The 54,896-nt window shown below is 68.3% G+C and carries 64 protein-coding genes (2 of these 64 running past the window's edge); 8 read left to right on the top strand and 56 right to left on the bottom strand.

Translation table 11 applies throughout. The features are described 5' to 3' along the window. A protein-coding gene (gene eccE / locus ACIA77_RS02415; protein WP_395883948.1) for a type VII secretion protein EccE crosses the window boundary here: on the top strand, positions 1–671 show its 3' portion. Its footprint begins 568 nt before the window's first position; only the last 671 of its 1,239 coding nucleotides appear in the window; its start codon lies off the left edge, out of view; its stop codon occupies positions 669–671. Continuing rightward, entirely contained in the window at positions 668–1,387 is a 720-nt protein-coding gene (locus tag ACIA77_RS02410) for a hypothetical protein (protein WP_204091685.1), read from the top strand. The genes eccE and ACIA77_RS02410 overlap by 4 nt, the downstream gene beginning before the upstream one ends. Before the next feature lie 49 nt (positions 1,388–1,436). On the opposite strand, the gene ACIA77_RS02405 is transcribed toward ACIA77_RS02410, so the two are convergent. The 39 genes from ACIA77_RS02405 to ACIA77_RS02215 all read right to left on the bottom strand — a co-directional run bounded on the left by ACIA77_RS02405 (position 1,437) and on the right by ACIA77_RS02215 (position 26,907). Further along, complete coding sequence (locus ACIA77_RS02405; RefSeq protein ID WP_395883947.1) at positions 1,437–2,060, bottom strand: class I SAM-dependent methyltransferase; 624 nt, start codon at positions 2,058–2,060, stop codon at positions 1,437–1,439. Positions 2,061–2,071: 11 nt separating this feature from the next. Beyond that, a complete protein-coding gene (truA, locus tag ACIA77_RS02400) occupies positions 2,072–2,908 on the bottom strand; it encodes a tRNA pseudouridine(38-40) synthase TruA (protein ID WP_395883945.1) in 837 nt (278 codons plus the stop codon). Between the two features lie 72 nt (positions 2,909–2,980). Next, the gene (gene rplQ / locus ACIA77_RS02395; RefSeq protein WP_395883944.1) at positions 2,981–3,550 is read right to left on the bottom strand and encodes a 50S ribosomal protein L17; all 570 of its coding nucleotides are present in this window, start codon (positions 3,548–3,550) and stop codon (positions 2,981–2,983) included. A gap of 43 nt (positions 3,551–3,593) precedes the next feature. Next, positions 3,594–4,667, bottom strand: coding sequence for a DNA-directed RNA polymerase subunit alpha (locus ACIA77_RS02390; protein ID WP_204091687.1), 1,074 nt, complete (start codon positions 4,665–4,667; stop codon positions 3,594–3,596). A gap of 103 nt (positions 4,668–4,770) precedes the next feature. Further along, positions 4,771–5,376 carry a 30S ribosomal protein S4 gene (gene rpsD, locus ACIA77_RS02385; protein ID WP_395883943.1) on the bottom strand — a complete coding sequence of 202 codons (606 nt, stop codon included), beginning with the start codon at positions 5,374–5,376 and terminating at the stop codon, positions 4,771–4,773. A 23-nt stretch (positions 5,377–5,399) separates the two neighbouring features. After that, on the bottom strand, positions 5,400–5,807 hold the full coding sequence (gene rpsK / locus ACIA77_RS02380) for a 30S ribosomal protein S11 (RefSeq protein ID WP_004558885.1): 408 nt from the start codon (positions 5,805–5,807) through the stop codon (positions 5,400–5,402). Between the two features lie 18 nt (positions 5,808–5,825). Beyond that, positions 5,826–6,011 carry a hypothetical protein gene (locus tag ACIA77_RS02375; RefSeq protein WP_395883942.1) on the bottom strand — a complete coding sequence of 62 codons (186 nt, stop codon included), beginning with the start codon at positions 6,009–6,011 and terminating at the stop codon, positions 5,826–5,828. Continuing rightward, positions 6,008–6,388: a 30S ribosomal protein S13 gene (gene rpsM, locus ACIA77_RS02370; RefSeq protein WP_204091690.1), complete on the bottom strand. Its 381-nt coding sequence runs from the start codon at positions 6,386–6,388 to the stop codon at positions 6,008–6,010. Before rpsM ends, ACIA77_RS02375 begins: the two co-directional genes overlap by 4 nt. A 195-nt stretch (positions 6,389–6,583) precedes the next feature. Then, positions 6,584–6,697, bottom strand: coding sequence for a 50S ribosomal protein L36 (gene rpmJ, locus ACIA77_RS02365; RefSeq protein ID WP_004558882.1), 114 nt, complete (start codon positions 6,695–6,697; stop codon positions 6,584–6,586). Positions 6,698–6,733: 36 nt separating this feature from the next. Beyond that, positions 6,734–6,955 carry a translation initiation factor IF-1 gene (infA, locus tag ACIA77_RS02360; RefSeq protein ID WP_004558881.1) on the bottom strand — a complete coding sequence of 74 codons (222 nt, stop codon included), beginning with the start codon at positions 6,953–6,955 and terminating at the stop codon, positions 6,734–6,736. A 305-nt stretch (positions 6,956–7,260) separates the two neighbouring features. After that, a complete protein-coding gene (gene map, locus ACIA77_RS02355; RefSeq protein ID WP_395883939.1) occupies positions 7,261–8,037 on the bottom strand; it encodes a type I methionyl aminopeptidase in 777 nt (258 codons plus the stop codon). 44 nt (positions 8,038–8,081) lie between these two features. Next, a complete protein-coding gene (locus ACIA77_RS02350; RefSeq protein ID WP_395883938.1) occupies positions 8,082–8,636 on the bottom strand; it encodes an adenylate kinase in 555 nt (184 codons plus the stop codon). Then, complete coding sequence (secY, locus tag ACIA77_RS02345; protein ID WP_395883937.1) at positions 8,633–9,940, bottom strand: preprotein translocase subunit SecY; 1,308 nt, start codon at positions 9,938–9,940, stop codon at positions 8,633–8,635. Before secY ends, ACIA77_RS02350 begins: the two co-directional genes overlap by 4 nt. A gap of 2,050 nt (positions 9,941–11,990) precedes the next feature. Beyond that, positions 11,991–12,437: a 50S ribosomal protein L15 gene (gene rplO / locus ACIA77_RS02340; protein WP_395883936.1), complete on the bottom strand. Its 447-nt coding sequence runs from the start codon at positions 12,435–12,437 to the stop codon at positions 11,991–11,993. After that, the gene (gene rpmD / locus ACIA77_RS02335; protein ID WP_004558875.1) at positions 12,434–12,619 is read right to left on the bottom strand and encodes a 50S ribosomal protein L30; all 186 of its coding nucleotides are present in this window, start codon (positions 12,617–12,619) and stop codon (positions 12,434–12,436) included. Before rpmD ends, rplO begins: the two co-directional genes overlap by 4 nt. A 1-nt stretch (position 12,620) precedes the next feature. Beyond that, complete coding sequence (gene rpsE, locus ACIA77_RS02330) at positions 12,621–13,265, bottom strand: 30S ribosomal protein S5 (RefSeq protein ID WP_204091695.1); 645 nt, start codon at positions 13,263–13,265, stop codon at positions 12,621–12,623. 31 nt (positions 13,266–13,296) lie between these two features. After that, a complete protein-coding gene (gene rplR / locus ACIA77_RS02325; protein WP_395883934.1) occupies positions 13,297–13,698 on the bottom strand; it encodes a 50S ribosomal protein L18 in 402 nt (133 codons plus the stop codon). Positions 13,699–13,700: 2 nt separating this feature from the next. After that, positions 13,701–14,240: a 50S ribosomal protein L6 gene (rplF, locus tag ACIA77_RS02320; RefSeq protein ID WP_395883932.1), complete on the bottom strand. Its 540-nt coding sequence runs from the start codon at positions 14,238–14,240 to the stop codon at positions 13,701–13,703. Positions 14,241–14,256: 16 nt separating this feature from the next. Next, on the bottom strand, positions 14,257–14,655 hold the full coding sequence (gene rpsH, locus ACIA77_RS02315; RefSeq protein ID WP_220246088.1) for a 30S ribosomal protein S8: 399 nt from the start codon (positions 14,653–14,655) through the stop codon (positions 14,257–14,259). A gap of 84 nt (positions 14,656–14,739) precedes the next feature. Next, positions 14,740–14,925 (bottom strand): type Z 30S ribosomal protein S14, encoded by a 186-nt coding sequence (locus tag ACIA77_RS02310; RefSeq protein ID WP_204091698.1) that lies wholly within the window; start codon positions 14,923–14,925, stop codon positions 14,740–14,742. Between the two features lie 4 nt (positions 14,926–14,929). Further along, a complete protein-coding gene (gene rplE, locus ACIA77_RS02305) occupies positions 14,930–15,493 on the bottom strand; it encodes a 50S ribosomal protein L5 (RefSeq protein WP_204091699.1) in 564 nt (187 codons plus the stop codon). Between the two features lies 1 nt (position 15,494). Then, positions 15,495–15,809 carry a 50S ribosomal protein L24 gene (rplX, locus tag ACIA77_RS02300; RefSeq protein ID WP_395883931.1) on the bottom strand — a complete coding sequence of 105 codons (315 nt, stop codon included), beginning with the start codon at positions 15,807–15,809 and terminating at the stop codon, positions 15,495–15,497. Next, positions 15,809–16,177: a 50S ribosomal protein L14 gene (gene rplN / locus ACIA77_RS02295; RefSeq protein ID WP_004558867.1), complete on the bottom strand. Its 369-nt coding sequence runs from the start codon at positions 16,175–16,177 to the stop codon at positions 15,809–15,811. The genes rplX and rplN overlap by 1 nt, the downstream gene beginning before the upstream one ends. 73 nt (positions 16,178–16,250) lie before the next feature. Then, on the bottom strand, positions 16,251–16,529 hold the full coding sequence (rpsQ, locus tag ACIA77_RS02290; RefSeq protein WP_204091701.1) for a 30S ribosomal protein S17: 279 nt from the start codon (positions 16,527–16,529) through the stop codon (positions 16,251–16,253). Further along, a complete protein-coding gene (gene rpmC / locus ACIA77_RS02285) occupies positions 16,526–16,771 on the bottom strand; it encodes a 50S ribosomal protein L29 (protein ID WP_204091702.1) in 246 nt (81 codons plus the stop codon). Before rpmC ends, rpsQ begins: the two co-directional genes overlap by 4 nt. Next, positions 16,771–17,190 carry a 50S ribosomal protein L16 gene (gene rplP / locus ACIA77_RS02280; protein ID WP_204091703.1) on the bottom strand — a complete coding sequence of 140 codons (420 nt, stop codon included), beginning with the start codon at positions 17,188–17,190 and terminating at the stop codon, positions 16,771–16,773. The genes rpmC and rplP overlap by 1 nt, the downstream gene beginning before the upstream one ends. A gap of 3 nt (positions 17,191–17,193) precedes the next feature. Beyond that, positions 17,194–18,048 (bottom strand): 30S ribosomal protein S3, encoded by an 855-nt coding sequence (gene rpsC / locus ACIA77_RS02275; protein ID WP_395883928.1) that lies wholly within the window; start codon positions 18,046–18,048, stop codon positions 17,194–17,196. Beyond that, positions 18,048–18,467: a 50S ribosomal protein L22 gene (rplV, locus tag ACIA77_RS02270; RefSeq protein ID WP_395883927.1), complete on the bottom strand. Its 420-nt coding sequence runs from the start codon at positions 18,465–18,467 to the stop codon at positions 18,048–18,050. The genes rpsC and rplV overlap by 1 nt, the downstream gene beginning before the upstream one ends. Positions 18,468–18,499: 32 nt before the next feature. After that, positions 18,500–18,781, bottom strand: coding sequence for a 30S ribosomal protein S19 (gene rpsS, locus ACIA77_RS02265; RefSeq protein ID WP_153035997.1), 282 nt, complete (start codon positions 18,779–18,781; stop codon positions 18,500–18,502). Between the two features lie 18 nt (positions 18,782–18,799). After that, a complete protein-coding gene (rplB, locus tag ACIA77_RS02260; RefSeq protein WP_395883926.1) occupies positions 18,800–19,633 on the bottom strand; it encodes a 50S ribosomal protein L2 in 834 nt (277 codons plus the stop codon). A 15-nt stretch (positions 19,634–19,648) separates the two neighbouring features. Then, a complete protein-coding gene (gene rplW, locus ACIA77_RS02255; protein ID WP_003102087.1) occupies positions 19,649–19,960 on the bottom strand; it encodes a 50S ribosomal protein L23 in 312 nt (103 codons plus the stop codon). Further along, positions 19,957–20,646, bottom strand: coding sequence for a 50S ribosomal protein L4 (gene rplD / locus ACIA77_RS02250; protein WP_395883925.1), 690 nt, complete (start codon positions 20,644–20,646; stop codon positions 19,957–19,959). Before rplD ends, rplW begins: the two co-directional genes overlap by 4 nt. Before the next feature lie 2 nt (positions 20,647–20,648). After that, positions 20,649–21,299, bottom strand: a complete 651-nt coding sequence (gene rplC / locus ACIA77_RS02245; RefSeq protein WP_395883924.1) for a 50S ribosomal protein L3 — start codon at positions 21,297–21,299, stop codon at positions 20,649–20,651. A 31-nt stretch (positions 21,300–21,330) separates the two neighbouring features. Then, positions 21,331–21,636, bottom strand: coding sequence for a 30S ribosomal protein S10 (gene rpsJ / locus ACIA77_RS02240; protein WP_003102098.1), 306 nt, complete (start codon positions 21,634–21,636; stop codon positions 21,331–21,333). 415 nt (positions 21,637–22,051) lie between these two features. Beyond that, positions 22,052–23,245, bottom strand: a complete 1,194-nt coding sequence (gene tuf, locus ACIA77_RS02235; protein ID WP_395883923.1) for an elongation factor Tu — start codon at positions 23,243–23,245, stop codon at positions 22,052–22,054. A gap of 126 nt (positions 23,246–23,371) precedes the next feature. Continuing rightward, entirely contained in the window at positions 23,372–25,471 is a 2,100-nt protein-coding gene (gene fusA / locus ACIA77_RS02230; protein WP_395883922.1) for an elongation factor G, read from the bottom strand. Between the two features lie 63 nt (positions 25,472–25,534). Next, the gene (gene rpsG, locus ACIA77_RS02225; RefSeq protein ID WP_007031033.1) at positions 25,535–26,005 is read right to left on the bottom strand and encodes a 30S ribosomal protein S7; all 471 of its coding nucleotides are present in this window, start codon (positions 26,003–26,005) and stop codon (positions 25,535–25,537) included. Continuing rightward, complete coding sequence (rpsL, locus tag ACIA77_RS02220; RefSeq protein WP_003102113.1) at positions 26,005–26,379, bottom strand: 30S ribosomal protein S12; 375 nt, start codon at positions 26,377–26,379, stop codon at positions 26,005–26,007. Before rpsL ends, rpsG begins: the two co-directional genes overlap by 1 nt. 369 nt (positions 26,380–26,748) lie before the next feature. After that, on the bottom strand, positions 26,749–26,907 hold the full coding sequence (locus tag ACIA77_RS02215) for a hypothetical protein (protein WP_395883921.1): 159 nt from the start codon (positions 26,905–26,907) through the stop codon (positions 26,749–26,751). A gap of 142 nt (positions 26,908–27,049) precedes the next feature. On the opposite strand from ACIA77_RS02215, the gene ACIA77_RS02210 reads away from it, so the two are divergent. From ACIA77_RS02210 to ACIA77_RS02190, 5 genes are all read left to right on the top strand, one after another. Continuing rightward, positions 27,050–27,535, top strand: coding sequence for a GNAT family N-acetyltransferase (locus ACIA77_RS02210; protein WP_395883919.1), 486 nt, complete (start codon positions 27,050–27,052; stop codon positions 27,533–27,535). A gap of 221 nt (positions 27,536–27,756) precedes the next feature. Further along, a complete protein-coding gene (locus ACIA77_RS02205) occupies positions 27,757–28,341 on the top strand; it encodes a YbaB/EbfC family nucleoid-associated protein (protein WP_395883918.1) in 585 nt (194 codons plus the stop codon). Beyond that, positions 28,341–28,664 (top strand): hypothetical protein, encoded by a 324-nt coding sequence (locus tag ACIA77_RS02200; protein WP_395883917.1) that lies wholly within the window; start codon positions 28,341–28,343, stop codon positions 28,662–28,664. Before ACIA77_RS02205 ends, ACIA77_RS02200 begins: the two co-directional genes overlap by 1 nt. Before the next feature lie 13 nt (positions 28,665–28,677). Next, positions 28,678–29,838 carry a hypothetical protein gene (locus ACIA77_RS02195; protein ID WP_395883916.1) on the top strand — a complete coding sequence of 387 codons (1,161 nt, stop codon included), beginning with the start codon at positions 28,678–28,680 and terminating at the stop codon, positions 29,836–29,838. 5 nt (positions 29,839–29,843) lie between these two features. Then, a complete protein-coding gene (locus tag ACIA77_RS02190) occupies positions 29,844–31,343 on the top strand; it encodes a hypothetical protein (protein ID WP_395883915.1) in 1,500 nt (499 codons plus the stop codon). A gap of 88 nt (positions 31,344–31,431) precedes the next feature. On the opposite strand, the gene ACIA77_RS02185 is transcribed toward ACIA77_RS02190, so the two are convergent. The 3 genes from ACIA77_RS02185 to ACIA77_RS02175 form a co-directional block, all read right to left on the bottom strand. Continuing rightward, complete coding sequence (locus tag ACIA77_RS02185) at positions 31,432–35,343, bottom strand: DNA-directed RNA polymerase subunit beta' (protein WP_395883914.1); 3,912 nt, start codon at positions 35,341–35,343, stop codon at positions 31,432–31,434. 155 nt (positions 35,344–35,498) lie between these two features. Further along, entirely contained in the window at positions 35,499–39,002 is a 3,504-nt protein-coding gene (locus ACIA77_RS02180) for a DNA-directed RNA polymerase subunit beta (protein WP_395883913.1), read from the bottom strand. Positions 39,003–39,841: 839 nt separating this feature from the next. Continuing rightward, on the bottom strand, positions 39,842–40,366 hold the full coding sequence (locus tag ACIA77_RS02175) for a hypothetical protein (protein WP_395883912.1): 525 nt from the start codon (positions 40,364–40,366) through the stop codon (positions 39,842–39,844). 737 nt (positions 40,367–41,103) lie between these two features. On the opposite strand from ACIA77_RS02175, the gene aroQ reads away from it, so the two are divergent. Then, a complete protein-coding gene (gene aroQ / locus ACIA77_RS02170; protein ID WP_395883911.1) occupies positions 41,104–41,610 on the top strand; it encodes a gamma subclass chorismate mutase AroQ in 507 nt (168 codons plus the stop codon). A 3-nt stretch (positions 41,611–41,613) separates the two neighbouring features. Here the strand turns inward: aroQ and ACIA77_RS02165 are convergent, their stop codons facing one another. From ACIA77_RS02165 to rplJ, 14 genes are all read right to left on the bottom strand, one after another. Beyond that, on the bottom strand, positions 41,614–42,684 hold the full coding sequence (locus ACIA77_RS02165) for a hypothetical protein (RefSeq protein ID WP_395883910.1): 1,071 nt from the start codon (positions 42,682–42,684) through the stop codon (positions 41,614–41,616). Between the two features lie 34 nt (positions 42,685–42,718). Then, the gene (locus tag ACIA77_RS02160) at positions 42,719–43,336 is read right to left on the bottom strand and encodes a hypothetical protein (protein ID WP_395883909.1); all 618 of its coding nucleotides are present in this window, start codon (positions 43,334–43,336) and stop codon (positions 42,719–42,721) included. Between the two features lie 52 nt (positions 43,337–43,388). After that, the gene (locus ACIA77_RS02155) at positions 43,389–44,654 is read right to left on the bottom strand and encodes an MlaD family protein (RefSeq protein WP_395883908.1); all 1,266 of its coding nucleotides are present in this window, start codon (positions 44,652–44,654) and stop codon (positions 43,389–43,391) included. Beyond that, entirely contained in the window at positions 44,654–45,868 is a 1,215-nt protein-coding gene (locus tag ACIA77_RS02150) for an MCE family protein (RefSeq protein ID WP_395883907.1), read from the bottom strand. The genes ACIA77_RS02155 and ACIA77_RS02150 overlap by 1 nt, the downstream gene beginning before the upstream one ends. A 4-nt stretch (positions 45,869–45,872) precedes the next feature. Further along, positions 45,873–47,051, bottom strand: coding sequence for an MCE family protein (locus ACIA77_RS02145; RefSeq protein WP_395883906.1), 1,179 nt, complete (start codon positions 47,049–47,051; stop codon positions 45,873–45,875). Continuing rightward, positions 47,048–48,034, bottom strand: coding sequence for an MCE family protein (locus ACIA77_RS02140; protein WP_395883905.1), 987 nt, complete (start codon positions 48,032–48,034; stop codon positions 47,048–47,050). Before ACIA77_RS02140 ends, ACIA77_RS02145 begins: the two co-directional genes overlap by 4 nt. Continuing rightward, positions 48,031–49,062, bottom strand: coding sequence for an MCE family protein (locus tag ACIA77_RS02135; RefSeq protein ID WP_395883903.1), 1,032 nt, complete (start codon positions 49,060–49,062; stop codon positions 48,031–48,033). Before ACIA77_RS02135 ends, ACIA77_RS02140 begins: the two co-directional genes overlap by 4 nt. Continuing rightward, positions 49,059–50,420, bottom strand: coding sequence for an MCE family protein (locus ACIA77_RS02130; protein WP_395883902.1), 1,362 nt, complete (start codon positions 50,418–50,420; stop codon positions 49,059–49,061). The genes ACIA77_RS02135 and ACIA77_RS02130 overlap by 4 nt, the downstream gene beginning before the upstream one ends. Then, positions 50,417–51,253 carry an ABC transporter permease gene (locus ACIA77_RS02125; protein WP_204091725.1) on the bottom strand — a complete coding sequence of 279 codons (837 nt, stop codon included), beginning with the start codon at positions 51,251–51,253 and terminating at the stop codon, positions 50,417–50,419. The genes ACIA77_RS02130 and ACIA77_RS02125 overlap by 4 nt, the downstream gene beginning before the upstream one ends. A gap of 1 nt (position 51,254) precedes the next feature. Continuing rightward, entirely contained in the window at positions 51,255–52,007 is a 753-nt protein-coding gene (locus ACIA77_RS02120) for an ABC transporter permease (protein WP_366575975.1), read from the bottom strand. 38 nt (positions 52,008–52,045) lie between these two features. Further along, the gene (locus ACIA77_RS02115) at positions 52,046–53,239 is read right to left on the bottom strand and encodes an ABC transporter ATP-binding protein (RefSeq protein ID WP_395883901.1); all 1,194 of its coding nucleotides are present in this window, start codon (positions 53,237–53,239) and stop codon (positions 52,046–52,048) included. Positions 53,240–53,569: 330 nt separating this feature from the next. Beyond that, positions 53,570–53,794 carry a hypothetical protein gene (locus tag ACIA77_RS02110; protein WP_395883900.1) on the bottom strand — a complete coding sequence of 75 codons (225 nt, stop codon included), beginning with the start codon at positions 53,792–53,794 and terminating at the stop codon, positions 53,570–53,572. 182 nt (positions 53,795–53,976) lie between these two features. Beyond that, positions 53,977–54,366, bottom strand: coding sequence for a 50S ribosomal protein L7/L12 (gene rplL, locus ACIA77_RS02105; protein ID WP_395883899.1), 390 nt, complete (start codon positions 54,364–54,366; stop codon positions 53,977–53,979). Positions 54,367–54,415: 49 nt separating this feature from the next. Continuing rightward, positions 54,416–54,896, bottom strand: the 3' portion of a protein-coding gene (gene rplJ / locus ACIA77_RS02100) for a 50S ribosomal protein L10 (RefSeq protein WP_395883898.1). It continues 74 nt past the right edge of the window; the window shows 481 of its 555 coding nt (coding positions 75–555); the start codon falls outside the window, past its right edge; the stop codon is at positions 54,416–54,418.

Genomic DNA, 54,896 nt, shown 5'->3' with positions numbered 1-54,896 from the left:
ACAGCTACCCCGGTTCCGCGGCGCTGCCCTCGGATTCGCCGGCGCTCAGCTCGTACATGGAGGTGCTCGGCCCGCTGCCCGCGGCCGCGCGCCGCACCACGTGGATCGCGGTCCGGCTCGACCCGCGGCGCTGCCCGGACGCGATCCGGGAACGCGGCGGCGGTGTCGTCGGTGCCCACCGCGCGCTGATCGGCGCGCTGTCGCGTGTGCGCAACGCGCTGGAGTCCAAAGGTGTGCCGACGCGGCCGCTCGACCCGGACGAGCTGCTGCGCGCCAGCATCTCCGCCGCGGAGCTCACGGCCGTCGCGGGTTCGTCGACGAAGGTGAATCTGCAGGAGAGCTGGACCGGCGTCACCGCGGCCGGCATCGGGCACTCCAGCTACGCGATCACCGGCTGGCCGAAGGGCAAGATCAGCGGCAGCCTCGAGGCGCTCACGAGCGTCCGCGCGCTGTCGGCGACGGTCGCCATGTCGATCTCGCCGGCGTCGGACGAGGGCCGCATCGGGCTGCGTGGCGTGGTGCGCGTGAGCGCCCGCAACCCGCGTGAGCTCGAAGCCGCCGATCAGCGGCTGAAGTCCGTTTCGGAACGGCTGGACGTCGACCTGACCCCGATGCGGGGCCTGCAGATCGCCGCCTTCGCCGCGACCCTGCCCATCGGAGGTACGGCATGAGCACCCGCCTGCGCGACGCCGGGCAGAACGCCGGCGTCGCCCCGGAGTTCACCGTCGACCCCGCGATGCTCGACGCGATCAGCCCGTCCGGCGACAGGGGCGGCATCGTCCTCGGCTCGGGCCTCAAGGGCGAACCGCTCACCATCTCGGCCCTGCGCTCCACGCCGACGCGCATCGTGCTCGTCGGCGGTCTGTACCTCGCCCGTCAGGTGGCGCTGCGCGCGATGGCCGTGGGCGCGTGGGTGGTCGTGGCCACCGGGCGCCCCGCGGCCTGGCAGGTGCTCTCCCAGTCCGCCGGGACTCGCGATGGACGCCCGTCGCCGCTGGTGCAGATCCGGCGCCTGTCGCCGGTCGAGCTGCCGCGCCCGTCGGAAGACGCCCCGCTGCTCGTGGTCACCGACGGCGGCCCGACGCCGCAGGACCTCTTCCCGCCGCGCTCGCCGTGGCAGACCACCGTGTACGTCCTGCCCTACCTGCACCCGCAGGCCGGCGCGACGGCCAACGCCGCGGACCTCGTGCTGATGCAGCGCCTGCCCGCGGGCCAGGCCGAGCTGGCGGCCCGCATCTGGCGCCTGCCGCCGCAGATGATGCGCCAGCTGACCACGCTGAAGGACGACCAGGTCGTGGCGCTGGGCCGCAACCTCTGGCGCCCCCTGCGCCTGGTCACGACGCAGAAGGAACAGCAGATCCTCGGCCCCGTCCGCCGGGGCGACTGAGGTTCTCGTTGGCGTGGAAGGCCTCTCCGGGCTCAGTCCGGGGAGGCCTTCACCGCGTTCGGCGGGCCAGCAGGTGGGCGTCGAGGAAACCGCGCTCCGACTCGGGGTCGTGGACGAGGCGGGCGAACGGGGCGAGCCCGGCCCCGGCGAGCAGCTCCACCGGCCAGCTGTAGGCGGGCGCCACCTTGTGATCGAAACGGATCGGCGCCGGCGCGTCGGTCGCGAAGAACGAGACCAGCGACAGACCGCCCGGGGCCAGGACGCGCGCCTGCTCGGCGAGCAGCGCCGGCAGTTCCTCCGGCGGCGTGTGGATCAGCGAGTAGTGGGCCAGGACGCCACCGAGCGCACCGTCCTCGAACGGCAAGGCCTCCATCCGCGCCTCGTCGAACCGCAGCGCCGGGAACGACAGCCGCGCGTGCTCGACCATGCCCGGGGAGAGGTCGAGACCGCGGACAGCCAGCCCCGCCTCGCCCAGAAAGGCCGTGATGTGCCCGGGCCCGCACCCGACGTCGGCCACTCGCGGGTTCCCCGTCGCACCGACCAGCTCGGCGAAAGTGCTCACCATGGTCCGCGTGAACGGCAGCTCCGCCAGCCGCGGGTCGGCGAACAGCGACGCGTACAGCTCGACGATCCCGTCGTAGGCCACCCTGGTTTCGTCCTGGTGCTCTGCCACGGACGGAGAACCTACCGGTCCGTGGGCGAGCGGACGTTGCGCGTCTGCTCGGCCCGGGCCGCCAGTTCCGCGTCCGGCGGGTAGTCCACGGCCGTCAGCGTGAGGCCGTGGGCCGGGGCGACGGCGCTGTCGCGCGTGCCGCTCGCGAGGACGTCGGCGGGCCACGAGCGGGCGCGGCGGCCGTCGCCGACGAGGAGGAGGACGCCGACCAAGCTGCGGACCATGGAGTGGCAGAAGGCGTCGGCGGTGACGCGGACTTCGAGCAGGTGCTCGTCGACGCGCGACCACTCCAGCTCCTGCAGCTCGCGGATCGTGGTGCCGCCCTCGCGCTGTTTGCAGTAGGCCGCGAAGTCCTGCAGGCCCAGCAAAGCGTGGGCGGCCTCGTTCATCGCGTCCGTCGACAGTGGCCGGCCCCAGGCGAGGGTGTCGTTGCGGCGCAAGGGATCCACGCCCCAGGGCGCGTCGGAGACCCGGTAGCGGTAGTGGCGCCGGATCGCCGAGAAGCGGGCGTCGAAGCCGGCCGGGGCGATGCGGGCGCCGAGGACGCGGACGTCGGCGGGCAGCAGCTTGTTCCAGCGGCCCGTCATGCGCGTGAGGTCCGGGATGCCGTGCTCGTCGACCGGCACGCGGCCGGGGGCGCCCGGCGCGAGCGGGACGACGTCGACGTGCACGACCTGACCGGTCGCGTGCACCCCGGCGTCCGTGCGGCCCGCGACGACCACGGACTTCGCGATCGACGCGCCCGGCGGCTGGCGCTGCAGGGCCTGCTCCAGCTCCGCCTGCACGGTGCGGCGGCCGGGCTGGCGCGCCCAGCCGGAGAAGTCGGTGCCGTCGTAGGAGACGTCCAAGCGCAGACGGACGAGCCCGCCCTCCCCGGGGGGAGTGGCGGGCTCGTCCGGTGTCGACTGTGCCGTCAGGACTCAGTCCTTCTTGGCGTCCGCGTCGTCGGCGGCAGCCTCGTCGGAAGCAGCTTCGTCCGAAGCGGCCTCCTCGGTGGCGGCCTCGGCGGTCTCCTCGGCCGGAGCCTCGGTGACGGCCTCTTCCGTGGTCTCCTCGACCACAGCAGCCTCGGCCGGCTTCTCGTCCTTGGCGAACTTCGTGCCGCGAGCCCGCTCGGCCTCCGACGTCACGGTCTGCTCCGCGACCAGTTCGATGACCGCCATGGCGGCGTTGTCGCCCTTGCGCGGCATCGTCTTGGTGATGCGGGTGTAACCGCCGGCCCGCTCCGCGAAGTGCGGGCCGATCTCGGCGAACAGCTTGTGCAGCACGTCCTTGTCACGGACGACCTTCTGCACCTGGCGGCGGTTGTGCAGGTCGCCCCGCTTCGCCTTGGTGATCAGCTTCTCGGCCAGCGGGCGCACCCGCCGGGCCTTCGCCTCGGTCGTCGTGATCTTGCCGTGCTCGAACAGCTGCGTGGCCAGGTTGGCCAGGATCAGCCGCTCGTGCGCGGACGACCCGCCGAGACGGGGTCCCTTCGTGGGGGTGGGCATCGGTTCTCCTCGTTCAGCTGCACAGCTTGTGGCCTACGCGGCCTTACAGCTGTTCCGTCTCTGCGTAGTCCTGGCCATCGTCGTGGCCGTCGTCCGAAATCCCGCCGCCGATGCCGGCGACACTCCCCGACCAGCCTTCACCGTCGTAGCTGGTCGCAGCCGCGGTCGGGTCGAACCCGGGCGGGCTGTCCTTGAGCGCCAGGCCGAGACCGACGAGCTTCATCTTGACCTCGTCGATCGACTTCGCACCGAAGTTGCGGATGTCGAGCAGGTCCGCCTCGCTGCGCGAGACGAGCTCGCCCACCGTGTGGATGCCCTCGCGCTTGAGGCAGTTGTACGACCGGACGGTGAGGTCCAGGTCCTCGATCGGCATCGCGTAGGCGGCGATGGTGTCCGCCTCCTGCGGCGACGGGCCGATCTCGATGCCCTCGGCGTCGACGTTCAGCTCGCGAGCGAGACCGAACAGCTCCACCAGCGTCTTGCCCGCCGACGCGACCGCGTCGCGCGGCGTGATCGACGGCTTGGTCTCGACGTCCAGGATCAGCTTGTCGAAGTCGGTCCGCTGCTCGACACGAGTGGCCTCGACCTTGTACGTCACCTTCAGCACGGGCGAGTAGATCGAGTCGACCGGGATCCGGCCGATCTCGGCACCCGCCTGCTTGTTCTGCAGCGCCGGGACGTAACCGCGGCCGCGCTCGACGACGAGCTCGATCTCGAGCTTGCCCTTGCCGTTCAGCGACGCGATGTGAAGGTCCGGGTTGTGCACGGTGACGCCGGCCGGGGGCACGATGTCGGCAGCCGTGACCTCACCGGGGCCCTGCTTGCGCAGGTACATGGTGACCGGCTCGTCCTCCTCCGAGGACACCACGAGCTCCTTGAGGTTCAGGATGATGTCGGTGACGTCTTCCTTCACCCCGGGAACGGTGGTGAACTCGTGCAGCACGCCGTCGATGCGGATGCTCGTCACGGCCGCGCCCGGGATGGACGACAGCAGCGTGCGCCGCAGCGAGTTGCCGAGCGTGTAGCCGAAGCCGGGCTCCAGCGGTTCGATGGTGAACCGGGAGCGGGTCTCGTTGACCGTCTCTTCGCCGAGAGCCGGCCGCTGGGAAATCAGCATTGTTCCTTGTTCCTTTCCAGACGACGCCCGCCATATGACGTCGAAGGGATGGCGCGGCGGCGGCGCACTCGGGGCGCCGCCGCCCGTAACCCACCGGGGTGGGTTACTTGGAGTAGAGCTCGACGATCAGCTGTTCCTGAACCGGAACGTCGATCTGCGCACGCTCCGGCAGCTGGTGGACCAGCACGCGGAGGTTCGACGAAACAACCTGCAGCCACGCCGGGATCGGGCGCTCGCCGAAGGCCTCCTTGGCCGCGACGAAGGGCAGCATGCCCAGCGACTTCGGCCGCACGTCGATGATGTCCCACTTGGACACCTGGAACGACGGGACGTTGACCTTCTCGCCGTTGACCAGGAAGTGGCCGTGGCTCACCAGCTGGCGCGCCTGGCGGCGCGTGCGGGCGATGCCGGCGCGGTAGATCACGTTGTCCAGCCGGGACTCGAGGATCTGCAGCAGGTTCTCACCGGTCTTGCCCGGACGCCGGACGGCTTCCTTGTAGTACCGGACGAACTGGCGCTCGAGGACGCCGTAGGTGTAGCGAGCCTTCTGCTTCTCCTGCGACTGCAGGAGGTACTCGGACTCCTTGATGCGCCCGCGGCCGTGCTGGCCCGGCGGGTAGGGGCGACGCTCGAAAGCCTGGTCGCCGCCGATGAGGTCAACCTTGAGGCGACGCGAAATACGCGTCGCGGGGCCGGTGTAACGAGCCATTTCTTCTTACTCCTCCCCGTTCCTCAGACCCGGCGCCGCTTGGGCGGGCGGCAGCCGTTGTGAGGCTGCGGGGTCACGTCCTGGATGGTGCCGACCTCGAGGCCGGCCGCCTGCAGCGAGCGGATCGCCGTCTCGCGGCCCGAACCCGGGCCCTTCACGAAGACGTCGACCTTCTTCATGCCGTGCTCGGCAGCCTTGCGGGCGGCGTTCTCGGCAGCCATCTGCGCGGCGAACGGGGTGGACTTGCGCGAGCCCTTGAAGCCCACGTGCCCACTCGACGCCCACGCGATCACGGCACCGGTCGGGTCCGTGATCGAGACGATGGTGTTGTTGAAGGTGCTCTTGATGTGCGCGTGACCGTGCGCAACGTTCTTCTTTTCCTTGCGGCGGACCTTCTTGGCCCCGGCCGCAGTACGAGACTTCGGTGGCATGTTCTGGGGGTTCTCCTGTTAGCGCGCGTTCTCTTGGTGAGCGGCAGCCGCTTCCTGCTGACCGCGACGGATGATCGACCCGGCGTCGGTGTACAGGTTCCGCAGCGCCATCGGGCGGGCGTAGAGCGCCTTGGGCGAGACACAAGCCGTACCGCGACGGTTCCCGCCGCCCATCTGCACGACCTTCTTGCCCTTGACGCTCACTTCTTGCCAGCCTTCTTCTTGCCGGCGACCGTCTTCTTCGGACCCTTGCGGGTGCGGGCGTTGGTCTTGGTCCGCTGACCGCGGACGGGCAGACCGCGACGCCAGCGCAGGCCCTGGTAGGTGCCGATCTCGATCTTGCGACGGATGTCGGCGTTCACCTCGCGACGCAGGTCACCCTCGACCTTGAAGTTCTCGTCGATGTAGTCACGAAGCTTGATGAGGTCCTCATCGCTGAGGTCCTTCACGCGGGTGTCCGCGTTGAGCTCGGCAGCAGCGATCATCTGCTTCGAGCGCGTACGGCCGATGCCGTAGATGTAGGTCAGCGCGATCTCCAACCGCTTCTCGCGGGGGAGGTCGACGCCAGCGAGTCGTGCCACTGGTGCTCCTTCTTCGTGTTCGTCTTCAGGTCTGCTCCCCGTCCGGTTCCGGAACCGACTCGCCTGTCGTGCCCGGGGCTTGCGCTCCGGGTGTCCCGGCCCCGGCCTGAAGTCCGGGGGTGTACCGGTCCGCTCACGCGGTCCGGCAGGTGCGGGGAGGGTGGGTAACCGTCAATCCGCTCTGCGGTGCGGTGCTCAGCCCTGGCGCTGCTTGTGGCGCAGGTTCTCGCAGATCACCATGATCCGGCCGTGGCGGCGGATCACCTTGCACTTGTCGCAGATCTTCTTGACGCTCGGCTGGACCTTCACGTCTCCTGCTTTCTGCTTCTTCTCAGCTCTACGTGATCACTTGTAGCGGTAGACGATGCGACCACGAGACAAGTCGTAGGGCGACAGCTCCACGACCACCCTGTCCTCGGGCAGGATGCGGATGTAGTGCTGCCGCATCTTGCCGCTGATGTGGGCAAGAACCTTGTGGCCGTTCTCCAACTCGACGCGGAACATCGCGTTGGGGAGCGGCTCGACCACGCGGCCTTCGACCTCGATGGCCCCGTCTTTCTTAGCCATGTCCTCCGCAATCCCTGAATGCACGCTCCATGCACACAGCGTGATCGGTTTGAGCTCGAGTCTTGCTGACTGGAGTGGTGCTCCGGCACACTCCACCCCGACTCCAAGTTCGTGACAGTTCACGAGCGCGCTGGAACCGGCGCGATGAGTACGCCGACTTGACAGTGTACGCAACTCGTGTCGCGACCCCCAAACGGGGGGTAACTGTGCTACAAGCCGGCGGCGAGGGCGCCTGGCTACCAGTATGCCTGAAAACGGCTGGACCTGCGAGAATCGCCTGGTCAGGTGAACTTTTGTGCCCGGAGTCAGTCCAGCTCGGGCGCGGTGAGCACCCACGGACCGTCATCGGTGATGGCGACCGTGTGCTCCCAGTGCGAGGCCCGCGAGCCGTCCGCCGTGACGACGGTCCAGCCGTCCTCGAGCTCCACGGTCTCGCCGCCGCCGCTGGTCAGCATGGGTTCGATGGCGAGCGCCATGCCGACCTTGAGCCGCGGGCCCTTGCCGGGCTTGCCGACGTTCGGCAGGAACGGGTCCATGTGCATCTGGCGGCCGATGCCGTGGCCGCCGTACTCCAGGATCATCCCGTACTCGACGCCGTTGTCGCGGCCCGCCTTCTCGGCCGCGGTCTGCACGGCGAACGAGATGTCGGTGAGCCGGCCGTCCGCGCGCACGGCCTCGATGCCGGCCCACATGGCCTTCTCGGTGGCCGCGGACAGGGCGAGGTCGGCGTCGCTGACGTTCCCGATCGCGAGCGTGACGGCGGAGTCGCCGTGCCAGCCGTCGAGGATGGCGCCGCAGTCGACGGAGATCAGGTCACCGTCGGCCAGCACCTGCTTGCCCGACGGGATGCCGTGCACGATCTGCTCGTTGACCGAGGCGCAGATCGACGCGGGGAAACCGTGGTAGCCCTTGAAGGACGGCACGGCCCCCGCGTCGCGGATCGTCTGCTCGGCCAGCTCGTCGAGCTCGGCGGTGCTCACGCCGACCTGCGCACGCTCGCGCACGGCGGCGAGCGTCCTCGCGACGACCAAACCGGCCGCGCGCATCGCCTGCAGCTCGCCCGGCGTCTTGACCTCGATCATGCGCCCACGGCGGAGCACTTGCAGAACACGCAACCCTCCGAGATTCACGTGCGGTCGCGCAGCGCTTTCAGCACGCGGCCGGACACCTCGTCGACGTCGCCGACGCCGTCGACGGCCACCAGGATGTCCGCGTAGTACTCCAGCAGCGGGGCCGTCTCGGACCAGTAGATCTGCTGACGGCGGCGGATGACCTCTTCGGTGTCGTCGGCGCGGCCGCGGGCCATCAGGCGCGTCACGACGACGTCCTCGGGCACCTGCAGCTGGATGACCGCTTCGAGCTCGCAGTCGGCCTCGCTCAGCATCTCGCCGAGGACCTCGGCCTGCTTGGCGTTGCGGGGGAAGCCGTCGAGGAGGAAACCAGCCTTCGCGTCGGGCTCGGCGAGCCGCTCGCGGACCATTTCGTTCGTCACGGAGTCGGGCACGAGCTCACCCGAGTCGAGGTAGCGCTTGGCCTCCTGGCCGAGCGGCGTCTCCTGACCGACGTGGGCGCGGAACAGATCACCCGTCGAGATGTGCGGAACCCGCAGCTGCTCGGACAGGGCCACTGCCTGCGTACCTTTGCCCGCACCGGGCGGGCCGACGAGAACCAGGCGCGTCACTTCAAGAACCCTTCGTAGTTGCGCTGCATCAGCTGGCTTTCGATCTGCTTCACGGTGTCGAGGCCGACACCGACCATGATCAGCACAGCCGTGCCACCGAACGGGAAGTTCTGGTTGTTCCCGCTACCGGTGAGGGACAGGAAGAAGTTCGGGAGGATCGCGATGATGCCCAGGTACAGCGAGCCCGGCAGCGTGATGCGGCCGAGCACGTAGCTCAGGTATTCGGCGGTGGGGCGGCCGGGGCGGATGCCCGGGATGAACCCACCGAACTTCTTCATCTCGTCCGCACGCTCGTCCACGTTGAACGTGATCGTGATGTAGAAGTACGTGAAGAAGATGATCAGGGCGAAGTACAGCAGGATGTGGACGTAGTTGCCCTGGTTGACGATGTAGTTCTGGATGAACGACTGCCAGCCGGAGTTGCTGTTCGGGTCGCCGATGAGCTGGCTGAGCAGCTGCGGCAGGTACAGCAGCGACGACGCGAAGATGACCGGGATGACACCGGCCTGGTTCACCTTGATCGGCAGGTACGTCGACGTGCCGCCGTACATCCGGCGGCCGATCATGCGCTTGGCGTACTGCACCGGGATCCGGCGCTGCCCCTGCTCGACGAAGATGACGCTCGCGATGATCACCAGGCCGAAGATGCAGATCATGGCCAGGGCGACGCCGCCACCGTTGCTCATGATGTTCGCGCCCTCGGTGGGGATGCGCGCCGCGATGTTCAGGAAGATCAGCACGGACATGCCGTTGCCGACCCCGCGCTCGGTGATGAGCTCGCCCAGCCACATCATCACGGCCGTGCCGGCGGTCATCGTGCAGACGATGAGCGCGAGCGAGTAGATGCTGTTGTCCGGGATGATCTGCTGCTGGCAGCCCTGGAACAGCGTGCCGCGGTCGGCGAGCGCCACGACGCCGGTCGCCTGCAGGATCGCGAGCGCGATCGTGAGGTACCGCGTGTACTGCGTGAGCTTGTTCTGGCCGGACTGGCCTTCCTTCTTCAGCTCCTCGAACCGCGGGATCACCACGGTGAGCAGCTGGATGATGATGCTCGCCGTGATGTACGGCATGATGCCGGTCGAGAACAGCGACAGCTGCAGCAACGCGCCACCGCTGAACAGGTTCAGCAGCTGGTAGACGCCCTGCTGGTCGGCCTGGGAACTACAGGCCTGCACCGCGGAGAACGAGATCCCCGGAGCCGGGATGGCGGCACCGATCCGGTAAACCGCGACGATGGCTAGCGTGAACAGGATCTTCTTGCGTAGATCCGGCGTCGCGAGAGCCGAGCGGAATGCGCTGAGCACGCGGGGGACCTCCTCGGCGTCGTCGGCTGTCCTACCGACGATCGGCTTGGCCGGCACGGGGGCCGGCGGGAACACAGCTCACTGGCGGCAAGCCAGGAACGCCTCAGGGCACAGTGGTCCCGAAGCGTGTCGCCGACTCTAACAGCTTCGCACCGCGCGTCCGCAGCGCGTGTGCGTTTTCCGGTCCGGCCGCACTCCCCCGGCCCGCGCCTCCGGCGCAGGTTGGGCCGATCGCCTGGTTGTTGATCACCTGTTCGGCCGCGGTCGTCGGTAGGTGTCCCGGTAGGTGACGCACGGCCCGGGCGGAGGTTGCTCCAGCCGGGCTTCGCCTCGTGTTGGTGAGGGAGTCGGCGGGGCTTCGTTGGGGGGCAAGGGTTCCGGTGAGCGAGTCCCGGGTGGAGGGTGCCGGCGGCGAGTGGGGTCCGGGGTCCGCCGGGGCCAGGTGGATCTTGTCCGGTCCGCGCTTCGGGGGGTGGTGGGCACGCCACAAGTCGGGGGGTGTTGTGCGCCACTTCCGCCGGCGTTGCCGACCGGGCGCCCGTGGCCTCGCTGCAGTGAGGACGTACTAGCGGGTGCTCACTGTGGCTCGCGCACGCCTCGTGGCCGCTTCAGCACTCGCGGGCCGATTGCCCACGAACGTGCCACCCGCCGCAGGGCAATCAGCCCGCCGGACGCCGGACGCGCGACCTTCGATTCGGGCCTGCCCCGGGGACGCGACCGGCCGTGCCTTCTCCGGCCGGCCCCCTGCTTGCTCAGCGCGGAGGACTCGCTACTGCGCAAATCTCGAGCCTGCACACGCGCTACCGGCGCACCTGCTCACCACCCCACCGGCCGCCGACATGCCCCCGCCCTCCTCAGGGGGGCGCGCCCAGTCCCATTCTACCGACGGAGGGTGACGAAATTGGCTGTGCACAGGAGTTGTCCACAGGTGAGGCAAGTTGTGGATAGCTCTGTGAGCGGCGTCGGTGGGACGGCGGATGTGTGCGGTTCCGGCCGATGTCGGTGGCTCGGTCCTCGGTCGCTCGATGGCTCGGTCGCTCGATGGCTCGGTCGCTCGATGGCTCGGTCGCTCGGTCCTCGGTCGCTCGGTCCTCGGTGGCTCGGTGGCTCGGTGGCTCGGTCGCTCGGTCCTCGGTGGCTCGATGGCTCGGTCGCTCGATGGCTCGGTCGCTCGGTCCTCGGTCGCTCGGTCCTCGGTCGCTCGGTCCTCGGTGGCTCGGTGGCTCGGTGGCTCGGTGGCTCGATGGCTCGATGGCTCGATGGCTCGATGGCTCGGTGGCTCGGTGGCTCGGTGGAACCGTTACCGCAGATGGAGAGAGCTGCCGTCGCGGTCTCTGGCGGATGGAGCCGGGCGCTTGTCCGCGGAGTGCGCCGCCCCGGAGAGGTCGCGGCGAGCGGGGAAACCGGGTGATTGAGCTGGAGCCAGGAGAAGGACGCTCAGGGCATGAGCGCCAGAGCCGCCAAGGCCGCGACCGCAGAGGCGCAAGCGGCGGTGGCCCGGGCGACAGCGACCGATACGAGCAGCGATGGCCCCACAACCGCAGCGCCCGTGGCGGAAACAGCGACGGCTCCCAGCATCAGCGATAGAAGGCGCACCACGACGGCCCGAGCCGCAGCGCCAGTGGCGCTAGCAACGGTGGCGCTACGGGACAGCCACAACTCCAACAACAAGGACGCCGACGCCGACGCAGCAACGACACCAGCACAGCCACGCGACCGACCCAGCCCCGTAGCGGCACACGCACAAACGGCGATCCCCGACGCCGCAGCGAAAACCGGAAAGCCGAAAGCCGAAAGCCCCACGCCACAAGGAAACCGAAAAGCCGACCGCCCTCAACGCCGAAACCCGAAAGCCTGCAAACCGAAAGCCCTCAACGCCGAAAGCCCCACGCCACAAGGAAACCGAAAAGCCGAGCGCCCTCAACGCCGAAAACAGAAAGCCGGCAAACCGAAAGCCCTCAACGCCGGAACCGCCGGAAACCCCACCACACACAAAACAACTCGGGCCCACCCAGCAAACGCTGAGTGGGCCCGAGTCGAATCAGGAACTTCAGTTGACGGTGGCGGAGCCGCCCGCCGCTTCGAGCTTTTCCTTGGCAGAGCCGGAGAAGCCGTCGGCGGTGATGTCGAGCTTGGTGCCCGCGACGTCGCCGTTGCCGAGAACCTTGACGAGGCTGCCCTTGCGGACGAGGCCCGCCTTGACGAGCTCCTCGACGCCGACCGTGCCACCGTCCGGGAAGACGCGGGCGATGTCGCCCACGTTCACCGGCTGGTACTCGGTGCGGAAGCGGTTCTTGAAGCCACGCAGCTTCGGCAGCCGCATGTGGATGGGCATCTGCCCACCCTCGAAGGCGGCGGGCACGTTCTTGCGGGCCTTGGTGCCCTTCGTACCGCGGCCGGCCGTCTTGCCCTTCGAACCCTCACCACGGCCCACGCGGATCTTGTCGCGCTTGGCGCCCGGGGCCGGACGCAGGTGGTGGATCTTGATGGCGGTCATGCCTGGACCTCCTCGACCTCCACCAGGTGGCGGACGGTGTGGATCAGGCCGCGCACCTGGGGGGTGTCCTCACGCACGACGCTCTGGCGGATCTTGCGCAGCCCGAGGGTGCGCAGCGACTCGCGGTGAGCGTGCTTCGTGCCGATCTTGCTCTTGACCTGGGTCACCTTCAGCTGAGCCACGTCAGACCCCCTGGCCCGCGCGCTGGCGCAGCATCCGAGCCGGGGCGACGTCCTCGAGCGGCAGGCCGCGACGAGCCGCGACCTCCTCCGGACGCTGCAGGCCCTTGAGGGCCGCCACGGTCGCGTGCACGATGTTGATCGCGTTGTCGGAGCCGAGCGACTTCGACAGCACGTCGTGGACGCCCGCGCACTCCAGCACCGCGCGCACCGGGCCACCGGCGATGACGCCGGTACCGGCGGACGCCGGACGGAGCAGCACGACACCGGCGGCTTCCTCACCCTGCACCGGGTGCGGGATGGTGCCGGCGACGCGAGGCACGCGGAAGAAGTTCTTCTTCGCCTCTTCGACGCCCTTGGCGATGGCCGCGGGAACTTCCTTGGCTTTGCCGTAGCCGACGCCCACCTGGCCGTCACCGTCGCCGACGACGACGAGAGCGGTGAAGCTGAAGCGACGACCACCCTTGACGACCTTGGCGACGCGGTTGATCGTCACGACCTTCTCGAGGTGCGGGGTCTTGTCCTGGGCCGCCCCGCCACGGCCGCTGTCGCGCCGGTCCCGGCGGTCGCGACGGTCACCGCGGTCGTTGCCGCCCTGACCGCCCGGTCCACCCTGGCCGCCGCCGAATTGCCGCGTACGTCCCGGCATCAGGCTTTCCTTCCATTGACGAGCATCTGCATCAGAACTCCAACCCCGCCTCACGGGCGGCGTCGGCGAGAGCCGCGATGCGGCCGTGGTAGGCGTTGCCACCACGGTCGAACACGACGGCCGAGATCCCGGCGTCCTTGGCGCGAGCCGCGACCAGCTGGCCGACCTTGGCGGCCTTGGCCTTCTTGTCGCCCTCGACCGAGCGGACGTCCGCCTCGAGGGTGGACGCCGACACCAGGGTGTGGCCGGCGAGGTCGTCGATCACCTGCACGGCGATGTGCCGCGAGGAGCGCTTGACGACCAGCCGCGGACGCACCGGCGTGCCACTGACCTTCTTGCGGAGGCGGAAGTGCCGACGGGCCTTCGCGACGCGGCGGCGGGTCGAGATGTCCTTGCCGACCGGCTTGCGCTTCGTCGTAGTCGTGTCGCTCATGATCACTTACCCGTCTTTCCGACCTTGCGGCGGATCTTCTCACCCTCGTAGCGCAGGCCCTTGCCCTTGTACGGGTCGGGGCGGCGCAGCTTGCGGATGACCGCAGCGATCTGGCCGACCTTCTGCTTGTCGATGCCGGACACCGAGAACCGGGTGGGCGTCTCCACCTTGAAGGTGATGCCTTCCGGGGCCTCGATCTTCACCGGGTGGCTGTAGCCGAGGGCGAACTCGAGGTCCGAGCCCTTGGCCTGCACGCGGTAACCGACGCCGTGGATCTCGAGCTTCTTCTCGTACCCCTGGGTCACGCCCACCACGAGGTTGTTCACCAGCGTGCGGGTCAGACCGTGCAGGGCACGGCTCTCGCGCTCGTCGTCCGGACGCTTCACCTGCAGAGCACCGTCTTCACCGCGCTCGACGGTGATGGGCTCGGCAACGGTGTGCTCCAGGGTGCCCTTGGGCCCCTTGACCTGAATGTGCTGACCGTTGATGGTCACCTCGACCCCGGAGGGGACGGCGACCGGCAGCTTTCCGATGCGTGACATGTCTGTGCCCCCTCCCTTACCAGACGTAGGCGAGAACTTCGCCGCCCACGTTGTTGCGCTTGGCCTGACGGTCGGTCTGGAGCCCACCGGACGTCGAGATGATCGCGACGCCGAGGCCACCGAGCACGGACGGCAGTTCGGTCGATTTTGCGTACACCCGCAGACCCGGCTTGGACACGCGCCGGAGGCCGGCGATGCTGCGCTCACGGTTGGGGCCGTACTTCAGCTCGACGATGAGGTTCTTGTGCTTCTCACCAGGCTCGTCGCGGTAGCCCGCGATGTAACCCTCGCGCTTGAGGATCTCGGCGATGTTCGCCTTGATCTTCGAGTGGGGAAGCACGACCTCGTCGTGGTACGCCGAGTTCGCGTTGCGCAGACGGGTCAAGAAGTCTGCGATGGGGTCGGTCATCGTCATGGTGACCTGTCAACCTTTCTCGCCTGGTTCCCCGCCCTGACGCGGGCGGGGCCTGTGGCGAACTGGGAAATAGAGTTTCGAGCCTTACCAGCTGGACTTGTGGACACCGGGCAGCTCGCCCGCGTGCGCCATCTCCCGGAGGCAAATCCGGCACAGCCCGAACTTGCGGTACACCGAGTGCGGCCGGCCGCAACGGTTGCACCGGGTGTAGGCGCGCACCGCGAACTTCGGCTTCCGCGCGGCCTTGCTGATCAGCGCTTTCTTGGCCATCGGCTCAGTTCTCCTTGAACGGGAAGCCGAGCTTGCGCAGCAGCGCCCGGCCCTCGTCGTCGGTGGTGGCGGTGGTGACGACGGTGACGTCCATACCGCGCGGACGGTCGATGTCGTCGGGGTTGATCTCATGGAACATCGACTGCTCGTTGAGACCGAACGTGTAGTTGCCGTTGCCGTCGAACTGCTTGCCCGAGAGGCCGCGGAAGTCGCGGATACGGGGCAGCGCGATGGTGAGCAGCCGGTCCAGGAACTCCCACATCCGGTCGCCGCGCAGCGTCACGCGCGCACCGATCGGCTGGCCCTCACGCAGCTTGAACTGCGCGATGGACTTGCGGGCCCGGCGGACCTCCGGCTTCTGACCGGTGATCAGGGAGAGGTCGCGGACCGCGCCCTCGATCAGCTTGCTGTCGCGAGCGGCGTCACCCACACCCATGTTCACGACGACCTTCACGACGCCGGGAATCTGGTGCACGTTGGGGATGGAGAACTCCTTCTGGAGCTCGCCCTTGATCTCGTCGCGGTACCGGGTCTTGAGACGCGGCACGATCTTCTCTGCGGTGGTCATGTCAGATGTCCTTGCCGTTCCGGCGCGAAACCCGGACCTTCTTGCCGTCCTCGCCGATGCGGTAGCCCACACGGGCCGGCTTGCCGTCCGAGTCCACGACCATCACGTTCGAGACGTGGATGGGCGCCTCCTGGGTCACGATCCCACCGGACTGCGCACCACGCTGCGTCTGGGTGATCCGGGTGTGCTTCTTGATCCGGTTCACGCCCTCGACCAGCACGCGGTCGCGCTCGGGGTAGGCCTGGATGACCTTGCCCTTGGCGCCCTTGTCCTTGCCGGCGATGACGACGACCGTGTCGCCCTTCTTCACCTTCATCACAGCACCTCCGGCGCGAGCGAAATGATCTTCATGAACTTTCGGTCGCGCAGCTCGCGGCCCACCGGGCCGAAGATGCGGGTGCCCCGGGGCTCGTTGTCGTTCTTGATGAGCACAGCGGCGTTCTCGTCGAAGCGGATGTAGGAACCGTCCGGACGACGACGCTCCTTCACCGTGCGGACGATGACGGCCTTGACCACGTCGCCCTTCTTCACCCCGGCAGCCGGGATGGCGTCCTTCACGGTGGCGACGATGATGTCGCCGATACCCGCGTAGCGCCGCCCGGAACCACCGAGAACACGGATGCAAAGGATCTCCTTCGCACCGGTGTTGTCGGCAACCCGAAGCCGCGACTCCTGCTGGATCACGTCAACTCCTGTATGTCGCGCTGGTTCTCGCTCGCGCGAGCCTTGCGGAACCAAGGACTCCGAAGAGCCCTGCTTACTTGGCCTTCTCCACGACCTGCACCAGGCGCCAGCGCTTCGTCGCCGACAGCGGCCGGGTCTCCATCAGGGTGACCCGGTCGCCCACGCCCGCCTCGTTGTTCTCGTCGTGCACCTTCACCTTGGTGGTGCTGCGGAGAACCTTCGAGTAGCGCGGGTGCTTCTTGCGGTCCTCGAGCTCGACCACGATCGTCTTGTCCATCTTGTCCGAGACGACGTAGCCCTCACGCACCTTGCGGTAGTTGCGCACGACGGTCTCGGTGGTGGGCTCGCTCATGCGGCACCTTCACTCTCGGCGTCGGGGGCCACGGACAGGCCGAGCTCACGCTCGCGCATGACCGTGTAGATCCGCGCGATGTCCGTGCGGACGGTGCGCAGCCGACGGTTGTTGTCCAGCTGCCCGGTCGCCATCTGGAAGCGGAGGTTGAACAGCTCCTCCTTGTACTCCTTCAGACGCAGCACGAGCTCTTCCGCGGTGAGCTCACGAAGCTCGGATGCCTGAGCGGCTCCGCTCGCCATCAGAACTCACCACCTTCACGGGAAACGATGCGGCACTTCATGGGCAGCTTGTGGATCGCGCGACGGAGCGCCTCGCGGGCGGTCTCCTCGTTCGGGAAGCTGATCTCGAACATCACGCGGCCCGGCTTCACGTTGGCGATCCACCACTCGGGCGAACCCTTACCGGAACCCATGCGGGTTTCCGCCGGCTTCTTGGTCAGCGGGCGGTCCGGGTAGATGGTCGTCCACACCTTGCCGCCACGCTTGATGTGACGGGTCATGGCGATACGAGCGGACTCGATCTGCCGGTTCGTCACGTAGCTGTGCTCAAGTGCCTGGATGCCGTACTCGCCGAAGTTGACCTTCGTGCCACCCTTGGCGGCACCGTGGCGCTTCGGGGAGTGCTGCTTCCGGTGCTTGACCCTGCGCGGGATGAGCACGTCTCAGCCCTCCGTCTTTTCTGCGGTCTCGGCAGCCGGGGCCGCCTCGGTCGCCACGGGCGCCGCGTCTTCGCTCTTCGCGGCAGCAGCAGCGCGACCGGCTTCGGTCGAGGTCGCCGTCGTGCCCGAAGCGCCGGAACGACGCGGGCGGGACGGACGGTCACCGCGGTCGCGGCGCGGGGCCCGCTCGGCGGCCGCGGCGGCGTCGCGCGCCTCGCGGGCCTTGAGGCCACCGACCAGCTCACCCTTGTAGATCCACACCTTCACGCCGATGCGACCGAACGTCGTCTTGGCCTCGAAGAAGCCGTAGTCGATGTCGGCGCGCAGCGTGTGCAGCGGGACCCGGCCGTCGCGGTAGTGCTCGGAGCGGGACATCTCGGCACCGCCGAGACGACCGCCGCACTGCACGCGGATGCCCTTGACCTGCGGCGAGCGCATGGACGTCTGGATCGCCTTGCGCATCGCGCGGCGGAACGCCACGCGGTTGCTCAGCTGCTCCGCGACGCCCTGGGCCACCAGCTGAGCGTCGGCCTCGGGGTTCTTGACCTCGAGGATGTTCAGCTGGACCTGCTTCTTGGTCAGCTTCTCCAGCGCGCCGCGGATGCGGTCGGCCTCCGCGCCGCGGCGGCCGATGACGATGCCCGGCCGGGCGGTGTGGATGTCGACGCGGACGCGGTCACGGGTGCGCTCGATCTCGACCTTGGAGATGCCGGCGCGCTCCATGCCCGTGGAGAGCAGCTTGCGGATCTTGACGTCCTCGGCCACGTACTCCGCGTACTGCTTGTCGGCGTACCAGCGCGACTTCCAGTCCGTGGTGATACCCAGGCGGAAGCCGTGCGGGTTGATCTTCTGGCCCACTACCGGCCACCTGCCTTCTTCTTGCTCTGCGCCTTCTTCACGTCAGCCTTCGGACGCGACTCCACCTCGACGGTGATGTGGCTGGTCCGCTTGCGGATCCGGTACGCACGGCCCTGGGCCCGCGGGCGGATGCGCTTGAGGGTCGGGCCCTCGTCGGCGTACGCGTTCTTGACCCAGAGCGTCTCCGGGTCCAGCTGAAGGTTGTTCTCGGCGTTGGCCACGGCGCTGGCGAGCACCTTCGCGACCGGCCCGCTGGCCGCCTGCGGGGCGAACCGGAGCACGGCCAAGGCGTCGGCGGCGCTACGTCCCTTGATGAGCTCGATCACCCGGCGCACCTTGGTCGGCGAGTCCCGGACGAAGCGAGCCCGCGCGTACGCCGTAGGCAGGGCCTCGGTCGTCGCGTCGTTCTGGGCGTTCATCGCTACTTCCCTTGTCTCTATCTCGTGCCCGCTCAGCGGCGGCGCGACTTGCGGTCGTCCTTGATGTGGCCCTTGAAGGTCCGAGTCGGGGCGAACTCGCCCAGCTTGTGACCCACCATGGCCTCGGTGACGAACACCGGGACGTGCTTGCGGCCGTCGTGCACCGCGATCGTGTGACCCAGGAAGTCCGGGATGATCGTGGAGCGGCGCGACCAGGTCTTGATCACGGTCTTCTTGTTGGCTTCGTTCAGCGCGTCCACCTTCTTGAGCAGGTGGTCGTCCACGAACGGGCCCTTCTTAAGGCTGCGTGGCATGTGCTTCTACCTCCCTGCTCAGCGCTTCTTGCCGGTACGCCGGCGGCGGACGATGAGGGCGTCGGACGGCTTGCGCCGGCGCGTACGGCCCTCGGGCTTACCGTTGGGGTTGACCGGGTGGCGACCACCGGAGGTCTTGCCCTCACCACCACCGTGCGGGTGGTCGACCGGGTTCATGACGACACCGCGGACCGTGGGGCGCTTGCCGCGCCAGCGGTTGCGGCCGGCCTTGCCCCAGTTGATGTTCGCGTGCTCGGAGTTGCCGACCTCGCCGACCGTGGCGCGGTTGCGCACGTCCACGTTGCGGATCTCGCCCGAGGGGAGACGCAGCTGGGCGTACGGGCCGTCCTTGGCGACGAGCTGCACGCGGGCGCCGGCGGAGCGGGCCATCTTCGCGCCGCCACCGGGGCGGAGCTCGATCGCGTGCACCACGGTGCCGACCGGGATGTTGCGCAGCGGCAGGTTGTTGCCCGGCTTGATGTCGGCGCGGGGGCCGTTCTCGACGGTGTCGCCCTGCTTCAGCTTGTCCGGCGCGATGATGTAGCGCTTCTCGCCGTCGGCGTAGTGCAGCAGCGCGATGCGCGCGGTGCGGTTGGGGTCGTACTCGATGTGCGCGACCTTGGCCGGCACGCCGTCCTTGTCGTTGCGACGGAAGTCGATGACGCGGTAGGCGCGCTTGTGGCCGCCACCCTTGTGGCGGGTGGTGATCTTGCCCGACGAGTTGCGACCGCCCGAACCGCTCAGCGGACGCAGCAGCGACTTCTCCGGCGTCGAGCGGGTGATCTCGGCGAAGTCCGAGACGCTCGAACCGCGACGACCCGGGGTCGTCGGCTTGTACTTGCGGATGCCCATTGTCAGCTCAGTCCTTTACGCGGTGGGTCCGCCGAAGATCTCGATCGCCTTGCTCTCGGGCGAAAGAGTCACGATGGCGCGCTTGGTGTCCTTGCGCTTGCCGAAGCCGGCGCGAGTCCGCTTCCGCTTGCCCTGGCGGTTGGCCGTGTTGACGCTGACCACCTTGACGCCGAACACCTTCTCGACCGCGATCTTGATCTGGGTCTTGTTGGCGTCCGGGCGGACGATGAACGTGTACTTGTGGTCCTCGAGCAGCCCGTAGGACTTCTCGGAGATGACCGGCGCGAGCAGGATGTCGCGGGGGTCCGGAATGGCGACCGAGCTCACTGTTCGTCACTCCCTTCCGAAACCTCGCCCGAACGCGCGGAGGCCTTCACGGCCTTGCCACGAACGGGGCCCGCCACGAACGCGTCGTACGCGGCCTTGGTGAACACGACGTCGTCGTTGACCAGCACGTCGTAGGTGTTGAGCTGGTCCGCCCAGATCAGGTGCACGTACGGCAGGTTCCGCGCGGACACCCAGGTGAGCTCGTCGTCCCGGTGCAGCACCACGAGCACACGCTTCGCCTGCGTCGCCGCGGCGATGGCGGCCTTGGCGGCCTTCGTGGACGGCTTCTCGCCGGTGACCAGCTCGGTCACGACGTGCAGCTGGCCGGCGCGCGCCCGGTCGGAGAGGGCGCCACGCAGAGCGGCGGCCTTCATCTTCTTGGGGGTGCGCTGGGTGTAGTCGCGCGGCGTGGGGCCGTGGACGACACCGCCGCCCGCGAACTGCGGGGCGCGGGTCGAACCCTGGCGGGCACGGCCGGTGCCCTTCTGCCGGTACGGCTTCTTGCCGCCACCGGAGACCTCACCACGGGTCTTCGTGTCGTGCGTGCCCTGGCGCGCGGCGGCCAGCTGGCCGATCACCACCTGGTGCATCAGCGCGACGTTGGCCTGCACGTCGAAGATCTCCGCCGGGAGATCGACGGTGCCGTCGGCTTTACCGGCCGGGGTCTTCAGCTCGACGCTCGTCATCGTCAGTTACCACCCTTCGCGGCGCTGCGCACGAACAGCAGGCCGCCCTTGGGACCGGGCACAGCGCCCTTGATCAGCAGCAGGCCGTCCTCGGCACGCACCGCGTGCACGGTCAGGCCCTGCGTGGTGACCCGGTCGTTGCCCATCCGGCCCGCCATGCGCAGGCCCTTGAACACACGGCCCGGCGTCGCGCAGCCACCGATCGAACCCGGCTTGCGGTGCACGGCCTGGGCACCGTGGCTCGCGCCCTGGCCCTTGAAGCCGTGGCGCTTCATGACACCGGCGTAGCCCTTGCCCTTGCTGGTCCCGGTGACGTCGACCGCCGCGCCGGCGTCGAACACCTCGGCGGTGATCTCCTGGCCGACCTCGTAGGTCCCGGCGTCGGTGGTCCGCAGCTCGGCGAGGACGCGACGCGGGGTCACGCCGGCCTTCTCGAAGTGGCCCGTGCGCGGCTTGTTCACCTTGCGCGGGTCGACCGCGCCGAACGCCAGCTGCACGGCCGCGTAGCCGTCCTTGTCCTGGGTCCGAACCTGGGTGACCACGTTCGGACCGGCCTTGACGACGGTGACCGGGACAACCCGGTTCTGCTCGTCGAAGACCTGGGTCATGCCGAGCTTGGTGCCCAGGATGCCCTTAACTTCCCTGTCAGACATGAGAGTCTCTATCTCCGCCGCTCGCCGCGCTCTACTGGATGTTGACGTCGACGCTCGCCGGGAGGTCGATGCGCATGAGCGCGTCCACCGTCTTCGGCGTCGGGTCGAGGATGTCGATCAGACGCTTGTGCGTGCGCATCTCGAAGTGCTCGCGCGAGTCCTTGTACTTGTGCGGCGAGCGGATGACGCAGTAAACGTTCTTCTCGGTGGGCAGCGGCACCGGCCCGACAACACGGGCGCCGGTGCGCGTGACCGTTTCCACGATCTTGCGAGCCGAGGTGTCGATCGCCTCGTGGTCGTAGGCCTTGAGCCGGATGCGGATCTTCTGTCCCGCCATGGTGGCTGCGTTCCTTGTCGTCTCGTGCCGCTTTGTCTCGTCAACCCGGGCCGTGGCCCGGGTTTCAGCAGTTCAACGGCCCTGTCCCCGGTCCACGCGGTCGGGCGTGTCGCGCCCGCCGCACAGACGGATCCCGTGGGATCGTCGTCTTGCCTGGTCTTCCTCTACGTGAGGAGGCCGCGGGCCGGCTGTGGTGCTCGAGCGCCGTCCCTACTGGCCCTTGCCCGCTAGCCTCACCCGAAGGAAGAGCTCCACGGACCGTGGCCACTCGTGCCGGGGCGGCCGGAACCCCTACTCGATTCGAGAACCGGTAGGAATTCGGCCGCCCCTGGACGAGCAACCTGATTAGTGTCGCACACGTGATTTGACGCCCCTGACCCGGGGGGTGTAGGGCCCCGGGTCAGGGGCGTCGAAATCACTTGATGATCTTGGTGACCTGGCCCGCACCGACGGTCCGGCCACCCTCGCGGATGGCGAACCGCAGGTTCTCGTCCATCGCGACCGGCTGGATCAGCTGGACGGAGATGTCCGTGTTGTCGCCCGGCATGACCATCTCGGTGCCCTCGGGGAGGGTCACGACGCCGGTCACGTCCGTGGTGCGGAAGTAGAACTGCGGACGGTAGTTGTTGAAGAACGGGGTGTGACGACCACCCTCGTCCTTCGACAGGATGTAGACCCGGCCCTCGAAGTCGGTGTGCGGGGTGGTGGTACCCGGCTTCACGACGACCTGACCGCGCTCGACGTCCTCGCGCTTGATACCGCGGAGCAGGAGGCCGACGTTGTCGCCCGCCTGGCCCGAGTCGAGCAGCTTGCGGAACATCTCGACACCGGTGACAGTCGTCTTCTGCGACTTCTCCTTGATGCCGACGATCTCGACCTCTTCGTTGACGTTGACCACGCCACGCTCCACACGACCGGTCACCACGGTGCCGCGGCCGGTGATGGTGAAGACGTCCTCGATCGGCATGAGGAACGGCTTGTCGAGCTCACGCACCGGGTCCGGCACGTTGTCGTCGACGGCGTGCATCAGCTCGAGCACGGCCTCGCCCCACTTGGCGTCGCCCTCGAGGGCCTTGAGACCGGACACGCGCACGACCGGCGCGTCGTCGCCCGGGAACTCCTGCGAGGACAGCAGCTCGCGGACCTCCAGCTCGACGAGCTCGAGGATCTCCTCGTCGTCGACCATGTCGGCCTTGTTCAGCGCCACGACGATGTAGGGCACACCGACCTGACGGGCGAGCAGCACGTGCTCACGGGTCTGCGGCATCGGGCCGTCCGTCGCGGCAACCACCAGGATCGCGCCGTCCATCTGGGCGGCACCGGTGATCATGTTCTTGATGTAGTCCGCGTGACCGGGGGCGTCAACGTGCGCGTAGTGACGCTTCTCGGTCTGGTACTCGACGTGCGAGATGTTGATCGTGATACCGCGCTGGCGCTCTTCGGGCGCGTTGTCGATCTGGTCGAACGCACGCGACTCGTTGAGCTCGGGGTACTTGTCGTGCAGAACCTTGGTGATCGCCGCGGTCAGAGTCGTCTTGCCGTGGTCGACGTGACCGATGGTCCCGATGTTGACGTGCGGCTTGCTCCGCTCGAACTTCGCCTTCGCCACTGGAATGTCCTCCTGGACTGATTTCGCTTTGTGCTCGTGGGCCGGCGTGGCTGCCGGCCCACGATGGTTTCTCGTCGGTGCTGCGGACGTTCAGGAGTGTTCCTTATGCCCGCGAGCGGACGGGGACTACTCCCCCGTCGCCTTCGCGATGATTTCCTTCGCGACGTTCGCGGGAACCTCGGCGTAGGAGTCGAACACCATGGAGTAGTTCGCGCGACCCTGGGTGCGAGACCGCAGGTCGCCCACGTAACCGAACATCTCCGACAGCGGCACCAGTGCCTTCACGACACGGGTACCGGCGCGCTCCTCCATGGCCTGGATCTGGCCACGGCGGGAGTTGAGGTCGCCGATCACGTCACCCATGTAGTCCTCGGGCGTCGTGACCTCGACGGCCATCATCGGCTCGAGGATGACCGGGCCGGCCTTCCTCGCGGCTTCCTTCATCGCCATGGAACCGGCGATCTTGAACGCCATCTCCGAAGAGTCGACCTCGTGGTACGCACCGTCCAACAAGGTGAACTTCAACCCGACGAGCGGGTAGCCGGCCAGCACGCCGTACTGCATGGCGTCCTGCGCGCCCGCGTCGACCGACGGGATGTACTCCCGCGGCACGCGGCCACCGGTGACCTTGTTGTCGAACTCGTAGAGTGCACCGTCGGTAGTCGCGAGCGGCTCCAGCTTCACGATGACCTTCGCGAACTGGCCGGAACCACCGGTCTGCTTCTTGTGCACGTAGTCGAGCTTGTCGACCGTCTTCTTGATCGTCTCGCGGTAGGCGACCTGCGGCTTACCGATGTTCGCCTCGACCTTGTAGTCGGACTTCATGCGGTTGACGAGCACCTCGAGGTGGAGCTCGCCCATGCCGGCGATGATCGTCTGACCCGTCTCCTCGTCGAGCTGGACCTGGAAAGTCGGGTCCTCCTCGGCGAGCTTCTGGATCGCGAGCGACAGCTTCTCCTGGTCGGCCTTCGTCTTCGGCTCGATGGCCACGCGGATGACCGGGTCCGGGAACGTCATCGACTCGAGGACGACCGGGTTCTGCGGGTCGGCCAGCGTGTCACCGGTCGTGGTGTCCTTCAGGCCGATGACCGCGTAGATGTGGCCGGCCTGGGCCTCCTCGACCGGGTTCTCCTTGTTGGAGTGCATCTGGAAGAGCTTGCCGATGCGCTCCTTGCGCTCCTTGGTCGCGTTCACGACCTGGGCGCCCGCGGCGACCTTGCCCGAGTAGACCCGGATGTAGGTCAGCTTGCCGAAGAACGGGTGCGCGGCGATCTTGAACGCCAGCGCGGAGAACGGCTCGTCGACCGACGGCTTGCGCGAGACCGGGGTCTCGCCGTCGGGCAGCGTGCCCTCGACGGCCGGCACGTCCAGCGGGGACGGCAGGTAGTCGATGACCGCGTCCAGCATCGGCTGCACGCCCTTGTTCTTGAACGCGGAGCCGGTGAGCACCGGGTACGCCTCGCGCGCGATCGTGAGCTTGCGGATGCCGGCCTTGATCTCGGCTTCCGTGAGCTCCTCGCCCTCGAGGAACTTCTCCATCATGGCGTCGTCGGTCTCGGCGACCGTCTCGACCAGCTTCTCGCGGTACTCGGCAGCGCGGTCGGCCAGCTCGGCGGGGATGTCCTCGACCGAGTAGTCCTCACCCTTCTTGACCTCGCCGCGCCAGGTCAGCGCCTTCATGCGGACCAGGTCGATGACACCCTCGAAGTCGTTCTCCGCGCCGATCGGCAGCTGGATGACCAGCGGCCGCGCGCCGAGGCGCTCCTCGATGGTGCGCACGGTGAAGTAGAAGTCCGCACCCAGCTTGTCCATCTTGTTGACGAAGCAGATGCGCGGAACTTCGTACTTGTCCGCCTGCCGCCAGACCTGCTCGGACTGCGGCTCGACACCTTCCTTGCCGTCGAACACGGCAACGGCGCCGTCGAGCACGCGCAGCGAGCGCTCCACCTCGACGGTGAAGTCGACGTGCCCGGGGGTGTCGATGATGTTGATCTGGTGATCGGCCCAGAACGTGGTGGTGGCAGCCGAGGTGATGGTGATACCCCGCTTCTGCTCCTCCTCCATCCAGTCCATGGTGGCGGCGCCGTCGTGGACTTCGCCGATCTTGTAGTTGATCCCGGTGTAGAACAGGATCCGCTCGGTGGTGGTGGTCTTACCGGCGTCGATGTGCGCCATGATCCCGATGTTGCGGACCTTGTTCAGGTCGGTCAGCACTTCACGTGCCACGAGAGTGTTCCCCTGTCTCAAGCGTGGGGCCCGGCATGGCTTGGATCGGCAGCCGGGCGGTCATCACCAGCGGTAGTGCGCGAAGGCCTTGTTGGACTCGGCCATCTTGTGCGTGTCTTCCCGGCGCTTGACGCTGGCGCCAAGGCCGTTGCTCGCGTCGAGCAGCTCGTTCTGCAGCCGCTCGATCATGGTCTTCTCGCGGCGGGCCTGCGAGAAGGAGACCAGCCAGCGCAGGGCCAGCGTGGTGGAGCGGCCGGGCTTGACCTCGATCGGCACCTGGTAGGTGGCGCCACCGACGCGGCGGCTCTTCACCTCGATGGTGGGCTTCACGTTGTCGAGCGCGCGCTTCAGCGTGACGACCGGGTCGGTGCCGGTCTTCTCGCGAGCACCTTCCAGCGCGCCGTACACGATGCGCTCGGCCAGCGACCGCTTCCCGTCCTTCAGCACCTTGTTCACCAGCTGGGTGACCAGCGGCGAGGCGTAGACCGGGTCGGAGATCAGCGGCCGCTTCGGGGCCGGACCCTTGCGGGGCATTAGCTCTTCTCCTTCTTCGCGCCGTAGCGGCTGCGCGCCTGCTTGCGGTTCTTCACGCCCTGCGTGTCGAGCGAACCGCGGATGATCTTGTAGCGAACGCCCGGCAGGTCCTTCACCCGGCCACCGCGCACGAGCACCATCGAGTGCTCCTGCAGGTTGTGACCCTCACCGGGGATGTACGCCGTGACCTCGATGCCGCTCGTCAGCTTCACACGCGCAACCTTGCGCAGCGCCGAGTTCGGCTTCTTCGGGGTCGTGGTGTACACGCGGGTGCACACACCACGACGCTGCGGGCTCCCCTTGAGGGCCGCGGTCTTCTGCTTGGCAGCCTTGTCCTGGCGGCCCTTGCGGACCAGCTGCTGGATCGTGGGCAATGGACCAGCTTTCTGTCTGCGATCTTGCTTCTTCGTGTCTTCACCGGCCCCCGCGGTCGGGCGTGTCGGCCCGCGTCACGGTCTCTCGACCGGTAACTTCCCGGAGGGGTTTTCCGTCGGAACCCCACGTGGACGAGGCCGGTGAACCGGGTGCGCGAGCACCCCGCTCATGCCGCACGGCACGCGGAGCGGCCCGACGCCTGCCGGGCACGGTCTCCAAAGATACCCGGCCACCTCGCGGGTGGTCCGGGCGGGGGGTCCGAAGTGACGGTGACCGCCCATCGTAACCCCAGATGGGGGCTCTGCGGCCAGTGCCGCGCGGGTTCGACCGAGCGGGTCCCGTCATTGAGAACGTGACGGACGTCCCGCCTATTCCTCTTCAGGCTTCGCGTGGTCGGCGCGCCCCGGGTTGGGATCGCGAGACAGGTCGATGAGCGGATGAACGCCGGCCCCCTCAGGCGCGGCGTGACTCCCCCGAGTCTTCTTCGACTCCTCTTCAGGCCGGTCGGCGGTGCCGTTGCCGTCCATGACGCACTCCTCTGGTTCGGTTTCCCTGCGAATCGCACCGTACCCAGTTCCACGATCGGGTGACACCGCGGGACCGAACGTCCCTTTGCCGAGGTGATCGACATGCCCGTTATCCAGTGGACGCGCCCGTGACGATGGATCCGTGACGACCTGGACCATCGAGGTGACCCCCGTCCACCATCCTGACGCGCGCGCGATCCTGCGCGAGTACCTCACCGACATCGCCGGCCGCTACTGGGGTCGGCCGGCGACCGAGTCCGAGATCGACGAGGCACTGGCCGAGCAGCAGAGCGACGACCTCGTCGCCCCGACCGGCGCGTTCCTCATCGCCCGGCTGCCCGACGGCACGATGACCGGCTGCGCCGGCACGCGCGTGGTGCGGCCGGGACTGAACGAGCTGACGCGCGTGTACGTGCGCCCGGCGCACCGCGGCCGGGGCGGCGGCGCGAAGCTCGTCGCGGCGGCCGAGGACGCGGCGCGGACCCTCGGCGCCGAGGTGATGCGGCTCGACACCCGGACCGATCTCGTCGAGGCCCGGGCGCTCTACGCGCGCACGGGGTACGCGGAGGTCGAGCGGTTCAACGACGACAAGTACGCCGAGCACTGGTTCGCCAAGAACCTCCACTGAGTTCGTTGCCCGGCAACGGATTCCATCCCTCCGGTGTGGACGGTCGACCGTCCACACCGGACGGCGGCACGGCGGCTGAGGCGTGCGCGCTGCCGGCCGGGCTCCGGAGCGCCCCTTTCTCCCGTTACGGGAAAAAATTCACGACTCGCCAGCGCAAACCTGGCAGAACCGGCATAATCCGCACGTCCGCACACCCGTCTTGTGCACGTGAGGGGGCCGCCGTGTCGGCTGAGATGGATCGTCTCGTCGCCGAGTTCGAGAAGTTCCAGTCCAAGATCAAGCAGGCCGAGGCGCAGTTCGCCAAGGTCGGCGACCTGCAGAACGAGGTGACGGCCCTCGAGGCCGTCGCGATGTCACCCGACCGGGCCATCACGGTCGTCGCCGGCCCCGGCGGCTCGGTCAAGGACATCCGGCTCACGCCCGACGCGCTGCGCCTGCCGCCGCAGCAGCTGGGGTCGAGCATCCTCTCGACCCTGCACCGCGCCGTCGCGGACGCCGCCCTGCAGCAGGCCGGCATCGTCGACGCGCACGTCGGCGCGGCGTTCGGCCTCGATGTCAGCGACCAGGTGCTCGAGGCCCAGGCCGAAGCGATGGGAACCACGGCGGACGAGCTGAAGTCCCAGACCTCGGAGGAGCAGCCACCACCCGCCCGTCCGGCGCCCCGCCGGACGGCCCCGAGCGATCCCGACGACGACTTCGGCCAGGGCGTCCTGCGCCGCGACGAACCCCCGGCCGCTCCCCCGCCGCCCCCGGCCCGCCCGGCCGACGACGGCGGCCGGAAGTTTTGGGACCACGAGGAGTACTGATGGGCCACGAAGTAGACCTCCCGGCGCTGCGGAAGTACGCGTCGACCACGCTCCCGCACTACAAGGACGAGGCCGCCAAGTTCGGCGGCCTCGTGGACCAGGCCGACGTGACGGACAAGTCGTGGGGCCTGATCGGGCTTGCGGTGAAGCAGACATACACGAGCAAGCTCGAAGACCTGCGTGAGCTGCTGGAGCTGATGAAGACCGGGGTCGACACCTTCAGCGGGAAGATGACCCAGGCCGCGGACATCTACGACGGCAAGCAGAAGGACGCCGTCCTCAAGCTCGGCAAGACCAAGGTGAACATCGACGGACCGCTCTGAGCTGGGGGAAGAGATGGCGGACAGCATCGCCGACGGCGTCAAGCTGAAGAAGGACGAAGAGGGCTTCGGCCACAACGCCATGGAGGCGGCCAAGAAGGCGCCGATCGTCGGCAAGGGCGTGGAGGGCGTCTCCAACGCCGTCGACAACTACGGCAACGCGGACAGCATCGGCGACTTCGCCGGCGCCACGGGCCAGATGCTCAAGGACGGCGCGGGCTTCGTCGCCGGCGCCGCGGTCGACGTGGCGAGCTTCGCGCTCGACCCGGTGAACTGGCTGGTCAGCAACGGCCTGAACATGCTTCTCGAGCTGATCTCGCCGCTGCAGGACGCACTGCACTTCGTGACCGGCGACGGTCCGGCGTTGAAGGACGCCGCCGGGAACTTCAACGAGATCGGCATGGGCTTCATCAAGCTCGGCGACGATTTCACCCAGAAGGGCCGCGACGAGCTGAAGGGCTGGGTGGGCGACGGCGGCGACGCGGCCCGCAAGGCGCTGGACCAGTTCTCCGAGGGCATCAAGGGCATCGGCTACACCACCGGCGGCGTCGGCCAGACGCTGCAGATGTGGTCGATGGTCATGACCGTGATCGAAGAGGTCGTGAAGGCGATCATCTCCGAGCTGGTCAGCTGGCTGATCTACATCTGGCTGCCTGCCCTGGCCGCCTCCATCGTCAGCCTCGGCTCGTCGGTGGCCGGTGCGATGACGGCGTCGATCGCCAAGGCGGCCAGCGCGTTCACGAAGATCACGAAGCACCTCGGCAAGCTCGGCGAGCTGCTGCAGAAGTTCGTGACGTTCCTCGCGAAGTGGAGCGACGACCTCATCAAGGAAGGTTCGAAGCTCCACGGAGCCGGGGGCGCCGGCCGGGCGATGACGCCGGGCGCCGAGAGGGCCGTGAGCGGCGCGGTCGCGTCGGCGACGAACTCCCGTGGCGCGGCGACCGCTGAGGCGGTGAAGGAAGCCGTCAAGTCCGGCGGGAACGAGGCCATCAAGCAGGTGGTCGGCGTGAGCCCGGGCGACTTCGGCAAGGGCTCCGGCACCAACAAGAAGATGGGCTTCGACTTCGTCAACAAGGCGATCGACAACGCCAAGGACATCGCCAAGTCGAGCGAGGCGGCCGATTCCGGGTACAGCTCCGACAAGGAGACCCGCGACAACCTCGACATGGGTGGTTAGGCGAAGTGCTCGGCCCCTGGTTCGTCGTCGGCGGCTACGCACTCGCCTTCGTGCTCATGTGGATCGCCGGACGCGCAGAACGGCGAAGTCCGGTCGCCTCCGCGGTGTGCTATTCGCTGTCCGGAATCGCCATCTCCGAAGCGTCGCTGTACTGGCTGTCGGCCGGTACCGGCAGTGACGTACCGCAACTGCTGTGGTACGCGTTCCCGCTGGTCGTGACGGTGCTGGTCATGTGGCGGGGCTGGCACCAACGCAACTGGGTCAAGCGCCTCGACTCGGTCGACGAACCGGCCTTCGGCTTCCTGCCGCACCGCGGCGTCGCCGTGGCCCTCGACCACCCCGACCCGTCGCCCCGGCGGGCCACCGTCGAGTTCACCCACAACGGCCACCGCCTGCTGGGGATGGAGTACTCGACCCGACCGCCGCGCGAGAACGAGGTGTTCGCGGCGGCCGGACAGGTGGCCGAAGAGATCGACTCGGTCAATTCGGTGGTCGAGTTGCGGATCCCGCACGTGCCCGCGCTGACGATCTCACCGCGGACCGGGGCGTTCGAGCCGGAGCACTTCACCCCGTTGGAGGATGCCCGGATCACCCGCAACGCCTTCGGCTGGCTCCGGCCCGACACCACCTTCGGCTCCTTCGAGGTCGACCCCGAGTTCGACCGCCGGTACTCGGTGTCCACCTCGGACCCGGAGTTCGCGCACGCGGTGCTGACCGGCGAGGTGCGCGAGCTGATCATGACCGACCTGTGGTTCCGGGTACACCAGGTCGCGTTCCACGGGGACGCGCTGTGGACCACCGACACCGGCGGGCTGACCGAGGACCGGATGTTCGGCAACTCCCGCCGGCTCGCGGTGCTCGCCGCCGCGGTGCCCGCGCCGGTGTGGGAAACCTGGGCGGCGGACCGCGATTTCCACACCGCTGCCACCCGCTCCGACACGAGCTACGACGGCTGGTCCGGCAAGCGTGGCGGCTTCATCCGCACCCCGGTGAACCGGAGGCGGGAAGCCGCGGACCGGCAGCCGGTGACCTCGACGTCGCTCACCGTGCGCTCGCTGATCGCGCTCGGCCTGATCGCGCTGGGCGCGGGGCCGGTGGGCAACTCGGTGGCGGCCATCACCGGACTCGCCCCCCAAGTACACCTGGCCGTCGACAACATCAGCGCGGGCGGCACCCGGCATTGCGTCAGCACGACAGGCGGCCTGTCGTGTTCCGCCGACCGGCCCAGCGTGCGCGGCACCTACACCGACGACGGCGGAATCCACCAGGTCTCGGCTGACTGGTCCGGCGAGCTGCCCCGGCGCGGCGACGTCGTCGAAGTCATGGTGGGACCGTTGTGGGGACACCCGGGCTACCAGATCGGCAGCCGGACGTACGCCGTGCTCGACTTCCTGATCTGCCTGCTCTACCCCCTGGTCGGGCTTTACCTCGCCAAACGCACCTACCTGCCCCGCCCGCCGCGGCGAGCGCGCAGGATGCGCGAGAGACTCACCAGCTCGGTCTGAAAGCTCCGAGGTACCAACGACAAGCCCCCCGCCGGTTCCCCGGCGGGGGGCTTGTCGTTCAACTACTCAGCGTTCAGCTACGTCCGGCTCAGCGGAAGTCGCGGCCGAAGTCGTAGTCGTCGAGCGGCACGGCGGCGCCGGTGCCCGACCCGAAGACGTCCGGCGTGTAGTAGCCGTCGTCGTAGGACGGGATGGCGTACGCGGCGACGCGCGCCTCCTCGGTCGGCTGGACCTGGATGTTCCGGTACTTGTTGATGCCGGTGCCGGCCGGGATCAGCTTACCGATGATCACGTTCTCCTTGAGGCCCACGAGCCTGTCCGAGCGGCCGTTGATGGCCGCGTCGGTCAGAACGCGCGTGGTCTCCTGGAACGAGGCGGCCGACAGCCACGAGTCCGTGGTCAGCGACGCCTTCGTGATGCCCATCAGCACCGGGCGACCCGAAGCCGGCTCGCCGCCCTCGGCGACCGCGGCCCGGTTCGTCGCCTCGAACTTCGTGCGCTCGGGCAGCTCGCCCGGCAGGAAGTCCGTGGCACCGGAGTCGATGATCGTCACGCGGCGCAGCATCTGCCGCACGATGACCTCGATGTGCTTGTCGTGGATCGACACACCCTGCGCCCGGTACACCTTCTGGACCTCGTCGGTGAGGTGCATCTGCGCCTCACGCGGGCCCATCACGCGGAGCACCTCGTGCGGGTCGGGCGTGCCCTCGAGCAGCTGCTGACCGACCGCGACGTGGTCGCCGTCGCCCAGCGGGCCGTTCGGGGTGTTGGCGAGCCGCTGCCGCTTGGACAGCTTGTCGAAGACGATCTCCTCCGACCCGTCGTCCGGGATCAGGGTGATCTTCCAGAACCGCTCGCTCTCCTCGATCCGCACGCGGCCGTCGACGTCCGCGATCGGCGCCTTGCCCTTCGGCACGCGAGCCTCGAAGAGCTCGGTGACGCGGGGCAGACCGGTCGTGATGTCGTCACCGGCGACACCACCCTGGTGGAACGTACGCATCGTCAGCTGCGTACCCGGCTCACCGATCGACTGGGCGGCGACGATACCGACGGCCTCGCCGACGTCGACGAGCTGGCCCGTCGCCATCGAGCGGCCGTAGCAGGTCGCGCACACACCGACCGCCGACTCGCAGGTCAGCACCGAGCGGACCTTGACCTTCGTGATGCCGCTGGACAGCAGCTTCTCGATGGCCGGGTCGCCCACGTCGTCGCCCGCGTTGAGCACGACGTTGCCCTTGGCGTCCACCGCGTCGGTCGCGAGGTTCCGCGCGTACACGCTGGTCTCCACGTGCTGGTCGCGCAGCACCTTGCCGTCGCCGACGTCCTCGCCGACGGTCATGGTGATACCGCGCGTCGTGCCGCAGTCGATCTCGCGGACGATGACGTCCTGCGAGACGTCCACCAGACGACGGGTCAGGTAACCCGAGTCGGCGGTCCGCAGAGCGGTGTCCGCCAGGCCCTTCCGGGCACCGTGCGTGGCGATGAAGTACTCCGCCACCGACAAGCCCTCACGGAAGTTGGACTTGATCGGGCGCGGGATGTACTCACCCTTCGGGTTCGACACCAGGCCACGCATACCGGCCAGCGACCGGACCTGCGTCATGTTGCCCGCCGCGCCCGACTTCACGATCATGGCGATCGGGTTGTCGTCCGGCAGCGCCGTCTCCATGATCTTGTGGACCTCTTCGGTGGCCTGCGTCCACACCTTGACGAGCTCGTTGTTGCGCTCGGAGTGCGACAGCTGACCACGCTGGTACCGCTTCTCGACCTGGTCGGCCTTGGCCTCGTACTCGTCGAGGATGGCCTTCTTGCCGGCGGGCACGAGCACGTCGGAGATGGCCACCGTGACGCCCGAGCGGGTCGCCCAGTAGAAGCCGGCGTCCTTCAGCTTGTCCAGCGTCTGGGCCACCTGCGTCATCGAGTAGCGCTCGGCGAGGTCGTTCACGATCGCGGCCTGCCGCTTCTTCGGCATCGGCTCGTTCACGAACGGGTAGTCCGCCGGCAGCAGGTCGTTGAACGTGACACGGCCCAGAGTCGTCTCGGCCAGCCACGTCTTGCCCGGCTCCCAGCCGTCCTCGGCCAGCCGCGCCTCTTCCGACTTCGGCGGCTGCCGGTCGGTGATGCGGATCTTGATCGGGGCGTGCAGGCTCAGCGCCTTGCGGTCGAAGGCCATGATCGCCTCGGCCGGCGACGAGTACGCGTTGCCCGCGCCCTCGGCCTTCTCGTCGAGACGGGTCAGGTGGAACAGGCCCGTGACCATGTCCAGTCGCGGCATGGCGAGCGGACGGCCCGACGCCGGCGACAGGATGTTGTTCGCCGACAGCATCAGGATCCGGGCCTCGGCCTGCGCCTCGGCCGACAGCGGCAGGTGCACCGCCATCTGGTCACCGTCGAAGTCCGCGTTGAACGCCTCGCAGACCAGCGGGTGCAGCTGGATGGCCTTGCCTTCCACCAGCTGCGGCTCGAAGGCCTGGATGCCGAGGCGGTGCAGGGTCGGCGCGCGGTTCAGCATCACCGGGTGGCCGGTGATGACCTCTTCGAGCACGTCCCACACCTGCGGGCGCGAGCGCTCCACCATCCGCTTGGCGGACTTGATGTTCTGCGCGTGGTTCAGGTCGACCAGCCGCTTCATGACGAACGGCTTGAACAGCTCGAGCGCCATGTCCTTCGGCAGACCGCACTGGTGCAGCTTCAGCTGCGGACCCACGATGATGACCGAACGGCCCGAGTAGTCGACGCGCTTGCCGAGCAGGTTCTGGCGGAACCGGCCCTGCTTGCCCTTGAGCAGGTCGGACAGCGACTTCAGCGGCCGGTTGCCCGGGCCGGTGACGGGACGGCCGCGGCGGCCGTTGTCGAACAGCGCGTCGACGGCCTCCTGCAGCATCCGCTTCTCGTTGTTGACGATGATCTCGGGCGCGCCGAGGTCGATCAGCCGCTTGAGGCGGTTGTTGCGGTTGATCACGCGGCGGTACAGGTCGTTCAGGTCCGACGTCGCGAAGCGGCCACCGTCGAGCTGCACCATCGGGCGCAGGTCCGGCGGGATGACCGGGACGGCGTCGAGGACCATGCCGCGCGGGTCGTTGCCGGTCGCCTGGAAGGCGGCCACGACCTTGAGGCGCTTGAGGGCGCGCAGCTTCTTCTGGCCCTTGCCGTTGCGGATGGTGTCGCGCAGGCTGTCGGCCTCCGCGGACACGTCGAACTCGGTGGCCAGCTTCTGGATGGCCTCCGCGCCCATGCCGCCGGTGAAGTACTCGCCGTAGCGGTCGATCAGCTCGCGGTACAGCAGCTCGTCGGCGATCAGCTGGCGCGGCTCGAGCTTCGTGAAGGTCGTCCAGACCTCCTCGAGGCGGTCGAGCTCACGGCCGGCGCGGTCGCGCAGCTGGCGCATCTCGCGCTCGCCGCCTTCCTTGACCTTGCGGCGGACGTCGGACTTGGCGCCCTCCGCCTCCAGCTCGGCCAGGTCGGCTTCCAGCTTCTGCGCGCGGGTCTCGATGTCGGCGTCGCGCTTCGTCTCGAGGTTCTTGCGCTCGACCCCGATCTCGTTCTCGAGCGTCGGCAGGTCGTTGTGGCGCAGCTCCGTGTTCACGCCCGTGATGACGTAAGCAGCGAAGTAGATGATCTTCTCGAGGTCCTTGGGCGCCAGGTCCAGCAGGTAGCCCAGGCGCGACGGGACGCCCTTGAAGTACCAGATGTGGGTGACCGGCGCGGCCAGCTCGATGTGGCCCATCCGCTCACGGCGCACCTTGGCGCGAGTCACCTCGACGCCGCAGCGCTCACAGATGATGCCCTTGAAGCGGACGCGCTTGTACTTGCCGCAGTAGCACTCCCAATCCCGGGTGGGACCGAAGATCTTCTCGCAGAAGAGACCGTCCTTCTCGGGCTTGAGAGTCCGGTAGTTGATGGTCTCCGGCTTCTTGACCTCGCCGTAGGACCACTGACGGATGTCGTCAGCAGTGGCCAGACCAATCCGCAGTTCGTCGAAGAAGTTGACGTCTAGCACGTCTTCCCTTCCCTCTTTCCTCGAGGTTTAAGGCTTTTGGTGGCCCGGGACCAACCGCACCTCAGGGGCACCGTGACGGCGGGCGACCACGGTGCCCCTCCCAGCGCGACGGTCAATCACAACGCGACCACACTTGGAAATGTCGGAGAGGCGGATCAGTGCACGACGTCGTCCACCGAGGGCGACTCGTTGCGGGACAGGTTGATGCCGAGGTTCGCCGCGGCGCGCTCGAGGTCCTCGTCGTCGGAGTCGCGCATCTCGATCGCCGCACCGTCGCTGGAGAGCACCTCGACGTTGAGGCACAGCGACTGGAGCTCCTTGAGGAGCACCTTGAACGACTCCGGGATGCCCGGCTCGGGGATGTTCTCCCCCTTCACGATCGCCTCGTACACCTTCACACGGCCGACCACGTCGTCCGACTTGATCGTGAGCAGCTCCTGCAGCGTGTAAGCCGCGCCGTAGGCCTGCATCGCCCAGCACTCCATCTCACCGAAGCGCTGGCCACCGAACTGCGCCTTACCACCCAGCGGCTGCTGCGTGATCATCGAGTACGGGCCGGTGGAGCGGGCGTGGATCTTGTCGTCGACCAGGTGGTGCAGCTTCAGGATGTACATGTAGCCGACGGACACCGGGTACGGGTACGGCTCGCCGGAGCGGCCGTCGAACAGCGTGGCCTTGCCGTTCTCCTTGACCATGCGCTCGCCGTCGCGGTTCGGCTTGGTCGAGCCGAGCAGCCCGGTGAGCTCCTCTTCCTTCGCGCCGTCGAACACCGGGGTCGCGGTGTTCGTGTTGGGCGCGACGTCGCGGAGCTCGTCGGAGAGGTTCTTCGCCCACTCCGGGTCGCCCTCGATCGTCCAGCCCTGCGACGCCAGCCAGCCCAGGTGCAGCTCGAGGATCTGGCCGATGTTCATCCGTCGCGGCACACCGTGGGTGTTCAGGATGATGTCGACCGGGGTGCCGTCCTCCATGAACGGCATGTCCTCGGCCGGCAGGATCTTGCCGATGACACCCTTGTTGCCGTGCCGGCCGGCGAGCTTGTCGCCCGGCTGGATCTTGCGCTTCTGGGCCACGTAGACGCGGACCAGCTCGTTGACGCCCGGGGGCAGCTCGTCGTCGTCCTCGCGCGAGAACACGCGGATGCCGATGACCTTGCCGGTCTCGCCGTGCGGCACCTTCAGTGAGGTGTCGCGGACCTCGCGGGCCTTCTCACCGAAGATCGCGCGGAGCAGGCGCTCCTCCGGGGTCAGCTCCGTCTCGCCCTTCGGCGTGACCTTGCCGACCAGGATGTCGCCGTCGCGGACCTCGGCACCGATGCGGATGATGCCGCGCTCGTCGAGGTCGGCCAGGACCTCCTCGGAGACGTTCGGGATGTCCCGGGTGATCTCCTCGGCGCCCAGCTTGGTGTCGCGGGCGTCGATCTCGTGCTCCTCGATGTGGATCGACGTGAGCACGTCGTCCTGCACCAGGCGCTCGGAGAGGATGATCGCGTCCTCGTAGTTGTGGCCCTCCCACGGCATGACCGCCACGAGCAGGTTCTTGCCGAGCGCCATCTCACCGTTCTCGGTGGACGGGCCGTCGGCGATGACCTGGCCCTTTTCGACCCGGTCACCCTCGTTGACGATCGGGCGGTGGTTGAAGCACGTGCCGTGGTTGGAGCGGCGGAACTTGTACAGTCCGTAGCTCTTCCGCGTGCCGTCGTCGTGCATGATCGTGATGATGTCCGCGGACAGCTCCTCGACCACGCCGGCCTGCTCGGCCACGAGGACGTCACCGGCGTCGACGGCGGCGCGCAGCTCCACACCCGTGCCCACGTACGGGGCCTGGTTGCGCAGCAGCGGCACGGCCTGGCGCTGCATGTTCGCGCCCATCAGCGCGCGGTTCGCGTCGTCGTGCTCGAGGAACGGGATCATCGCGGTGGCGACGGAGACCATCTGCCGCGGCGACACGTCCATGTAGTCGATCTCGAGCGGGTCGATCAGCTCGACCTCACCGCCCTTGCGGCGACCCAGGACCTTGTCTTCCTCGAAGTGACCGTCGTCGGTCAGCGGCGCGTTGGCCTGCGCCTTGACGTAGCGGTCTTCCTCGTCGGCGGTCAGGTAGTCGACCTGGTCGGTGACCTGGCCCTCGACGACCTTCCGGTACGGCGTCTCGATGAAGCCGAACGGGTTGACCCGCGCGTAGGAGCACAGCGAGCCGATCAGGCCGATGTTCGGGCCTTCCGGCGTCTCGATCGGGCACATGCGGCCGTAGTGCGACGGGTGGACGTCGCGGACCTCCATGCCGGCGCGTTCACGCGACAGACCACCGGGGCCCAGCGCCGAGAGGCGGCGCTTGTGGGTCAGGCCCGACAGCGGGTTGTTCTGGTCCATGAACTGCGACAGCTGCGAGGTGCCGAAGAACTCCTTGATCGCCGCGCCGATCGGGCGGATGTTGATCAGGGTCTGCGGCGTGATCGCCTCGACGTCCTGCGTCGTCATGCGCTCGCGCACGACGCGCTCGGTGCGGGAGAGGCCGACCCGGATCTGGTTCTGGATCAGCTCACCCACCGTGCGCAGGCGGCGGTTGCCGAAGTGGTCGATGTCGTCGGTCTCGACGGGCACCTCGACGTTCGAGACGCTCGTCATCTTGTCCTCGCCCGCGTGGAGGCGGACCAGGTACTCGATGGCCGAGACGATGTCCTCTTCGGTCAGCGTGCCGGTGTCGTACGGCGTGTCGAGACCGAGCTTCTTGTTGACCTTGTAGCGGCCGACCTTGGCCAGGTCGTAGCGCTTCGGCTTGAAGAACAGGTTCTCCAGCAGCGTCTGCGCGCTCTCCTTCGTGGGCGGCTCGCCCGGACGGAGCTTGCGGTAGATGTCGAGCAGCGCCTCGTCGGTGCCGGCGGTGTGGTCCTTCTCGAGGGTGGCCAGCAGCGTCTCCGAGAAGTGGAAACGCTCGCGGATCGCCTCGGTCGTCCAGCCGAGCGCCTTCAGCAGCACGGTGACCGGCTGGCGGCGCTTGCGGTCGATGCGGACGCCGACGGTGTCGCGCTTGTCGACGTCGAACTCGAGCCACGCACCGCGGCTCGGGATCACGCGCACGCTGAAGACGTCCTTGTCGGTCGTCTTGTCGACGCTGCTGTCGAAGTACACACCCGGAGAACGCACGAGCTGGGACACGACGACCCGCTCGGTGCCGTTGATGATGAAGGTGCCCTTGTCGGTCATCACCGGGAAGTCACCCAGGAAGACCGTCTGGCTCTTGATCTCGCCGGTGTTGTTGTTGACGAACTCGGCGGTGACGAACAGCGGCGCCGCGTAGGTCATGTCCTTGTCCTTGCACTCCTCGATCGAGGCCTTGACCTCGTCGAAGCGCGGAGCGGAGAAGGACAGCGACATGGAACCGGAGAAGTCCTCGATCGGGGAGATCTCGTTGAGGACCTCTTCCAGGCCGCCGACCGGGTTCTCTTCACCTTCGTTGACGCGGCGCTCGAACCACGCCTCGTCGCCGGTGAACCACTGGAACGACTGGATCTGCACGTCCAGCAGGTTGGGGGTGGAAAGGGGTTCGCGAATCTTTGCGAAGGAGACCCGCGTGGGCGCTCCGGGAATACCCGTGGACTCCGAGCGGGATACAGCCGAGGTGGTCGCAGCAGTGGCCTGGTTCGCGGGAGAGACTGCCAAGATGCGTCCTTCCGGGGACAATGAGCGGTGAGCAGCCGCGATGGCAACAGCTGTCGCGGACTGTCAGGGGTGCCGTGTGCCCACTATCCTAACTACCGGCTCCGGGCAGCCTGAAAGAGGGCAGCGCAAAGAGGCAGTCTAGCCCGAACGACGCGGTCTGTCCAGGGGGCGCTCCCGACGGGGCCCAGCCTGCTACGCGGCGCTTCAGCAATGCCTCCCGGTTCCCCCCGGGTTCGCGTCCCTCCCGCAAGGTCCGCAGTCCCCGGCCGTCACCGTTGGCAGTAAGCCTGAACCCACGAAGGCCTCCAGTCAAGATGCCACACGGGGGTCCCGCCGGTTGGCTCAGCGTCGAGCAGGGGGTGCGGAGTGTGACAAGCGGGATGATCATCCCAGTTACCGGTCGGTACCTGCGGAAACCGGACGCTTTGGCTGGTGCGGGGCGGGTGAACGGTGTTCCCAAACGGTGTTCTGCGTCACTGATCGAGGGGTCCTGTGGTGGATTTCTCCGGGTGAGGTGGGGGGCGGGGAGGGTGGTTGAGGGGTTCGGTTGGGGTGAGGGCTGCAGATGGGTGAGTGGTGTGGACGTTGGTGGGTGAGTGGTGTGGACGTCGTGGTGTGGGTGGGGTTGGTGAGGTTGACGCCGGCGGTGTTGGCCGGCGGTGGGGTGGCGGTTGGTGGGGTCGTGCGCGGCCGGTTGGGGCAGCGACGCGGGTTTGTGTGCTGGTCGGTGGGGTGGCGCGCAGCCGGTTGGGGCAGCGCCGCGGGTTTGTGTGCTGATTGGTGGGGCCGCGTGCAGCCGGTTGGGGCAGCGCCGCAGGTTTGTGTGCTGGTCGGTGGGGTCACGCCCAGCCGGTTGCGTCCGCGCCGCAGGTTTGTGTGCTGATCGGCGGGGTCACGCCCAGCCGGTTGCGTCCGCGCCGCAGGTTTGCGTACTGATCGGCGGGGTCACGCCCAGCCGGTTGCGTCACCGCCGCAGGTTTGCGTACTGATGGTTCGGCGAGGGTCGGTGGGTCGGCGAGCGCGGCCAGCGCGAGGTCCCGTGCGCCGGCGGTTCGGTGCGGTCGGGTCAGCGAGCTACTGAGTTCGCGTGCCGACCCTTTGGTCTGCAGCCGGGTCGGCAGGTCGGCGAGCTGGCCGCCCGAGCTCACCACTCCAGCCGATGCGGCGGTACCGGTCGCGGCCGGCACCGCCGCCGAACCGTCGGCACGCGAGCCCTGGCGCCCCGCCGATCCTCGCCGAACCGCGTGCAGACGAACCGCCACGACGCGAACCCTCGCGCTGGACGATCCGCCGACCCGCCAAACCGCCTGAAGGCGGAACGGCCAGCACGCGAACCCCTTGAGACGCAGCGTGTTCGAGTACATTCGCGGGTCCGGCGGGGCTTGGTTCGCGGGCTCGGCGGGCCAGGTGGGCTCGGCGAAGTTCGCCGGTGACTGGGTGCCGCTGGCATCGACCGGCCAGCAGGAAACCGACGGCCGGACCGATGTCAAATCAGTTTCAGCACTTGTACACAGGTCACCCGTCCGAGAGCAGGGTTGTCCACAGATTCCGCTTCGGACGTTTTTCGAGGTCAGGGACCGATAGACTGGGACGGGGACGCCCCCCTGGAGGAGGGCGGGGGGCTGCGCTGCGGCCGGGGCGTGTGCCGAAACGGGAACAACGCCACCCGGAGTCGTTCGGCGGCTGATGGATCCAGCCGGGGCGAGCCGCGGCGCGCGGGGTCGCCACGTGAGCTTGGAGCGGGCCCGGGAGCGCGGAACATTCGCTCGGGCTGGATCGAGGTGCTCGGCCGGAGGCTGAACGAACACCGCGCCGGCAATCCTGGGCGGGAAGAGACGGGCGAGCACGAAAGCTACGGACCGCGCACGACAACATCGGGCGAGGTGGGTCCGACGGGTCCCCGAGGCGGTACGTCCGGGCAGACAAATCCGGCGGAGAGGCGATTGTGTGTCCACCTCGCGGGAATGTCCGGGTTTCGTGAATTCCCCACCGCTAAAATCGGATCCGATCCTGGGGTTGCCGGGGTGGGGCGGCCGCGTGCGGGAGCGCGGTGGGCTCGCCGGCCCGGTGACCGTGTCGAACGTCGGAGGCAACGCTGGCCATGGCCGCACCCGAAGAATCCGCTGTGGGACGCGCCGCGCACGTGTTCGGGCCGTTGGGTCCGCTGGCGGACCTGGTGGTCGAACGGTTGCTGGTCGGGGACCGCGTGGCGGCGTCGAAGTTCGGCAGCGGGAAAGCCGTCGACGACCCGGCGCGCGAGGAGCAGGAGCTGGCCGCGGTGCGGACGCGCGCGTTCGCGCTCGGGCTGGACCCGGAGCGCACGGCGGGGTTCTTCCGGGACCAGATCACGGCGAGCAAGGTCGTGCAGCGCGGGCTGCTCGACCGCTGGGCCGAGAACCCCGAACAGGCCCCCGCGACCAGCCCGGACCTCGCCGAGATCCGGGCCGAGCTGGACGTGCTGACGACGTCGCTGCTGAACGAACTCGTCGCCACCGACGCGGTGCGCCGCGTGGAGGTGCTGCGGGCCGAGATCTCGGCCGACGTCGTCGACCACCTCGACGAACTGCACCGCGACGCGCTGAAGACCGCGCTGCAGTCGATCCGCTGAGCGCTACTTCGACGGCGGCGGCGAAGCGGGCGCCGACGAGGCCGGGGCCTTCGCGGCCGGCGCCGGCGCGGCCTTGTAGGTGTCGAGGTCGGTGATCTTCCACGTGTCGCCCTGGAGCTGGGCGTCGACGTGCAGCTGGGCGGAGCCGGCGGTCGTCTGCTTGGTGTCGGCGCGCGTCGAGGTCTGGTCGACGAACACCATCACGCGCGCGAGGTCCCCGTTGAGCAGGATGACGGCGCTGCGCGAGACCTTGCAGGTCACCACCATCTTCTGCTGCGGCGCCAAGCGCTTCACCTCGCCCATGAGCGCGTTGTACTTCGCCTTGACGTCGTCGTTGGCCAGCAGATTGCTGGCCGCGTCCTCGGTCTTCTTGATGTTGTTGTAGTCGTAGGAGAACAGGGCCTCGGTGGCTTTCGAGACCTGGTCCTTGACCTGCGCGGTCTTCGCGACGTCGAGCAGCGCGGTGTTGCTCGTGCTGTCGGACACCGAGTCGTACTGCAGTTTGAAGATCACGGCGCCGGTGGCGAACACGAGGCCGACCACGAGCAGCACCACGGTCAGCGCGACCGTGCGGTCCTTCCCGTTCTTCGCCGTCACCCACGGCGGATCCGCGAAGGACGTGCCGGCCGCCTCCTGCTCGGCCTCCTCGACGTCGACCGGCTTCGCCCGGCCCGAGTCCCGGTGCTTGCGGCGCGGGGCCTGCCGGACGGGCGCCTCATCTGCGACGTCCGCCGAATCCTCGACGGCCTCGCCGGTCAACGCGTCGACCTCGGCAGCCGCCTCTTCGACCGGCTCAGACTCCTCCGCCAGTCCCTTCGACCGGCTGATCCCGACATTCGCCGGGAACCGGATCTCCTGCGTGACCTCGGCCGGGTCCGCGCTGGTCAGCGGGCCTGTCCGGGGCACCGGACGCGAGCGGTGCTTGGCCGGGGACGCGGGGCGTTCCGCGGGCGCTGTCCGTTCCGCGGACGCGGGTGCTTCGTCCGCGCTCGACGGCTTGCGCAGCCCGGCGACCCGCGGCCGGCGGGCCTGCGGGGTGCTGCTGCGGGGCGGCTGACGGCGGGAGGGGGGCACTGGGGAACTCCGTTCTGCGGTGAAACCGGTGAAGCTACTGGCCGGCGGCGACGAGGGGCACGTTGTCGATGCCGGACAGCTTCCAGACGTTCCCGACGCGGGTCATCGAGACCTCCAGCCGCAGCGCCTTCGACGAGGTCTGCGTGCCCTGGGTGACGTCGGTGGTGATCGCGGCGAGGAAGCTCGCCTTGCCCTCGTGGTCGTCGAGCTCTTCGACCGCGATGTCCTGCACCGTGGTCGTGACCTTGGTCTTCGCGTCGGTCAGCGCCTTGCCGTAGGTCGGCTTCAGCTGATCGATCTGCTTGGCCATGTCGTCGTCGGACACGGACTTCTGGCGGGCGAACACATCGTCGAGGTGCTGGTAGTCGACCTCGGTGTAGGCCTTGACCGCGTCGGCGCCAGCCTGCGCGACCGCGTCGCGCGACCGAGCCAGGTCGGCGTTGTCGCCGGTGCCCGCGACCCACCACATGATGCCGAACACCACCGCGACCACGAAGGCCGCGAGGGCGAACGCGCCTGCCCCGAAGAGCCACCCGCGCGGCGAGCCCGGGAGGGTCCGCTTGGGCGGCGAAGCGGCCGGCTCGGCGGGAACCGCGGCCGGCTCGGACGCCGAAGAGGTCACCTCTTCCTCGGCGGCCTGTTCGGAACTCATATCACTCCAGAGTAGGTAACGGTCATCAAATCCACGTCAGCCCGTGGCCCGCTCACGAACCGAGGCCGAGCAACGCTCCCAGGCTGTTCAACGAGACACCCGGGCTTCCGGCTACGCCCGGCACGGCCGCGTCCCGCATGTCCTGCAGTTCCTGGCCCGGCCGGCCCTTGTTGGCGTCCACGTCCGCCTGCGACGGCGCCACCGGCGCCCCGCCGTACGGCGCGTTCTGAGCACCGCGGACGTTGATCGGGCTGCCCTTGGGCTCGGCACAGTACACGTCGTCGTCCGCCGGCCGCGCGGACGTGTCCGCGCCCGTGCGGTACTGGCTGTAGGGGATGTAGCCCTTCGTGCAGGCCGGCGGGTTGAACAGGTTGAGCACGAGCCCGAGGTGCGCGGTGCCGTCACCGGGCGCCACACTGCCGGCCGCACCGGCGAGCGCCGGGTAGGTCACCAGGCCCTGTTCGATGCCGTCGAGGCGGGTCACGGTGACGTTGGCCGTGGTCAGCAGGTTCGCCGTCAGCGCGCCGAGACCCGGCCCGGTTTCGTTGACGACCTGGTCGATCTGCGTCGCGACCTGCGGCGTGATGCCGATGAGCTTGCGCAGGTCGCCGTCGGAGCTCTTCAGCGTGCCGGACAGCTCGTTGAGGTTCTTCGAGAAGTCCGCGAAGTTCGACGCCTCGTGGTTCTGCGTGTCCAGCGCCTGCCCGCCGGCGTCGAGCAGCTGCACGGTCTGCGGCAGGTACTGCTGCGCCGTGGTGGTGAAGCTGCGCGCGGTGTCGAGCAGCTTCTGCAGGTCGCCGCCGGTGCCGCGGAACGCGTCGTAGGACTGGTCGACGACGGTGCGCAGCGAGTCGGTGGGCACCGACGAGGCGAGCGAGTCCAAGTCGGCGAGCAGCGTGTCGGTGCTGATCGGCGTCTTCGTCTTCGCCGCCGGGATCACCGATCCGCCCTCGAGGTACGGGCCGTTGTCGTTCTTCGGCTGCAGGTCCACGTACTGCTCACCGACCGCCGAGCGGTTCGCGACGACGGCGCTGAGGTCCGCGGGCACGTGCGGCGCCGACGGGTCGATGTTCAGGTCCGCTTCGAGGCCCGTCTGGGTCAGGCGCAGCTGGCCGACGCGGCCGATGTTGAAGCCGCGGTAGGTGACCTCGGCGTTGGTGAAGATGCCGCCGGACTCGTTGAGCTCGAGCCGCACTGTGTACCCGCTGCTGCCGAACACCGAGCCGAGGCCGGCGAAGCGGATCAAGGCGTAGGCGATGAACACGACCGAGATGACCGCGAACGCCACGAGCTGGATCTTCGTCTTGCGCAGCAACATCAGCCCGCACCTCCCGAGAGGATCCCGAAGAGCCCGGACAGGCCACCCTGCGACGGCTGGCCGCCGCCCTGGCCACCGGTGGAGTTCGGCTGCGCGTTCGACCCCGACTGGCCCCCGAGCGGCAGCAGCGGCGGCTGGTCGCCCTGCGTACCGCCGGTCAGGCCCGGCACCGGCAGCAGGTTCGACAGCCCGTTCTGCCTGCTGCGCCCGAGGTTGTCGACGACGTCCTTCAGGTTCAGGTCGACCTTCGCGAAGAGGTTGAAGTAGTCACCCTTCACGTCGTCGTAGGCCTGGTCGGTGAACGGGAAGGTCAGCAGGATCTGCAGCGCCTGCGGCAGGTCGTTGCCCGCCTCGCCGAGCTTCTGCAGCGTCGGCGTGAGCGCCTTGAGGTCGGCCACGAGGTCCGCCTTGCTCTTGGTCACCGTGTCGGTGGCGACGCCGGAGAGGTTGTTGAGCGCGTTGAGCATGGTCACGAGCTGGCCCCGCTGCTGCTCCAGCACGCCGATGCCGGGCCCGAGGTTGTCGACGGCGCCGACCAGCTTGTCCTTCTGGTCCTTGAGCGTCATCGACAGCCGGTCGAGGCCGTCGAGCGCGCGCGTGATGTTGCGCGACTGCTCGTCGAGGTTCGACACGAGCTCGTTGGCGTTGTCCAGCAGCGCCTTGATGTCGGGCTCCTTGCCCGACGTCGCGTTGTTGAGCTCCTTGGTGATGGTGTTGAGCTGGTCGACACCACCGCCGTTGAGCAGCAGCGACAGCGCGCCGAGCACCTCTTCGACCTCGACGTCGCGGCCCGTGCGCGCCAGCGGAATCGTGGCGTTGTTCGCGAGCGTGCCCTGCGCCTGGCCGTCGCCGGGCGAGGAGAGCTCCACGTACTTCTCGCCGAGCAAGCTCGACTGCTTCACGTTGGCCAGCGCGTTGGCCGGGAGCTTGACGTCGCCGTTGACCTCCAGGGTGACCTCGGCGTGCCAGCCGTCGGGCGTCAGCCCGACGGACTCGACCTGGCCCACCGGCACCTCGTTGACCTTCACCCCCGCTTGCGGCACGAGGTCGAGCACGTCCTGGAACTGCACCTTGATCGTGTACGGGCGGCTGCCGAGGTCGGCGCCACCGGGCAGCGGCACGTCGTAGACGCCGGTGAACCCGCAGCCGGACAGCAGCAGCGCGGACGCCGTGGTGACGGCGCCGGCGGCGGCGAACTTCCTGAGGCGCTTCATCGGCTCAGCTCCCCGTCCCGTAGACCTGGCCCGCGAGCGGGAGCGGCAGCGGCGGCAGCTGGCCGTTGGACATGGCCTGCACCACCTCCGCCGTCGAGGGCAGCGGCACCAGGCCGTCGACCACGCCGGCGATCGAGTTGCACGTGTCGCCCAGCTGCTTGAGCGCGTCGGGCGTCTCCTTGAGCAGGTTGCAGATCATCACCAGCGGTGGCTGCGTCAGCTCGTTGAGGTTCGGTCGCGCGTCGAGCGTGCCCGAGGAACCGTTGTAGACGTTCACCAGGTTCGACAGCGCGACCGGCGCGACGTCGAGGATCTCCGAGAGCGCGCTGCGCTGGTCCACGAGCACCTTGGTCACGCTGGCCAGCTTGTCCACATTGGACTTCAACCGGCCGCGGTTCTGCTCGATGAAGCCCTGCACCGACTGCAGCGTGGTGCTGAGCTGCTGCACGGTCGCGGCGAGGTCGTCCTTCTCCCCCGCCAGGTAGCCGCTCACGTCGGCGAGCTGGCTCTCGAACTGGCGCACCTGGCCGTCGCTGTTCACCAGGGTCTGGGAGAACTGGCCGAGGTTCTGGACGGTCTGGAACAGGTCGTCCTTGTTGCCGGCGAGCGTGCCTGAGGCCTGCCCGAGCTTGGCGATCGTGTCGTGCAGGGCCTGGCCGTTGCCGTCGACGTTCTTCGCGGCGGTGTTGAGCAGGTCCGACAGCGACCCGTTCTTGTTGGCACCGTTGGGCCCGAGGTCCTGGCTGACCTTCGCGAGGCTCGCGGCGAGCTGGTCGACCTCGAGCGGCACCTCGGTGCGGTTGAGCGGGATCACGGCGCCGTCGGAGATCCGCGGCCCGCCGGTGTAGGCCGGCGCGAGCTGCACGTAGCGGTCGCTGACCAGCGACGGCGCGACGATCAGCGCCTTCGCGTCGGCGGGCACCGGCACCGAGCGGTCGTACTCGACGTCCACGCGGACCTGGTTGCCCATGGGCTGGACCTTGGTGACCGTGCCCATGTCGACGCCGAGCATCCGCACGCTGTTGCCCTCGTAGAGGCCGACAGCGCCGGAGAAGTACGCGGTGAGGTGGTTGCGCCCGGCGTCCTTGAGCGTCCACCAGATACCGCCTGCGACCACGAGGGCCAGCACGACGGCGATGGAGGCGCCCCGCAGGAGCGACTGACCGAACCGGGTGTCACTCATTTCGTGTTGCACCCCTCTTGGTTGATCGGTCCGACCGAGGGCAGCACCAGGCCGCAGATGTAGTTGTCGAACCAGTGCCCGGTGCCGATGGTGTTGGTGAACACGCGGACGAACGGGGCGAACTTGGCGATGCCCTGCGCCAGGGAGTCCTGGTTGCGCTGCAGCATCGAGGTGAGCTGGTCGAGCTGGGTCAGCACGGGGTCGAGCTGCTTGTCGTTGTCGTCGACGAGGCCCTGCAGCTGCGTGGCCAGCTCCTTGGAGCCCTGCAGCAGCGCGGTGATGGCCTGCTCGCGCTGGGAGATCTCGTCGAGCAGCTTGTTGCCGTCGGTGATCAGCTTCTGCACCTCGGCGTCGCGGTCGACGAGCGTCTGCGACACCTCGCGGGTGTTGGCCAGCAGGTTCGACAGCTGCGCGTCGCGCGAGGCGATCGTGTCCGACAGCTTCGACAGGCCCGACAACGCGCCCTTCACGTCCTGGGGCGTGTTGGCGAACGTCTGGGTGATCGTGTCGAAGCTCTTCGCCAGCTGGTTGGTGTCGATGTCGTCGACGGTCTGCGAGAGGCCGCGGAACGCGTCGAGCACGTCGTACGGGGACATCGTGCGGTCCCGCGGGATGGTCTGGCTCGGGTTGAGCGTGCCGACGCCCTGCGGGTCCAGCGACAGGTACTTCTGGCCCAGCAGCGTCTTGATCTTGATGGCCGCCGTGGTCTTGTCGCCGAGCCAGGCGTCCTTGACCTTGAAGGACACCTTGACGTTCGCGCCGTCGAGCTTGATCGCCGAGACCTTGCCGACCTTGACGCCGGCGATGCGCACGTCGTTGTCGGTCGTGAGGCCCGCGGCCTCCGAGAAGTCCGCGCTGTAGGTCGTGCCGCCGCCGATCACCGGCAGGTCGTCGGAGTTGAGGGCGGCGATGAAGCCGAGCACCAGCACCGCGAGGCCGATCAGCGCGATCGGGACCGGGTTGCGCTTCTGGAACGACTTCATCCGCTGCACCTCTCACGGTTGGACGGCAGCAGCGGCACGTCGATGGGCTTGTTGAGGACCGGCGGCAGCGACACGTTGCCGGTCATCTCGCACGCGTAGAAGTTGAACCACGAGCCGTAGTCCGCGGTCCGGGTCAGCGCGCTCACCTTCGTCGGCAGGAACTGGATGAAGTGTTCCAGCGTCGGCTCGTTCTTGTTGAGCTTCGTGGTCAGGTCGCCGAGCGCGCTGATGTCGTCCTTCAGCGGCTGGCGCGCGTCGCCGAGCAGACCGGCGGTGGTCTGGGCCAGGTTGCCGAGGCTGTCGATCGCGTCGCCGATCGGCTTGCGGTCCTGCGCCAGGCCCGACACGAGCTGCTGCAGCTTCACGATCAGGTCGCTCAGCTGCGGCGTGTGCGCGTTGACGGTGTCGAGCACGGAGTTGAGGTTGTCGATGACCTCGCCGATGACCTTGTCCTTGTCGGCGATCGTGGTGGCCAGCGAAGCGGTGTGCGACAGCAGGCTTTCGACGGTGCCGCCCTCGCCCTGCAGGACCTGGATGACCTCGTAGGAGAGCTTGTTGACGTCGTCGGGGTTGAGCGCGGTGAACAGCGGCTTGAACCCGTTGAACAGCTCGGTCAGGTCCAGCGCCGGCGTGGTGCGTTCGAGCGGGATCGTGCCGCCGGGCTTGAGCATCTGGCCCGAGGTGTCGGTGCCCTCGCCGAGCGAGAGGTAGCGCTGGCCGACGAGGTTGCGGAACTTGATCTGCGCGGTCACGCCCGCGGGCAGCCGGCGGCCGGAGTCGACCTCGAAGTCCACCTGCGCCTGGCGCTTGTCGACGATCTTCACGTCCTTGACCGTGCCCACGCGGACGCCGGCGATGCGCACGTCGTCGCCGTTGAGCAGCAGCGTCGCGTCGGTGAAGCGCGCCGAGTACCCGTTGGTGCTGGTGGTGTTGATGTTCGCGATGCTGATGCCGAGGATCGCGGTGAACAACACCGTGATGACCACGAAGATCGACAGCTTGATCAGCGGAGCGGCGAGTCCCCTCACTTCACCGTCACCTCCGCGCCCCGGTAGAGCGGGCCGACGAGCAGCGAGCCCCAGCCGGGGAAGTCACCCTGCTGCATACCGACCTGCGGCCCGACGAGCTGGGCCAGGAAGTCGTTCTCCCCGGCCGTGTTCGCCGGGTTGCCGCCGCCGTCACCGCCGCCGTTGAAGCCACCGGCGTCGGCCGTGGAGTTGGCCGGGTTGAGCCCGGTGCTGTGCGAGTTCGGCGATGTGGTGTGCGTGGTGCCGTCCTTGAACGCGCCGTCCGGCGGCTCCTGCGGGAACGGGTTCGGCAGGTTCTTCAGGTCGTAGCAGCGCGGGCCGCGCTTGTCCTCGAAGCGCGGTTCGTCCTGCCCCGCCTTGTAGGGACCCCGGTTCACCGTCACCTCGATCGTCGCGTGCAGACCGGGCTGGTTCGTGCCCTTGCCCAGCGCCTTGTCGACGACCGGCACGAGCTTGGCCATCTGCCCGATCACGCACGGGTACTCCGGCGCGTACTTGGCGAGCAGCTCGGCCGTCGGCCGCGCGGTGTCGGCGAGGCTGATGATGTTCTGCGAGTTGGCTTCCAGGAACGACTGCAGGTCCTGCGACGCCGTCGTGAGGTTGCCGTAGAGGTTCGCCAGGTTCTGGCGCTCGTCGGCCACGGTGCGGGTGGTCGTGCTCAGGTTGTCGAGGCTCTGCACCAGATCCGGCGCGGACTGCCGCAGGTTGTCGGAGAACTCCGCGAGCGCCTTGAGGTTGTGCTGCAGCTCGGGCTCGTGCGGGTTCAGCTTGCCGAGGTAGTCGCCCAGCTGCGACAGCGTGTCGCCGAGCTGGGAGCCGCGGCCCTGCAGCGCAGTGGAGATCGCGGTCAGCGTGCTGGAGAGCTTCTGCGGCTGCACGGCCTGCAGCACCGGCAGCAGGTGCTGCAGCGCCTGCTCCAGCTCGATCGCGCTGGAGGTGCGGTCCTGCGGGATCACGTCGCCGTCGGTGAGCGTCTTCGCCGACGGGTCCTTCGGGATCTGCAGGGACACGTACCGCTCACCGAAGAGCGTCTTCGGCAGGAAGCGCGCGGAGACGTTTTCGGGGATCAGCTTCGTGTACTGGGGGTCGAGGTCGAGCGTGAGCTCGGCGCCGTCGTTCGTGGCGGAGATCGTCTTGACCGACCCGACGATCAGCCCTCGCACCTTCACGTCCGACTGCTCGAGCAGCTGGTTGCCGATGCTGTCGGCCTCGAGCTTCACGGTGACGAACTTGGTGAACGCCTTGTCGTACAACGCGATGCTCAGGGCCACACCTCCCACGAGCAGCGCCACGAGCAGCAGGCCCAGGAGCCTGCGCCGCAGTGTGGCCACCGGCCCACCCACCCCTCCTGCGATCATCCCGCAATCCTCACCGTGACGTCGGTTCCCCAGATGGCGAAACCGATGAAGAAGTTCACGATCGAAACCGTGACGATGGAAAGGCGAACCGCGCGGCCCACGGCCACGCCCACCCCGGCGGGCCCGCCGGAGGCGCGGTAGCCGAAGTAGCAGTGCGAAAGAATGATCAAGACGCTGAAGATCAGCACCTTGATGAACGAGTACAAGACGTCTTGCGGCGGTAGGAACAGGTCGAAGTAGTGGTCGTAGGTTCCCGCCGATTGGCCGTAGATGTAGATGACCACCAGCCGCGACGCGAGGTACGAGCTCAGCAGGCCGATGACGTAGAGCGGGATCACGGCCACGAACCCGGCGATGATCCGCGTGGTCACGAGGTACGGGAGGCTCGGCACGCCCATGACCTCGAGCGCGTCGATCTCCTCCGAGATCCGCATGGCGCCCAGCTGTGCGGTGAAGCCGGCGCCGACCGTGGCCGACAGCGCCAGGCCGGCCACGAGCGGCGCGATCTCGCGGGTGTTGAAGAAGGCCGTGAGGAAACCGGTGAACGCCGAGGTGCCGATGGAGTTCAGGGCCGAGTAGCCCTGCAGGCCCACGAGGACACCGGTGAACAGCGTCAGGCCGACCATCACGCCGACCGTGCCGCCGATGACCGCGAGCGAGCCGGAGCCGAAGCTGACCTCGGCGAGCAGGCGCAGGACTTCCTTCAGGTAGCGGCGCAGCGTGCGCGGCGTCCACAGCAGCGCGCGGCCGTAGAAGGACATCTGGTCGCCCAGCGTGTCCAGGGTCTCGAGCGGACGGTGGGCGACGCGCTTGGCACCCGCGATGAACGTCATGTCAGTCCAGCTTTCCGGGCACGATCTGCAGGTAGATCAGCGTGATCACGAAGTTCACGACGAAGAGCAGCAGGAAGGTGATGACCACCGACTGGTTGACCGCGTCGCCCACGCCCTTCGGGCCACCGCTGGGGTGCAGGCCCCGGTAAGCGGCCACGACCGCGGCGATGAAGCCGAAGATCAGGGCCTTGAGCTCACCGACCCAGAGGTCGGACTCCTGCGCCAGTGCGGAGAAGCTGGCCAGGTAAGCGCCCGGGGTGCCGCCCTGGAGCACGACGTTGAAGAAGTAGCCGCCGAGCACGCCGATGACGCTGACCATGCCGTTGAGCAACAGCGCCACGAGCATCATCGCGAGCGTGCGCGGCACGATCAGGCGCTGGACCGCGGAAACGCCCAGCACCTCCATCGCGTCGATCTCCTCGCGGATGGTGCGGGCACCGATATCGGCGCAGACCGCGCTGCCGCCCGCACCGGCCACCAGCAGAGCCGTGACCAGTGGGCTGGCCTGCTGCACGGTGGCGAGCACCGAACCGGCGCCGGTGTAGGACTGCGCGCCGAGCTGGCGGGCCAGCGCGCCGAACTGCAGCGAGATGACCGCGCCGAACGGGATCGCGACGAGCGCCGTCGGCAGGATGGTGACGCTGGCGACGAACCAGGCCTGCTGGATGAACTCCCGCAACTGGAACGGGCGCTGGAAGATGCCGCGGATGATGTCCAGACCGAGGGCGAACAGGTTCCCGGTCTCGCGGAGCATGCCGTAGCCGGGGATCTTCGCCGGTGCTGCGTTCGAGCTCACGCGCCACCCGGCCCGTTCTGGCCGGGGCCGAAGCCGCCGGACCTCGGGGTGCCACCCGGGATGCGGGCGACCTGGTCGGCCGGCAGCTGGCCCTGGTGGCGGTCCTGCGCGGGACCGCGGTCCTGGATCCGCGGGATCTGCTGCGTGTCCTCGGGACCGGGGCGGTTCTGCGGCAGGTGGTGCGGGTGCACGTTGTAGTGCCGCTGCTCCTCCGGCGTGAGGGACTCGATGATCCCCTCCTGCGCGGCCGGCGGGAGCGTGTGGAGGATCCGCATCACGCGGTCCATGCGGCGGCGGGCGCCGGCGCGCTCGGGCAGGCCGGGGCTCGGCTGCATCTGCGGCACGACGCCGCGAACGTCCTCGTCGGGCGACCCGTCGTTGTGGCCCATCGCGGCTTCCGCTTCCTCGCGGGCCATCGTGGCGGAGTCCTTCTCCTCGGACATCCCGATGGGGCCGCGCTTGCGGCCGTTGAGGAACTGCTCGACCACGGGCTCGTCGCTGGTGAGCAGCACCTCGCGCGGGCCGAACATCACGAGCTCCTTGCGGAACAGCATGCCCAGGTTGTCGGGCACCGTGCGCGCGAGGTTGATGTTGTGGGACACGATCAGGATCGTCGCGTCGATCTGCGCGTTGAGGTCGATCAGCAGCTGCGAGATGTACGCGGTGCGCACGGGGTCCAGACCGGAGTCCGGTTCGTCGACCAGGATGATCTGCGGGTCGAGCACCAGGGCCCGCGCGAGGCCGGCGCGCTTGCGCATACCGCCGGAGATCTCGCCGGGGAGCTTCTTGTCCGCGCCCGCCAGACCCGTCATCTCCAGCTTTTCCTGGACGATGCGGCGGATCTCCGACTCGGACTTCTTCGTGTGCTCCCGCAGCGGGAACGCGACGTTGTCGTAGAGGTTCATCGAGCCGAACAGCGCGCCGTCCTGGAACAGGACGCCGAAGAGCTTCCGGATCTCGTACAGCTTGTGCTCGGAACACGTGACGATGTCCACGCCGTTGATCACGCAGCGGCCCTTGTCGGGCTTCAGCAGGCCGATCATCGACTTCAGGAACACCGACTTGCCGGTTCCCGACGGGCCGAGCATCGCGGACACCTCACCGGGAGGCAGCGTCAGCGTCACGTCCCGCCAGATGGTCTGCCTGCCGAAGGACTTCGTGAGACCTTCGATGACCACCTCGGCACCCATCGCACCTCCAGGAGCTGTTCCGCGTCGTCGCGCACCGCCGCCCCGCGCCACTGGCGGCGGGAGCCCGCGCCGATGCGCGTCGCGATCTCCGCGTCAACCAGGTGCAACGAGCTGAGTGCGAACAGGTTACTCACCAGTTTTCTTCGCAGACGAGGCCAGTGAGCACCTCACCCGTTCGGGCTGTTTTCCGGCGACCGCTGGCAGCACGGTAGTGCACGTCACTTCGGCACGCAGATCCAGATGGCCTAAACCAGGTCACTCCACGGGGCTAACAGGAGTAATGGGAACAGATCGACGGCCCACCCGAGGTGATCGAGTGGTTCGCCTTCGTCACCTGAACGGCGAAGACAGGGCGCAGACCAGGGACGCGAGGACACCGGGCACGGCGACGGCCGCGAGGACGAGCGGGTGGCGCCGGTTCGCCACGTGCTGGGCGAGCAGTTCGATCAGCAGCCGCCGGTTGTGGGCCTGGTTGTGGGCGGCTTCGGCGGACTCCTCGAGCCGCCGTTCGACGCTCGCGGGCGATAGGTCGGTGAGAGCGTGGAACCGGGGCAACGCGGTGGTGTCGTCGGTCGTCTCGGGCCCTTCCTGGTGACGGTGGGTGGTGGTTCGCCGCCAGGAAAACGCTCGCGTCGCGCCGACTGTTGCGGATCGTGATCACAAGTGAAGGGGCGGGCATCCGCGTGGATGCCCGCCCCTTCACGAGGTGGTGCACAGGGCGCTGGCGCGCCCGGGGATCACTTGATGGTGATCTTGGCGCCGGCGGCCTCGAGCTTCTCCTTGGCGGCCTCGGCGGCCTCCTTGTCGACCTTCTCGAGGAGGGCCTTGGGAGCGGCCTCGACCAGCTCCTTGGCCTCCTTCAGGCCCAGGCCCGAGACGACCTCGCGGACGACCTTGATGACCTGGATCTTCTTGTCACCGGCCGACTCGAGGACGACGTCGAACTCGTCCTGCTCCTCGGCGGCGGCCGGGGCGGCACCCGCGGCACCCGGGGCGGCGGCGACGGCGACCGGCGCGGCGGCGGTGACGTCGAAGGTGGTCTCGAACTCCTTCACGAAGTCGGACAGCTCGAGGAGGGTCAGCTCCTTGAAGGCGTCGATCAGCTCGGCGGTGCTCAGCTTCGCCATGATGGCTTCCTCTCAGAAAAACGAACTAGGCGTTCGGGGTGGGGGTGGTTCAGCTCTCGGCGGGTGCTTCGGCTGCTTCGGTACCGGCAGCGCCGCCCTGCTTCTCCTGCAGCGCGGCAGCCAGGCGGGCGACCTGGGACGCCGGCGCCTGGAACAGCGCGGCGGCCTGGGACAGCTTCGCCTTGAACGCGCCCGCCGCCTTGGCGAGCAGGACCTCACGGCTGTCGAGATCGGCGATCTGGTTGATCTCTTCCACGGACAGCGCTTTGCCGTCCATGTAGCCGCCCTTGATCACAAGCGCGTTGTTGTCCTTCGCGAAGTCGCGAAGCGCCTTGGCGGCGTCGACGGCTTCGCCCTCGACGAAGGCGATCGCGGTCGCGCCGACGAACAGGTCCTCGAGCCCCGTCACGCCCGCGTCTTCGGCGGCACGCTTGACGAGGGTGTTCTTCGCGACCCGGTACTTGGCACTGGTGCCGAGAGCGCGGCGCAGCTGGGACAGCTGGGACACGGAGAGGCCGGTGTACTGGGTA

The organism is Amycolatopsis sp. NPDC051903 (genome assembly GCF_044452505.1).
In the GTDB taxonomy this organism is placed as follows: Bacteria; Actinomycetota; Actinomycetes; order Mycobacteriales; family Pseudonocardiaceae; genus Amycolatopsis.
This window is presented reverse-complemented; position numbering and strand designations above follow the sequence as displayed.

Excerpts from the sequence above, each read along its gene's own strand:
- ACIA77_RS02410 (WP_204091685.1), top strand. The coding sequence starts at position 668 with ATGAGCACCCGCCTGCGCGACGCCGGGCAGAACGCCGGCGTCGCCCCG.
- rplQ (WP_395883944.1), bottom strand. The coding sequence starts at position 3,550 with ATGCCCACCCCCACGAAGGGACCCCGTCTCGGCGGGTCGTCCGCGCAC.
- ACIA77_RS02390 (WP_204091687.1), bottom strand. The coding sequence starts at position 4,667 with ATGCTGATTTCCCAGCGGCCGGCTCTCGGCGAAGAGACGGTCAACGAG.
- rpsD (WP_395883943.1), bottom strand. The coding sequence starts at position 5,376 with ATGGCTCGTTACACCGGCCCCGCGACGCGTATTTCGCGTCGCCTCAAG.
- rpsK (WP_004558885.1), bottom strand. The coding sequence starts at position 5,807 with ATGCCACCGAAGTCTCGTACTGCGGCCGGGGCCAAGAAGGTCCGCCGC.
- infA (WP_004558881.1), bottom strand. The coding sequence starts at position 6,955 with ATGGCTAAGAAAGACGGGGCCATCGAGGTCGAAGGCCGCGTGGTCGAG.
- map (WP_395883939.1), bottom strand. The coding sequence starts at position 8,037 with ATGATCGAGGTCAAGACGCCGGGCGAGCTGCAGGCGATGCGCGCGGCC.
- rplO (WP_395883936.1), bottom strand. The coding sequence starts at position 12,437 with ATGACCGCCATCAAGATCCACCACCTGCGTCCGGCCCCGGGCGCCAAG.
- rpsE (WP_204091695.1), bottom strand. The coding sequence starts at position 13,265 with ATGCCGGGACGTACGCGGCAATTCGGCGGCGGCCAGGGTGGACCGGGC.
- rplR (WP_395883934.1), bottom strand. The coding sequence starts at position 13,698 with ATGAGCGACACGACTACGACGAAGCGCAAGCCGGTCGGCAAGGACATC.
- rplF (WP_395883932.1), bottom strand. The coding sequence starts at position 14,240 with ATGTCACGCATCGGAAAGCTGCCGGTCGCCGTCCCCTCCGGGGTCGAG.
- rpsH (WP_220246088.1), bottom strand. The coding sequence starts at position 14,655 with ATGACGATGACCGACCCCATCGCAGACTTCTTGACCCGTCTGCGCAAC.
- ACIA77_RS02310 (WP_204091698.1), bottom strand. The coding sequence starts at position 14,925 with ATGGCCAAGAAAGCGCTGATCAGCAAGGCCGCGCGGAAGCCGAAGTTC.
- rplE (WP_204091699.1), bottom strand. The coding sequence starts at position 15,493 with ATGACCACCGCAGAGAAGATCGTGCCGCGTCTCAAGACCCGGTACCGC.
- rplX (WP_395883931.1), bottom strand. The coding sequence starts at position 15,809 with ATGAAGGTGAAGAAGGGCGACACGGTCGTCGTCATCGCCGGCAAGGAC.
- rpsQ (WP_204091701.1), bottom strand. The coding sequence starts at position 16,529 with ATGAGCGAGCCCACCACCGAGACCGTCGTGCGCAACTACCGCAAGGTG.
- rpmC (WP_204091702.1), bottom strand. The coding sequence starts at position 16,771 with ATGGCGAGCGGAGCCGCTCAGGCATCCGAGCTTCGTGAGCTCACCGCG.
- rplV (WP_395883927.1), bottom strand. The coding sequence starts at position 18,467 with ATGAACGCCCAGAACGACGCGACGACCGAGGCCCTGCCTACGGCGTAC.
- rpsS (WP_153035997.1), bottom strand. The coding sequence starts at position 18,781 with ATGCCACGCAGCCTTAAGAAGGGCCCGTTCGTGGACGACCACCTGCTC.
- rplB (WP_395883926.1), bottom strand. The coding sequence starts at position 19,633 with ATGGGCATCCGCAAGTACAAGCCGACGACCCCGGGTCGTCGCGGTTCG.
- rplD (WP_395883925.1), bottom strand. The coding sequence starts at position 20,646 with ATGACGAGCGTCGAGCTGAAGACCCCGGCCGGTAAAGCCGACGGCACC.
- rplC (WP_395883924.1), bottom strand. The coding sequence starts at position 21,299 with ATGTCTGACAGGGAAGTTAAGGGCATCCTGGGCACCAAGCTCGGCATG.
- rpsJ (WP_003102098.1), bottom strand. The coding sequence starts at position 21,636 with ATGGCGGGACAGAAGATCCGCATCCGGCTCAAGGCCTACGACCACGAG.
- rpsG (WP_007031033.1), bottom strand. The coding sequence starts at position 26,005 with ATGCCCCGCAAGGGTCCGGCCCCGAAGCGGCCGCTGATCTCCGACCCG.
- ACIA77_RS02215 (WP_395883921.1), bottom strand. The coding sequence starts at position 26,907 with ATGGACGGCAACGGCACCGCCGACCGGCCTGAAGAGGAGTCGAAGAAG.
- ACIA77_RS02200 (WP_395883917.1), top strand. The coding sequence starts at position 28,341 with ATGGGCCACGAAGTAGACCTCCCGGCGCTGCGGAAGTACGCGTCGACC.
- ACIA77_RS02195 (WP_395883916.1), top strand. The coding sequence starts at position 28,678 with ATGGCGGACAGCATCGCCGACGGCGTCAAGCTGAAGAAGGACGAAGAG.
- ACIA77_RS02175 (WP_395883912.1), bottom strand. The coding sequence starts at position 40,366 with ATGTACTCGAACACGCTGCGTCTCAAGGGGTTCGCGTGCTGGCCGTTC.
- aroQ (WP_395883911.1), top strand. The coding sequence starts at position 41,104 with ATGGCCGCACCCGAAGAATCCGCTGTGGGACGCGCCGCGCACGTGTTC.
- ACIA77_RS02160 (WP_395883909.1), bottom strand. The coding sequence starts at position 43,336 with ATGAGTTCCGAACAGGCCGCCGAGGAAGAGGTGACCTCTTCGGCGTCC.
- ACIA77_RS02155 (WP_395883908.1), bottom strand. The coding sequence starts at position 44,654 with ATGTTGCTGCGCAAGACGAAGATCCAGCTCGTGGCGTTCGCGGTCATC.
- ACIA77_RS02150 (WP_395883907.1), bottom strand. The coding sequence starts at position 45,868 with ATGAAGCGCCTCAGGAAGTTCGCCGCCGCCGGCGCCGTCACCACGGCG.
- ACIA77_RS02145 (WP_395883906.1), bottom strand. The coding sequence starts at position 47,051 with ATGAGTGACACCCGGTTCGGTCAGTCGCTCCTGCGGGGCGCCTCCATC.
- ACIA77_RS02140 (WP_395883905.1), bottom strand. The coding sequence starts at position 48,034 with ATGAAGTCGTTCCAGAAGCGCAACCCGGTCCCGATCGCGCTGATCGGC.
- ACIA77_RS02130 (WP_395883902.1), bottom strand. The coding sequence starts at position 50,420 with ATGATCGCAGGAGGGGTGGGTGGGCCGGTGGCCACACTGCGGCGCAGG.
- ACIA77_RS02125 (WP_204091725.1), bottom strand. The coding sequence starts at position 51,253 with ATGACGTTCATCGCGGGTGCCAAGCGCGTCGCCCACCGTCCGCTCGAG.
- ACIA77_RS02120 (WP_366575975.1), bottom strand. The coding sequence starts at position 52,007 with ATGCTCCGCGAGACCGGGAACCTGTTCGCCCTCGGTCTGGACATCATC.
- ACIA77_RS02115 (WP_395883901.1), bottom strand. The coding sequence starts at position 53,239 with ATGGGTGCCGAGGTGGTCATCGAAGGTCTCACGAAGTCCTTCGGCAGG.
- rplL (WP_395883899.1), bottom strand. The coding sequence starts at position 54,366 with ATGGCGAAGCTGAGCACCGCCGAGCTGATCGACGCCTTCAAGGAGCTG.